54 protein-coding genes and 1 tRNA gene (2 of these 55 only partly in view) are annotated in these 56822 nt (G+C 68.4%); 31 read left to right on the top strand and 24 right to left on the bottom strand.

The window, feature by feature from the left end:
• Positions 1-261: the 5' portion of an alpha/beta hydrolase gene (locus E7Y32_RS04305; RefSeq protein ID WP_146336036.1), read on the bottom strand. Its footprint begins 357 nt before the window's first position; the window shows 261 of its 618 coding nt (coding positions 1-261); the start codon lies at positions 259-261; its stop codon lies off the left edge, out of view.
• 161 nt (positions 262-422) lie between these two features.
• Between E7Y32_RS04305 and E7Y32_RS04310 the strand changes: the two genes are divergently transcribed.
• The 7 genes from E7Y32_RS04310 (at position 423) to E7Y32_RS04340 (ending at position 6828) form a co-directional block, all read left to right on the top strand.
• The gene (locus E7Y32_RS04310) at positions 423-686 is read left to right on the top strand and encodes a DUF6458 family protein (protein WP_146336037.1); all 264 of its coding nucleotides are present in this window, start codon (positions 423-425) and stop codon (positions 684-686) included.
• 612 nt (positions 687-1298) lie between these two features.
• Positions 1299-2147, top strand: a complete 849-nt coding sequence (locus E7Y32_RS04315) for a DeoR/GlpR family DNA-binding transcription regulator (RefSeq protein WP_146336038.1) — start codon at positions 1299-1301, stop codon at positions 2145-2147.
• Positions 2144-3130: a 1-phosphofructokinase family hexose kinase gene (locus E7Y32_RS04320; protein WP_146336039.1), complete on the top strand. Its 987-nt coding sequence runs from the start codon at positions 2144-2146 to the stop codon at positions 3128-3130. Before E7Y32_RS04315 ends, E7Y32_RS04320 begins: the two co-directional genes overlap by 4 nt.
• 2 nt (positions 3131-3132) lie before the next feature.
• Positions 3133-5187 carry a fructose-specific PTS transporter subunit EIIC gene (locus E7Y32_RS04325; RefSeq protein ID WP_146336040.1) on the top strand — a complete coding sequence of 685 codons (2055 nt, stop codon included), beginning with the start codon at positions 3133-3135 and terminating at the stop codon, positions 5185-5187.
• A gap of 59 nt (positions 5188-5246) precedes the next feature.
• The gene (locus E7Y32_RS04330; RefSeq protein ID WP_056736454.1) at positions 5247-5525 is read left to right on the top strand and encodes an HPr family phosphocarrier protein; all 279 of its coding nucleotides are present in this window, start codon (positions 5247-5249) and stop codon (positions 5523-5525) included.
• A 518-nt stretch (positions 5526-6043) separates the two neighbouring features.
• The gene (locus E7Y32_RS04335; RefSeq protein ID WP_146336041.1) at positions 6044-6538 is read left to right on the top strand and encodes an SRPBCC family protein; all 495 of its coding nucleotides are present in this window, start codon (positions 6044-6046) and stop codon (positions 6536-6538) included.
• A gap of 2 nt (positions 6539-6540) precedes the next feature.
• Positions 6541-6828 carry a Rho termination factor N-terminal domain-containing protein gene (locus E7Y32_RS04340; RefSeq protein ID WP_146336042.1) on the top strand — a complete coding sequence of 96 codons (288 nt, stop codon included), beginning with the start codon at positions 6541-6543 and terminating at the stop codon, positions 6826-6828.
• 40 nt (positions 6829-6868) lie between these two features.
• Here the strand turns inward: E7Y32_RS04340 and E7Y32_RS04345 are convergent, their stop codons facing one another.
• Positions 6869-7963, bottom strand: a complete 1095-nt coding sequence (locus tag E7Y32_RS04345; protein WP_146336043.1) for a Ku protein — start codon at positions 7961-7963, stop codon at positions 6869-6871.
• A 40-nt stretch (positions 7964-8003) separates the two neighbouring features.
• Here E7Y32_RS04345 and E7Y32_RS04350 point away from each other — a divergent pair, with 40 nt between their 5' ends.
• Positions 8004-10562, top strand: a complete 2559-nt coding sequence (locus E7Y32_RS04350) for an ATP-dependent DNA ligase (protein ID WP_146336044.1) — start codon at positions 8004-8006, stop codon at positions 10560-10562.
• Between the two features lie 29 nt (positions 10563-10591).
• Here the strand turns inward: E7Y32_RS04350 and E7Y32_RS04355 are convergent, their stop codons facing one another.
• Together E7Y32_RS04355 and E7Y32_RS04360 are read right to left on the bottom strand one after the other, a co-directional pair.
• Complete coding sequence (locus E7Y32_RS04355; RefSeq protein ID WP_146336045.1) at positions 10592-10849, bottom strand: hypothetical protein; 258 nt, start codon at positions 10847-10849, stop codon at positions 10592-10594.
• Between the two features lie 72 nt (positions 10850-10921).
• On the bottom strand, positions 10922-11149 hold the full coding sequence (locus E7Y32_RS04360) for a hypothetical protein (protein ID WP_146336046.1): 228 nt from the start codon (positions 11147-11149) through the stop codon (positions 10922-10924).
• Positions 11150-11285: 136 nt separating this feature from the next.
• Here E7Y32_RS04360 and E7Y32_RS04365 point away from each other — a divergent pair, with 136 nt between their 5' ends.
• The 3 genes from E7Y32_RS04365 to E7Y32_RS04375 all read left to right on the top strand — a co-directional run bounded on the left by E7Y32_RS04365 (position 11286) and on the right by E7Y32_RS04375 (position 14865).
• Complete coding sequence (locus E7Y32_RS04365) at positions 11286-11789, top strand: GNAT family N-acetyltransferase (protein ID WP_146336047.1); 504 nt, start codon at positions 11286-11288, stop codon at positions 11787-11789.
• 267 nt (positions 11790-12056) lie between these two features.
• Positions 12057-13646, top strand: a complete 1590-nt coding sequence (locus E7Y32_RS04370; RefSeq protein WP_146336048.1) for an MFS transporter — start codon at positions 12057-12059, stop codon at positions 13644-13646.
• Between the two features lie 154 nt (positions 13647-13800).
• Positions 13801-14865 (top strand): FUSC family protein, encoded by a 1065-nt coding sequence (locus tag E7Y32_RS04375; protein ID WP_146336049.1) that lies wholly within the window; start codon positions 13801-13803, stop codon positions 14863-14865.
• 12 nt (positions 14866-14877) lie between these two features.
• Here the strand turns inward: E7Y32_RS04375 and E7Y32_RS04380 are convergent, their stop codons facing one another.
• The 8 genes from E7Y32_RS04380 to E7Y32_RS04415 form a co-directional block, all read right to left on the bottom strand.
• Positions 14878-15666: an SDR family oxidoreductase gene (locus tag E7Y32_RS04380; protein WP_146336050.1), complete on the bottom strand. Its 789-nt coding sequence runs from the start codon at positions 15664-15666 to the stop codon at positions 14878-14880.
• 32 nt (positions 15667-15698) lie between these two features.
• On the bottom strand, positions 15699-16484 hold the full coding sequence (locus E7Y32_RS04385; protein WP_146336051.1) for a hypothetical protein: 786 nt from the start codon (positions 16482-16484) through the stop codon (positions 15699-15701).
• An 83-nt stretch (positions 16485-16567) separates the two neighbouring features.
• Entirely contained in the window at positions 16568-16912 is a 345-nt protein-coding gene (locus E7Y32_RS04390; protein ID WP_146336052.1) for a GNAT family N-acetyltransferase, read from the bottom strand.
• A complete protein-coding gene (locus E7Y32_RS04395; RefSeq protein ID WP_261382598.1) occupies positions 16909-18249 on the bottom strand; it encodes an acyltransferase in 1341 nt (446 codons plus the stop codon). Before E7Y32_RS04395 ends, E7Y32_RS04390 begins: the two co-directional genes overlap by 4 nt.
• A 110-nt stretch (positions 18250-18359) precedes the next feature.
• A complete protein-coding gene (locus E7Y32_RS04400) occupies positions 18360-19238 on the bottom strand; it encodes a class II fructose-bisphosphate aldolase (RefSeq protein ID WP_146336054.1) in 879 nt (292 codons plus the stop codon).
• Positions 19238-20704, bottom strand: a complete 1467-nt coding sequence (locus tag E7Y32_RS04405; protein WP_146336055.1) for a GntP family transporter — start codon at positions 20702-20704, stop codon at positions 19238-19240. Before E7Y32_RS04405 ends, E7Y32_RS04400 begins: the two co-directional genes overlap by 1 nt.
• Positions 20705-20818: 114 nt before the next feature.
• Positions 20819-21712, bottom strand: coding sequence for an NAD(P)-dependent oxidoreductase (locus tag E7Y32_RS04410; protein ID WP_146336056.1), 894 nt, complete (start codon positions 21710-21712; stop codon positions 20819-20821).
• A gap of 30 nt (positions 21713-21742) precedes the next feature.
• Positions 21743-23281 carry a four-carbon acid sugar kinase family protein gene (locus tag E7Y32_RS04415; protein WP_146336057.1) on the bottom strand — a complete coding sequence of 513 codons (1539 nt, stop codon included), beginning with the start codon at positions 23279-23281 and terminating at the stop codon, positions 21743-21745.
• 145 nt (positions 23282-23426) lie between these two features.
• On the opposite strand from E7Y32_RS04415, the gene E7Y32_RS04420 reads away from it, so the two are divergent.
• Positions 23427-24137, top strand: coding sequence for a FadR/GntR family transcriptional regulator (locus E7Y32_RS04420; RefSeq protein ID WP_146336058.1), 711 nt, complete (start codon positions 23427-23429; stop codon positions 24135-24137).
• Positions 24138-24178: 41 nt separating this feature from the next.
• Here E7Y32_RS04420 and E7Y32_RS04425 read toward each other — a convergent pair whose 3' ends face one another.
• Positions 24179-24436, bottom strand: coding sequence for a metal-sensitive transcriptional regulator (locus tag E7Y32_RS04425; protein WP_056736480.1), 258 nt, complete (start codon positions 24434-24436; stop codon positions 24179-24181).
• 162 nt (positions 24437-24598) lie between these two features.
• On the opposite strand from E7Y32_RS04425, the gene E7Y32_RS04430 reads away from it, so the two are divergent.
• From E7Y32_RS04430 to E7Y32_RS04450, 5 genes are all read left to right on the top strand, one after another.
• A complete protein-coding gene (locus tag E7Y32_RS04430) occupies positions 24599-25450 on the top strand; it encodes an SGNH/GDSL hydrolase family protein (protein WP_395940437.1) in 852 nt (283 codons plus the stop codon).
• A gap of 95 nt (positions 25451-25545) precedes the next feature.
• Positions 25546-25755, top strand: a complete 210-nt coding sequence (locus E7Y32_RS04435) for a dodecin (RefSeq protein ID WP_011690139.1) — start codon at positions 25546-25548, stop codon at positions 25753-25755.
• Positions 25756-25774: 19 nt separating this feature from the next.
• A complete protein-coding gene (locus tag E7Y32_RS04440; protein WP_146336060.1) occupies positions 25775-26746 on the top strand; it encodes an aldo/keto reductase in 972 nt (323 codons plus the stop codon).
• Between the two features lie 204 nt (positions 26747-26950).
• Positions 26951-27214: a GlsB/YeaQ/YmgE family stress response membrane protein gene (locus E7Y32_RS04445; protein WP_146336061.1), complete on the top strand. Its 264-nt coding sequence runs from the start codon at positions 26951-26953 to the stop codon at positions 27212-27214.
• Positions 27215-27324: 110 nt separating this feature from the next.
• A complete protein-coding gene (locus tag E7Y32_RS04450) occupies positions 27325-27702 on the top strand; it encodes a hypothetical protein (protein ID WP_146336062.1) in 378 nt (125 codons plus the stop codon).
• A gap of 21 nt (positions 27703-27723) precedes the next feature.
• On the opposite strand, the gene E7Y32_RS04455 is transcribed toward E7Y32_RS04450, so the two are convergent.
• A complete protein-coding gene (locus E7Y32_RS04455) occupies positions 27724-28548 on the bottom strand; it encodes a putative protein N(5)-glutamine methyltransferase (protein ID WP_146336063.1) in 825 nt (274 codons plus the stop codon).
• Between the two features lie 197 nt (positions 28549-28745).
• Here E7Y32_RS04455 and E7Y32_RS04460 point away from each other — a divergent pair, with 197 nt between their 5' ends.
• A complete protein-coding gene (locus tag E7Y32_RS04460) occupies positions 28746-31850 on the top strand; it encodes an alpha-amylase family glycosyl hydrolase (RefSeq protein ID WP_395940438.1) in 3105 nt (1034 codons plus the stop codon).
• A gap of 115 nt (positions 31851-31965) precedes the next feature.
• Here E7Y32_RS04460 and E7Y32_RS04465 read toward each other — a convergent pair whose 3' ends face one another.
• The 3 genes from E7Y32_RS04465 to E7Y32_RS04475 form a co-directional block, all read right to left on the bottom strand.
• Positions 31966-32880, bottom strand: a complete 915-nt coding sequence (locus E7Y32_RS04465; protein ID WP_261382535.1) for a serine/threonine-protein kinase — start codon at positions 32878-32880, stop codon at positions 31966-31968.
• The gene (locus tag E7Y32_RS04470; RefSeq protein ID WP_146336064.1) at positions 32877-33179 is read right to left on the bottom strand and encodes a hypothetical protein; all 303 of its coding nucleotides are present in this window, start codon (positions 33177-33179) and stop codon (positions 32877-32879) included. Before E7Y32_RS04470 ends, E7Y32_RS04465 begins: the two co-directional genes overlap by 4 nt.
• Before the next feature lie 109 nt (positions 33180-33288).
• Entirely contained in the window at positions 33289-33792 is a 504-nt protein-coding gene (locus E7Y32_RS04475; protein ID WP_146336065.1) for a MarR family winged helix-turn-helix transcriptional regulator, read from the bottom strand.
• Positions 33793-34049: 257 nt separating this feature from the next.
• Here E7Y32_RS04475 and E7Y32_RS04480 point away from each other — a divergent pair, with 257 nt between their 5' ends.
• The 5 genes from E7Y32_RS04480 to E7Y32_RS16240 all read left to right on the top strand — a co-directional run bounded on the left by E7Y32_RS04480 (position 34050) and on the right by E7Y32_RS16240 (position 43027).
• Positions 34050-37211: an efflux RND transporter permease subunit gene (locus E7Y32_RS04480; protein ID WP_261382536.1), complete on the top strand. Its 3162-nt coding sequence runs from the start codon at positions 34050-34052 to the stop codon at positions 37209-37211.
• Entirely contained in the window at positions 37208-37663 is a 456-nt protein-coding gene (locus tag E7Y32_RS04485; protein WP_146336066.1) for a hypothetical protein, read from the top strand. Before E7Y32_RS04480 ends, E7Y32_RS04485 begins: the two co-directional genes overlap by 4 nt.
• Before the next feature lies 1 nt (position 37664).
• A complete protein-coding gene (locus E7Y32_RS04490; protein ID WP_146336067.1) occupies positions 37665-40811 on the top strand; it encodes an efflux RND transporter permease subunit in 3147 nt (1048 codons plus the stop codon).
• Between the two features lie 362 nt (positions 40812-41173).
• Positions 41174-41932: a DUF3800 domain-containing protein gene (locus tag E7Y32_RS04495; protein ID WP_146336068.1), complete on the top strand. Its 759-nt coding sequence runs from the start codon at positions 41174-41176 to the stop codon at positions 41930-41932.
• A gap of 615 nt (positions 41933-42547) precedes the next feature.
• On the top strand, positions 42548-43027 hold the full coding sequence (locus E7Y32_RS16240; protein ID WP_186467040.1) for an HIRAN domain-containing protein: 480 nt from the start codon (positions 42548-42550) through the stop codon (positions 43025-43027).
• Positions 43028-43069: 42 nt separating this feature from the next.
• On the opposite strand, the gene E7Y32_RS16245 is transcribed toward E7Y32_RS16240, so the two are convergent.
• Positions 43070-43594 (bottom strand): phage major capsid protein, encoded by a 525-nt coding sequence (locus E7Y32_RS16245; protein WP_315897987.1) that lies wholly within the window; start codon positions 43592-43594, stop codon positions 43070-43072.
• On the opposite strand from E7Y32_RS16245, the gene E7Y32_RS04510 reads away from it, so the two are divergent.
• Both E7Y32_RS04510 and E7Y32_RS04515 read left to right on the top strand, forming a co-directional pair.
• Positions 43481-44227 (top strand): site-specific integrase, encoded by a 747-nt coding sequence (locus tag E7Y32_RS04510; protein WP_186467042.1) that lies wholly within the window; start codon positions 43481-43483, stop codon positions 44225-44227. The two genes, E7Y32_RS16245 and E7Y32_RS04510, sit on opposite strands and share 114 nt — an antisense overlap.
• A gap of 138 nt (positions 44228-44365) precedes the next feature.
• Positions 44366-45496, top strand: coding sequence for an IS1249 family transposase (locus E7Y32_RS04515; RefSeq protein WP_261382595.1), 1131 nt, complete (start codon positions 44366-44368; stop codon positions 45494-45496).
• A gap of 123 nt (positions 45497-45619) precedes the next feature.
• Here the strand turns inward: E7Y32_RS04515 and E7Y32_RS04520 are convergent.
• Positions 45620-45692: transfer RNA gene (locus E7Y32_RS04520), tRNA-Lys, on the bottom strand.
• 202 nt (positions 45693-45894) lie between these two features.
• Between E7Y32_RS04520 and E7Y32_RS04525 the strand changes: the two genes are divergently transcribed.
• From E7Y32_RS04525 to E7Y32_RS04535, 3 genes are all read left to right on the top strand, one after another.
• Positions 45895-46551 (top strand): hypothetical protein, encoded by a 657-nt coding sequence (locus E7Y32_RS04525; protein ID WP_146336072.1) that lies wholly within the window; start codon positions 45895-45897, stop codon positions 46549-46551.
• A 363-nt stretch (positions 46552-46914) separates the two neighbouring features.
• The gene (locus tag E7Y32_RS04530; RefSeq protein ID WP_146336073.1) at positions 46915-47532 is read left to right on the top strand and encodes a DUF47 domain-containing protein; all 618 of its coding nucleotides are present in this window, start codon (positions 46915-46917) and stop codon (positions 47530-47532) included.
• Position 47533: 1 nt separating this feature from the next.
• Positions 47534-48550 (top strand): inorganic phosphate transporter, encoded by a 1017-nt coding sequence (locus tag E7Y32_RS04535; protein WP_146336074.1) that lies wholly within the window; start codon positions 47534-47536, stop codon positions 48548-48550.
• Positions 48551-48628: 78 nt separating this feature from the next.
• Here E7Y32_RS04535 and pstB read toward each other — a convergent pair whose 3' ends face one another.
• The 4 genes from pstB to pstS all read right to left on the bottom strand — a co-directional run bounded on the left by pstB (position 48629) and on the right by pstS (position 52812).
• On the bottom strand, positions 48629-49408 hold the full coding sequence (gene pstB, locus E7Y32_RS04540) for a phosphate ABC transporter ATP-binding protein PstB (protein WP_138767760.1): 780 nt from the start codon (positions 49406-49408) through the stop codon (positions 48629-48631).
• Positions 49409-49454: 46 nt separating this feature from the next.
• On the bottom strand, positions 49455-50564 hold the full coding sequence (gene pstA, locus E7Y32_RS04545; RefSeq protein ID WP_146336075.1) for a phosphate ABC transporter permease PstA: 1110 nt from the start codon (positions 50562-50564) through the stop codon (positions 49455-49457).
• Positions 50565-51497 carry a phosphate ABC transporter permease subunit PstC gene (pstC, locus tag E7Y32_RS04550; RefSeq protein WP_146336076.1) on the bottom strand — a complete coding sequence of 311 codons (933 nt, stop codon included), beginning with the start codon at positions 51495-51497 and terminating at the stop codon, positions 50565-50567.
• Positions 51498-51690: 193 nt separating this feature from the next.
• Positions 51691-52812 carry a phosphate ABC transporter substrate-binding protein PstS gene (gene pstS / locus E7Y32_RS04555; protein ID WP_146336077.1) on the bottom strand — a complete coding sequence of 374 codons (1122 nt, stop codon included), beginning with the start codon at positions 52810-52812 and terminating at the stop codon, positions 51691-51693.
• 259 nt (positions 52813-53071) lie between these two features.
• Here pstS and E7Y32_RS04560 point away from each other — a divergent pair, with 259 nt between their 5' ends.
• Entirely contained in the window at positions 53072-54199 is a 1128-nt protein-coding gene (locus E7Y32_RS04560) for an aromatic acid exporter family protein (protein ID WP_146336078.1), read from the top strand.
• 52 nt (positions 54200-54251) lie between these two features.
• On the opposite strand, the gene E7Y32_RS04565 is transcribed toward E7Y32_RS04560, so the two are convergent.
• Entirely contained in the window at positions 54252-55061 is an 810-nt protein-coding gene (locus E7Y32_RS04565) for a hypothetical protein (RefSeq protein ID WP_146336079.1), read from the bottom strand.
• Between the two features lie 147 nt (positions 55062-55208).
• On the opposite strand from E7Y32_RS04565, the gene radA reads away from it, so the two are divergent.
• A complete protein-coding gene (gene radA, locus E7Y32_RS04570) occupies positions 55209-56582 on the top strand; it encodes a DNA repair protein RadA (protein WP_146336080.1) in 1374 nt (457 codons plus the stop codon).
• Between the two features lie 99 nt (positions 56583-56681).
• Positions 56682-56822, top strand: the 5' portion of a protein-coding gene (locus E7Y32_RS04575) for an SHOCT domain-containing protein (RefSeq protein ID WP_146336081.1). 168 nt of this gene lie beyond the right edge of the window; 141 of the gene's 309 nt are visible here — the first part of the coding sequence; the start codon lies at positions 56682-56684; its stop codon lies beyond the right edge, outside the window.

Consider the following 56822-nt stretch of genomic DNA (forward strand, 5'->3'; position numbering starts at 1 on the left):
GGAGTCGATCCAGCTGAAGACCGAGGTGGTGGCGGAGATGACGTCGGCGAAGTCGTGGGTGAGGAAGTAGTCCAGCAGGAACCAGCCGTAGTCGTCGCCGATCACCTTGGGCCCGCGCGGGGCTGCGCAGGTGAACTCGGGCGGCAGGCCGGGGAAGAGCTTGGCCATCCGGGTCTCGTCCGTGCCGTAGCCGTGCAGCATCACCAGCAGCGGCGTGCCGGCACGCTCGTGCTCGGGCCTGGACCAGGCGACAGTTTCCATGGGGACAGCCTAGCCAGCCGCCGAATCAGCCCCGGACACGGCGATTTTTCCGGCGGGGCGTGGCCACAATCGTTGAAACGACAGGTACCGGGCTGTAGCGTGACGCTGGACAGCATGCTTAGCATTACCTATCGGTCCCACCGGACAACAAGGAGCAAGTCATGAGAATCGGTTCCTCCATCTTCCTTATCGCCCTCGGCGCCATCCTGGCCTGGGCCATCGCCCCCGGCCTGATCCCCAACGTCGACCAGACCATGATCGGCTACATCCTGATGGTGGTCGGCGTCATCGGACTGGTCGCATCCCTGATCCTGGCCTCCCCCGGCCGCAGCCGCACCCGCCGGGTCAGCGAAACGCGCTCCGTCGTCGACCCCAACACGGGCGAAACCATCACCCGCAACGAGAGCCGCGACGCCGGCATATAGCCGCAGGCACTCCCCCGGCGCAGCAATGCGCCGCAGCAACCAACCCGGACGCCGGGCCGGACCGCACAGGTCTGGCCCGGCGTCTGTTGTTTAACGGGCCGCATCCCGGGCGGAGCCTGCAGTGCCGCCCACGCGGCGGGTGGGCATGCCCGTTTCCCCATGTCCCCAGCTCCCTGTGTCCCCGCCAACCAACGGACGTGCCCATCCCCGCGCACCACTACTGGACATATGCCCTATATGTCCACTTCCCCGGCCGGGCAGTGGACATGTTCAGCGTTACTGGCCTCGAGAAATGGGCATGCCCGTCGGCCATGCCGTGGGTTGGACATGTCCAGCGTTACTGGCCTCGAGAAATGGGCATGTCCGTCGGCCATGCCGCGGGTTGGACATACCCTCCGGCGACGTCGCAAAGGATGGACATGTCCCTCGCGAGGGCTCAGCGACGGGCATGTCCCCGCGGGAGCGGCAGACCAGTTCTGCGTTCGTGTTGTTTTTTCGTTGACAAAGCCACATGAACAAAGATAAAGTCAAGCAATTCCACTTCGTGTGATGGGGGTCACCGAAGCACCCGGAATCCGCAGCACCCGCAGCAGTCGTCGCAATGGAGGGCACGTGTTCGCCGAGGAACGCCAGCAACTGATCGTGGAGCTCGTCGCCGCCAGCGGCCGGGCCAGCGTCACCGACCTCGCCGAGCGTTTCAACATCACCACCGAAACCGTCCGCCGCGACCTGGCCGCCCTCGAGACCGCCGGCACTGTCCGCCGGGTCCATGGCGGCGCCGTCTCACCGGAGCGCCTCAGTACCACGGAAGAAAGCATCCTCGAACGCACGGTGCAGCGGCAGAGCGAGAAGACCCGGATCGCCAAGGCCGCCCTTGACCTCATTCCCCAGGGCCGCGCCGGAAGCGTCCTGATCGACGCCGGCTCTACCACCGAGGCCCTGGCCGAGATGCTCGCGGCACGGACCGCGGGGGCCGGCGCGGGCCCGGCCGGAGCGGGCCCCGCAGCAGCGGGCGGCCCGTCGGGGCCGGCCGCCGGTGAAGCGGAGCTCGTCGTTATCACCCACGCACTGCCCATCGCCGCGAAGCTCTCCGGCGAGCCCGGCATCGCGCTGCACCTGCTGGGCGGCAAGGTCCGCGGCCTGACCCAGGCCGCCGTCGGGCAGTCCACCGTGGAAGCGGCCCGCCGGATCCGGCCCGACATCGCGTTCATCGGCACCAACGGCATTTCCGCGGCCTTCGGGCTGAGCACTCCCGATCCTGAAGAAGCAGCCGTCAAGGCCGCCTTCGTCCATTCAGCGCGCCGCATTGTGGTGCTGGCTGATGCCTCCAAACTGGACGCCGAGACGCTGGTCCAGTTCGCCTCCCTGAAAGATCTGGACACCGTGATCACAGACACGAACCCCAGCCCGGACCTCGCCGCGGCCCTCGCCGACGCCGGAGTGGAGGTGGTGGTCGCATGATCGTCACCCTCACGGCCAACCCCAGCCTGGACCGCACCGTGGCGCTGCCCGGGCCCCTGCTCCGCGGCGAAGTCCAGCGTGCAACCTCGGTCCGGCAGGAATCCGGCGGCAAGGGCGTCAACGTCTCCCGCGCCCTCGTGGCCTCCGGACTCAAGACCGTCGCGGTGCTTCCCGGCGCCGAGGCCGACCCGGTCCTTGCCGGGCTGCGCGAAAACGGCGTGCCCTTCGCCGCCCTCCCCATCGGCGAGCCGCTGCGCAGCAACGTGGCCCTCACCGAGCCCGGCGGCGTCACCACCAAGATCAACGAACCCGGCCCGGTCCTGAATACGGAGCAGCAGGAGGCCCTGATCGGTCTGCTGCTGGATTCGGCCCGCGGCGCCAGCTGGGTCGTGCTGGCCGGATCGCTCCCACCCGGAGTCCCGGCCGACTTCTACGCCACCGTCACCCGGCGGCTGCGTTCCCTGCACGACGGCACCGAGGCACCCCTCATCGCCGTCGACTCCTCCGGCGAACCGCTCGCCGCCGCAATCTCCGGGGATCCCCTCGGGAGGCCGGACCTGCTTAAACCCAATGCCGAGGAACTGGCGGAACTGGCTGCCGCAGCCGGCTTCGCCACGGACAAGTCCGCCGAGGAACTCGAAGCGGATCCGGAGGCTGCCGCGGCAGCCGCCGCCGCAGTCGTGCGTTCCGGAGTGGGTGCGGTACTCGCCACCCTCGGTTCCAAGGGTGCGGTGCTTGTGACGGCCGACGGCGCGTGGCTGGCCACGCACCCGCCGGTCAAGGCGGTCAGTACGGTCGGCGCCGGCGATTCCTCGCTTGCCGGCTACCTGCTCGCCGCCAGCCAGGGCGCCGCCCCGGCCGATTGCCTGCGTCAGGCGGTGGCCCACGGGGCCGCCGCTGCCTCCCTGCCCGGGTCGACCGTCCCGGCAGTGCACCAAACCACCCCCGCCGCCGTAACCATCACGGCCCTGAAGAAGGATTGACAGTGACCCAGCTCATTACTACCGAACTGGTCGAGCTCGACCAGAATCTCGGCACATCGCCCGAGGACGTGATCCGGCACCTGGCAGGCAGAGTTGCGGCCAACGGACGCGCCACCGAAGTCGAAGGCCTCTTCGCCGACGCCTTCGCCCGGGAATCCAAGACCGCCACCGGTGTGCCCGGCGGCATCGCGATTCCGCACTGCCGCTCGACGGCCGTCACCGAGGCCACCCTGGCCATGGCACGGCTGTCCCAGCCGGTCGATTTCGGCGCCAAGGACGGCCCCGCGGACCTGATCTTCTTTATCGCGGCCCCCGAAGGCGCGGACCAGGACCACCTCAAGCTGCTCTCCAAGCTGGCCCGCTCGCTGATCAAAAAGGACTTCACCGCCGCCCTGCGGGCCGCCGCCACCCAGGCCGAGGTGGTGGAACTGGTCGAGGGCGCCCTCGCCGACAAGCCCGCAGCCCACGCCGCCGCACCGGCAGCCGCCGCGGTCGGGACAGCCGCCGGGTCAACACCCGCAGCCGCCGGGGCTCCCCGCGCCAAGCGCCTCGTCGCCGTCACCGCCTGCCCCACCGGCATCGCCCACACCTACATGGCCGCCGACTCGCTCGTGGCCGCGGCCAAGGAAGCCGGCGTGGACCTGCAGGTGGAGACCCAGGGATCCTCCGGCGCGAAGGCCTTGGACCCGGCCGTGATCGCCGCCGCCGACGCCGTGATCTTCGCCGTCGACGTCGACGTCCGCGGCAAGGAGCGCTTCGCCGGCAAGCCCGTGATCAACGCCCCGGTCAAACGCGGCATCGACGAGCCGGAGAAGATGGTCGAGGAGGCCCTCGCTGCGGCGGACAACCCCAACGCCCGGCGCGTGCCGCACTTCGGCGCGGAGGAACAGGCCCAGCACGAGGCCGAGGAAAAGGGCGAGCACATCGGCCAGAAGCTCAAGAAGGCACTGCTCACCGGCGTCAGCTACATGATCCCGTTCGTGGCGGGCGGCGGCCTGCTGATTGCCCTCGGCTTCCTGATGGGCGGGTACCTGATCACGAAGTATGCGGACACGATCGTCGTCCAGAACAGCCTCTTCAACCTGCCCACCGAGTTCCCGGACAACGCCTGGGGCCCGCTTGGCGCCTACCTCGGCGCGGTGCTGTTCAAGATCGGCGCCCTGTCCCTCGGGTTCCTCGTCCCGGCCCTGGCCGGCTACATCGCCTACGCCATCGCCGACCGCCCCGGCATCGCGCCGGGCTTCGTCGCCGGTGCGGTGGCAGGCTTTATGGGCGCCGGCTTCCTCGGCGGCATCGTTGGCGGCCTGCTCGCAGGCTACGTCGCCCTCATGATCGGCAGGCTCCAGGTGCCGCGCTGGCTGCGCGGCCTGATGCCGGTGGTCATCATCCCGCTGCTGGCCTCCCTGGTCGCGTCCGGATTGATGTTCCTGATCCTGGGCGGCCCGATCGTCGCGATCACCAAGGGCCTGAACGGCTGGCTGTCCGGCCTCACGGGTGCCAGCGCCATCGCCCTCGGCGTGATCCTGGGCCTGATGATGTGCTTCGACCTCGGCGGGCCGGTCAACAAGGTCGCCTACGCCTTCGCCGTCGCCGGCCTCGGCGCCGCGAGCATGGACAACCAGGCACCGTGGCAGATCATGGCCGCCGTGATGGCGTCCGGCATGGTTCCGCCGCTGGCCATGGCCTTGGCTTCCACCGTCCTGAACAAGAAGCTCTTCAGCCTCGCCGAACAGGAAAACGGCAAGGCGGCCTGGCTGCTGGGGGCGTCCTTCATCTCCGAAGGCGCCATCCCCTTCGCCGCCGCGGACCCGCTGCGCGTGATCCCGGCCAGCATGCTGGGCGGGGCCGTCACGGGGGCGATGTCGATGGCATTCGGCGTCGGTTCCAAGGCACCGCACGGCGGGTTCTTCGTCTTCTTCGCGATCGACAACTTCCTGATGTTCTTTGTCTCCATCGCGGTGGGAGCGGTTGTGTCGGCCTTCGCCGTGATCGCGCTCAAGCGCTGGGCAGTCAAGAAGACCGTTGATACGGTGGAACCGGTTCCCGTAACCGTCTGAGCCGGTCCGCAAGAAACCTTCCCAAGCTGATAATCCCAAGCTGAATCCAAGGAGCAACAATGACCGAACGTAACGCCACCATTGCCAGCCGCGTCGGGCTGCACGCCCGCCCGGCCGCCATCTTTGCCGAGGCTGCAGGCGAGTTCGATCTCGAAATCACCATCGCCCGGCTCGGCGAACCGGAGGACGAGGCCATGGACGCCGCCAGCATCCTGTCCCTGATGAGCCTGGGCGCCTCGCACGGCGAGGTTGTGGTGTTGCGTGCCGAGGGCGACGGCGCCGACGCCGCCCTCGAGCGCCTGGTCCAGATCCTCGAAACGGACCACGACGCCGAATAGCACTACCTCGTGCGGCCGCCGGCCTTTCTCCCCTGCCAGGGGCGGGGGGCCGGCGGCCGCGCGTCGTTAAGGCCCGGTGCTTGTGGCTCATGCCCGGAGGGGCATGCCCATTCCTCGGCGCCAACCCCAAGGGGCATGCCCATTCCCGGCGCCAACCCTCAGGGGCATGCCCATTCCCGGCGCCAACCCCAAGGGGCATGCCCATTCCCGGCGCCAACCCCAAGGGGCATGCCCACTCCCGGCCGCGGCCAATGGACATATAGGCACTATGTCCAACGGCAGGCCCGCCCGCTGGGCATGCCCATTCCTCGGCGCCAACCCGCGATGTCCAGCCCAGCCCTGGCTTCGAGGCAGGGCATGTCCATCGGTTGCGCCGCCAGTCGCGACCCCGGGGCACACTTCATAAGGGAACTTAGTAAGTGCTTGTCTTCGCCGTGCGGCGCGGTTAGTTTGGGAACCGCGGCACCACCACCGTGGAGCGCCGCAGCAACGCATCCCGGACCGAAGGAGATCACCGCATGGCAAGCGTGCAGGAAAGCATCGAAGTCGACGTTCCCGTGTCCACCGCGTACAACCAGTGGACCCAGTTCGAGACCTTCCCGAGGTTTATGAAGGGGGTCGAGGCCGTGGAGCAGATCGACGAGACCTCCCTGCAGTTCCGCACCGACATCGCCGGGGTGCGGCGCGAATACCTGGCCCAGATCACCGAGCAGGAACCGGACCGCAGGATCGCCTGGGTCAGCACGGACAAGCCCCGCAACGCCGGCACCGTCACCTTTGAACCCCTCGGCGCGGAGCGGGCCCGCGTTAACGTCGAACTCGAGTGGGAGCCCGAGGGCGTGGTGGAGAAGGCCGGTTCCGCCGTCGGGGCGGACAGCCGCCAGGTCAGCGCGGACCTCGGCCGCTTCAAGGAGTTCATCGAATCCCGCGGCATCGAAACCGGTGAATGGCGTTCCTCCGTTGACCGCGGCGAGGTTGACGACGTCGACCCCGCAGCCGGCGAGCCGCGGTAGCCATGCCCGCCAAGAAGGGTGCGCCGCAGGGTTCCGAGAGTCCCAGCATCAAGGACCCGGAAATGTACGAGGCCCTGCTGGAAGACGGCGCCTCCAAACAGAAGGCGGCCCGGATTTCCAACGCCGCCGCTAGGCGTGGCCGGTCCGCCGTGGGCCGCAAGGGCGGCGAATCCGGCGACTACGAGGACTGGACCGTCCCGCAGCTGAAGAAAAAGGCCAAGGAGATCGGCCTCAAGGGCTACTCGGCCAAGAAAAAGAGCGAACTGATCTCCGCTCTGCGGAACTCCTGAGCCGATGACGGCGGGGCCGCCGGTCAACAACGGTGCGGGCTCAGGCGCCCTTGCGCGCCGTTTTGGCGGCCGGAGTCTTCGCGGCAGGGGTTTTGGACGCGGTGGCCTTGGCAGCGGTGGTCTTCGCAGCTGTGGTCTTGGCGGCGGCCTTCGCGGCCGGTTTGGCCGCCGTCCCGGCACCGCCGGAGGCACCGCCGGAGGCAGCCTTGGCAGTGGACTTGGCCGAGGTGCTCGCCGCAGTCTTGGCCGCTGCCTTGGGGGCAGCAGCGGACCGGGGCGACTTGGCCCCGCCGGCCTTGGCTTTGCTCCCGCCGTCAGCGCCGTCTGCCCCGGAGTCGCCGGCGGCCGCACCACGTTTGCGCTCGATGCTGCGTTTGAGCGCCTCCATCAGGTCGATCACCTCGCCGGTTCCGGGCTCCGCCGCCGGTGCGCCGAAAGTCGCCTCCGTGTCCAGGGATTCGCCCTGCTCGAGCTTGGCCTCGATCAGCTGCCGCAGCTGGATCTGGTAGTCGTCCGTGAACTGCTCGGGTTCGAAGTCGGCCGCCATCGAGTCCACCAGGGCGGCGGACATTTCCCGTTCCTGGGCCGAGATCCGCACGCTGGCCTCGAGCGCGGGGAAACTCGCCTCGCGCACCTCGTCGGCCCAGAGCAGGCCCTGCAGCACCAGTACGTCGCCGCGGATCCGGAGCGCCCCGAGCCGGCTCTTCTCCCGCAGCGCGAACTGCACAATGGCCACCCGGTCAGTGTCCTCCAACGCCCGGCGGAGCAGCACGTAGGCCTTCGGCGACTTGGCATCCGGTTCGAGGTAGTAGCTCTTCTCAAACGTCATCGGGTCCAGCTGCTCGGCGGGGACAAACTGCACCACCTCGATCTCGTGGCTGTTCTCCGCCGGGATGGACTTGAGCTCCTCGCGGCTGAGGATCACCGTGCGGCCGTCCTCCTCGTAGGCCTTGTCGATGTCCTCGTAGTCGATGATCTCGCTGCAGACCTCGCACCGGCGCTGGTAGCGGATCCGGCCGCCGTCGGCGTTGTGGACCTGGTGCAGGCTGATGTCGTGGTCCTCGGTGGCGCTGTAGACCTTGACGGGGACGTTGACCAGGCCGAACGCGATCGCGCCTTTCCAGATGGCTCTCATGGCTCAAGTGAACACCAGAGCCGCACGGAGGTGAAGTGTTTTGGCTGAGGGCAAGGAACGCGTCCGGGTCGACGGCCGGGAGCTGGTGCTGACCAACCTGGACAAGGTCATGTATCCGGAGACCGGAACCACCAAAGCAGACGTCCTGGCCTACTACGCCGCGGTGGCGCCGGTACTGATCCCGGCGGCCGCGAACCGGCCGGCCACCCGGAAACGCTGGGTCCACGGCGTGGGCACCGCGGACGCACCCGGCGAGATGTTCTTCCAGAAGAACCTGGACCACTCCACGCCGGGCTGGGTGCCGCGCGCCGCCATCACCCACAAGGAACGCACCATCCAGTACCCGCTGGTCAACGATCCGGCCACGCTCACCTGGCTGGCCCAGATCGCGGCCTTGGAGATCCACGTGCCGCAGTGGCGGGTGGACCCGCACGGCAACGCCCTGCCGCCGGACCGGCTGGTGCTGGACCTTGACCCCGGCGACGGCGCCGGCCTGGCCGAATGTGTGGAGGTCGCTAAACTCGCCCGCAGCATCCTGGTGGACGTGGGCCTGGAGCCGGTCCCGGTGACCAGCGGCAGCAAGGGCATCCATCTCTACGCCGCGCTGGACGGCACCCAAAGCTCGGACCAGGTCTCGGACTTCGCGCACGAACTCGCCCGCGCCCTCGAGGCGGACCACCCGGAGCTCGCCGTGAGCGACATGAAAAAGACCCTGCGCACCGGCAAGGTGCTGGTGGACTGGAGCCAGAACAGCGCCGCGAAGACCACGATCGTGCCCTATTCGCTGCGCGGCAGGCTGCGGCCCACGGTGGCGGCTCCGCGGACCTGGCGCGAACTCGCTTCGGCCTCGCTGCGCCAGCTGGACTACCGGGAGGTGATGCAGCGGGTGAAGGCCGGCAAGGACCCGTTCGCGGTCATCTCCGGCGGCGCGCACGGCGGCACCTCCAGCGGCGCCTCCAACGGCGCCGGGGCTGACGCCCCCGCGGAGCTCGACGGCGGCGGCACCGACCCCCGGCTGGAGGAATACCGCGCCAAACGGGACGCGGCGGCCACCCCTGAACCGTTCACGGCGGACCGGCACCGGAGCCGGAACGACGGCGGCACCCTCCGGGAAAGCTTCGTCATCCAAGAGCACCACGCCAGCCGGCTGCACTACGACTTCCGCCTCGAGCGCGACGGCGTGCTGGTGTCCTGGGCGCTGCCCAAAGGGGTCCCCACCACCAAAACCAAAAACCACCTCGCGGTCCAGACCGAGGACCACCCGCTGGACTACGCGGACTTTGAGGGCACCATCCCCAAGGGCCAGTACGGCGCCGGCGCCGTCAGCATCTGGGACCGCGGCTCCTACGAATGCGAGAAATGGATCGCCGGCAAGGAAGTCATCGCCACCCTCACCGGGGACCCGGACGGCGGGCTGGGCGGGACCCGGCGGTTCGCGCTGATCCACACCGGCCAGGCCACCGACCAGTGGCTCATCCACCTCATGGACACGCCGGGGCAGGGCCACACACCCACCCCCGGGGACGCTCCGGCGGACGGGACGGCCACCCGGGCCGACGGCACCCCCGCCGCAAGCACCGCCTCTGCCCCGGATCGAGCGCAGGATCCCGCCCCGGATCCGGCGGAGCTCGCACCGATGCTGGCCAGCGCCGGAACCCCCGCGGACCTGGCGGACAAGAACTGGCAGTTCGAGCTCAAATGGGACGGCGTCCGCGCCCTGGTCCTGGGCGACTCGCAACGGATCCGGCTGATCAGCCGCAACGGCAACGACATGTCCGCCAGCTACCCGGAGCTCACCGACCGCGGCTGCTGGCCCCCGCAGGACTTCGCCGCCGACGGCGAGATCATCGCCGTCGGCCGGTCGGGAAGGCCCGACTTCGGGCTGCTGCAGGGGCGGATGAAACTCAGCAAGGCCGCCGACGTCGCGAAGGCGCGGGCCGCCACCCCGGTGCGCCTGATGCTTTTCGACCTGCTCACCGAGGGCGGCGAGGACCTCCGGCGCCGCCCGCTGCGGGAGCGGCGGAAACGCCTCGAAGCGTTCGCCGCGGCAGGCTTCCGGGCCGGCAACCAGGAAGATTCCTGCCCGGTGGAACTCTCCGAGGTGATCGACGCCGACGTCGGGCACCTCCTGGAGAGCGCGCAGGAGCTCGGGCTCGAGGGGGTGATGGCCAAGCGCACCGGCGGACGCTACGTGGGGCGGCGGAGCCGGTCCTGGCTCAAGCTGAAGTTCGAGAAGACCCAGGAGGTGGTGGTCGGCGGCTGGCGGCCCGGCAACGGCGGCCGCCGCGACTCGGTCGGCTCGCTACTGCTGGGCATCCCGGACGGGAAGACACTGCGCTACGTGGGCCGGGTGGGCAGCGGATTTTCCACCCGTGAACTCCAAGAGCTGCGCCGGCAGCTGGACGCCATCCCCCGCAAGACCTCCCCCTTCAGCGAGGTCCCCGCGGAGGACGCCGCCGACGCCCGGTGGGTCTCCGCCAGGCTGGTGGGTGAGGTCACCTTCGGCGACTGGACCTCCAGCGGGAAGCTCCGCCACCCGGTCTGGCGGGGCTGGCGCCTGGACAAGGCGCCGGCCGACGTCGTCGCCGAACATGGCTGAGGGCCCGCCGCAGCGGACCCTCATGATTCTTAGTCGTGGTGCGGGATCTGTGGGCGGCTTTGGCGGTGGATGGCGGCGTCGGCCACCTGCTGCGCCTGTTGCCCGCGGACCACGTCACGGTCCTTGGGATGACGGTGCTTTCCGCTGCCGTCCGGCCACTCATGGCCGTCGGCCGGCGACGGCGGCTGCGGACGTTTGCCCTCCGGGCCCGGAACCTCGTCCATGGACGCTGCGAGGTGGCTGGCCACCTCAGGCTTGATCTCTTCTCTCGAGTGATGATCCGCCATGGCTCTTCCTTTCTCCGATGAAATGAAGCGTCCCACAATCGTAGGTCGGCGCCGGTGAGATGTCTCTAGGTGCTACCAGCGGACCTTCTTCTGCGCGGGGCCCTGCTTGCCGCTGGCGTGGGTGGGCTTATGGCTGCGCCCAACGCTGGGCAGTCCGGTGCCGCCGCGGGATTTGCTGGCAAGCATTTCCTTCTGGGCGTCGGTCAGCCGGGACTTCATGCCCCGCTCCGGTTTCGGCGCGGCGCCGGGTTCCTCCGCGCCAGGGGTCCCGGGCTGCTCCTGCTTGCCGGTGTTCGTCATGGAGGCTCTCCTCGGCTCGGCTCGGCATGGATCGACGCCGGCAACGGAACCGGCGACGGGTCCACTTTAGGCAGTTGCCACGCCGCTTGAACAGGGGTTCGGCAGCGGCTCGGGCACCGAAGTTAAGCTGTGGCACATGGATTACACGCTTCGCCACGCCACCGCCGACGATGCGGATGCGCTGGTTCGGATGCACACCCTGGCGCACGAGCAGTGCTACGCCACCCAGCTGCCCTCGGCGTTCTTTGCGGCCCGGCGCGCCAACATCCTCGACCGGATCGAACGGCGCCGCCCGCACCTGGACAGCGCCGAACCCCGGATCATCGCCGTGGACGCCAGCGGCGCCATCATTGGGTTCGCCGACGCCGGACCGGGCCGGGACGCGGACAGGCCCTGCGATCTGGAGCTGTACTCCCTCTACACACTGGCCCCGGCCTACGGCACCGGACTGGGCGCCGCGCTGCTGACGGCCGCCCTCGGCGACTCCCCCGCGTACCTGTGGGTGCTGGAAGAGAACCCCCGCGCCCGGGCCTTCTACGCCAAGCACGGGTTCGTGCCCGACGGGGAGCGGAAACTGCTGCCGCCCGAGTGGTCCGAGCTGCCCGAAATACGCCTGACCCGGCCGGCGACGCCCCGGTAGGAAGGGGCCCGCACTGCCCCGAAAAGCCCCGTGGACGGGCTCAACAGCAAAACGTTGCAAAAAAGATAAGCGAACTGTCCACTTCCCAAGAACGGCGCGGTGAAATCGCCCGCGCGGCGGCCGCTGACGTGGGGCCCAAGCGCCGGAATCGGCCGATCATACGCCACCGAAATCGGAAACGCCATGGAAATCGCGTAAAATTGAAGGCCTGCCCGGAGCGGGGCAGCTATAAGTCGCAAGCAAATGACCTCCACAGGAGTTGCCCAAATGCCCAAAGACCGAAGCACCACCGACTCTTCAGCCGGCGTTTTGAACGCTGGCGGAACTAACCAAGGCGCACCCAGGGGCGCTAAGAAACCACGGCTGCGCCGTCGTCGGCTCCGTGAGTCCGACGTCAACGTTGTCGACCAGCCCATGCTGAAGAAAGCGCTCGGCGGCACCATCGTGGGTAACACCATGGAGTGGTACGACGTCGGTGTATTCGGCTACCTGATCACCACCATGGGTCCGGTCTTCCTGCCGGAAGCGGACAAGTCCGTCCAGACCCTGTTCCTGCTCGGCACCTTCGCCGCCACTTTCATCGCCCGCCCGCTCGGCGGCGTCGTGTTCGGCTGGCTTGGCGACAAGATCGGCCGGCAGAAGGTTCTCGCCGCCACCCTGATGATCATGGCAGCCAGCACGTTCGCCGTCGGCCTCCTGCCCGGCTACGCGCAGATCGGCATCTGGGCCGCGGTCCTGCTGGTCCTGTTCAAGGTGATCCAGGGCTTCTCCACTGGCGGCGAGTACGCCGGTGCCACCACCTTCGTGAGCGAGTACGCCCCGGACAAACGGCGCGGATTCTTTGCCAGCTTCCTGGACATGGGCAGCTACCTCGGCTTCGCCGCCGGTGCCGCCCTGGTGTCCGTGCTGCAGCTCACCCTCGGCCAGGACACGATGGAGCAGTGGGGCTGGCGCATTCCGTTCCTGCTGGCCGGTCCGCTTGGCCTGATCGCCGTGTACTTCCGGAGCAAGATCGAGGAATCCCCCCAGTTCCAGGCCACCCTGGACGCGCAGGAGAACCTCGCCAAGGACGCTACCGCCGCTGACGCGGCCGCGTCCAAGGGCCCGGTCGGCATCGTGAAGGCCTACTGGCGCTCCATCATCGTCGCCATGATCCTGGTCGCCGCGGCCAACACCGCCGGCTACGCCCTGACGTCGTACATGCCGACCTACCTGACCGAGTCCAAGGGCTACGACGAGGTGCACGGCACGCTGCTGACCATCCCCGTGCTGGTGATTATGAGCCTCTGCATCCCGCTGACCGGCAAGCTCTCCGACCGGATCGGACGCCGCCCCGTGCTGTGGATCGGCGCCCTGAGCACCGTCGTCCTGGCCGCCCCGGCGTTCCTGCTGATCGGCGTCGGCGAGATCTGGTCCACCCTGGCCGGCCTTGCCCTGATCGCCTTCCCGGTGACGTTCTACGTGGCCAACCTGGCCTCGGCCCTGCCGGCCCAGTTCCCGACGGCCAGCCGCTACGGCGCCATGGGCATCGCGTACAACTTCTCGGTGGCCATCTTCGGCGGCACCACACCGTTCATCGTGGCCGCCCTGATCAACGCCACCGGCAACGACATGATGCCGGCCTACTACCTGATGGCCACCTCGGCGATCGGCGCAGTGGCGATTTACTTCCTCAAGGAGTCCGCCCAGATGCCGCTGCCGGGCTCCATGCCCAGCGTGGACACCCAGGCCGAGGCCCGCGAACTGGTCGAGACGCAGGACGAGAACCCGCTGATCGACCTCGAGCACATGGACATGCCGCTCACCCCGGCAGAGGCCACCGACGGCGACGCCGGCAAGGTTCCGGCCCCGGCCTAGCTAGCCCGGCCCGTCCCTGCGGACGGACCCCGTAGCCAAGCGCCCCGCCCGTAAAGGCCCGTCGCGCGCGCTTCCCGTTCCGGAAGCGTGCGGGGCGGGCCTTTGGCGGGTCCGCATCCCTTCCGTATCCGCACCGCACCCTCTGGAGGCCCGAATGCAGTCCCTGCTGGGACACGTCCGCGTGCTGCAGCGCCTTGGACCGGCAAACCGGGACCGAGCCTCGGCGCTGCGTGTTGCCGTCAGCGTGGCCGGGCCCTCATTGGCGCTGCTCGCGGCCGGGCGGCCCGACCTGATCGTCTATGCCGTGTTCGGCGCCCTCACCGGAATGTACGGCCGGTCCGAACCCCACCAGCTCCGGCTCAGGCACCAGCTCCAGGCGGCCCTGGTCCTGCTCGGCGGGCTGGGCGTGGGCGTCCTGCTCTCGGTCCATCAGCTCCACTCCTGGACGCTCGTGGCCGTGGAGTCGGTCCTGGCGGCCGCGGGATCCTTGTTCGCGGACAAAGTCGGCTTGAAACCCAACGGGCCGTTCTTCGGGATCCTCGCCCTCGGCGCATGCGCCTCCATCCCCACCCCGGGCCCGTGGCCGCTGGCGGTGCTGGTCGGTGCCGGGTCGGCTGCGTTCTCCATCGCGGTCGGTTTCGGCGGCTGGGTCCGCGGCCGGGTGTGGGAGCGCGGCGCGGACCGTGAGGTGCCGCCGTTGCGCGGCATGCGCCGTCGTGCCGCCTGGATCCACGCGGCACGGTATTTCGCCGCGGTCGCCGCGGCGGGCAGCATCGGGGTGGGGAGCGGCAGCGGCCACCCGCACTGGGCGATGGCCGCGGCGGCCGTTCCGCTGGCGGGGGCTGACCTGCCCAGCAGCGTCTACCGCGGGGTGCACCGGATTGTCGGCACCCTGCTGGGCCTGGTGGTGGTGGCCGCGGTGCTGTTCCCCTGGGCAGGGTCGCCGTTGCGGCTTTTGCCTGGCCACGAAACGGCCGTCCTGGCCGTCCTGGTGATCGTCCTGCAGTTCACCACCGAGCTGTTTATGGCCCGGCACTACGGTCTCGCGATGGTGTCCTTCACGCCCGTCATCCTGCTGGTGACGCAACTGGCCTTCCCCGCCGATCCGCACCTCCTGGTGGCGGAGCGGGCGGTCGAGACCCTGGTTGGCGCCTGCACCGGGATCGCCGTGGTGGTCCTTATCCGCCGCCGTCCGTCCGCGGCGGCTCCGGGCGGGTAGCCGGGCGCGCCCCTACTTCGCCCGCCGCGGCGGACCGGCCACAAGCCGGGCCGGCAGCACCCGCGTCGCCGCGGTGAGAATCTTGTAGCGCTTGCTGGGGATCGAGACGGCCTTGCCCTTTTCGTTGTCCGCCAGGCCCTCACGGACCACCTGGTCGGCCTGCAGCCACATCCAGCGCGGCGCCACCGTTTTGTCCATGCCCATCCGGTCGTGGAATTCGGTGTGGGTGAAGCCAGGGCAGACGGCGGTCACCTTCACCCCGCGCCCGGCGTAGGCGAGGTTGGCCCAGCGGCTGAAGCTCAGCAGCCAGGCCTTAGCGGCGGAGTACGTTTCCCGCGGCAGGAAAGCCGCCACGGACGCCACGTTGATGACCCGGCCGGACCGCCGCTGCAACATTCCCTGCAGTGCGGCGTGGGTCAGTTCCATGGCCGTCTGGACGTGCAGCCGGAGGTGCCGCTTTTCCTCGGCGATGTCATTGTCCGCGAAGGAACGCAGCAGTCCCATGCCCGCGTTGTTGACCAGGATCTCCACCGGCCGCGCCGGGTCGCTGAGGCGTTCGACGACGGCGGCCACGCCGCCGTCGTCCGCCAGGTCGGCGCGCAGCACCTCAGCACGGACGCCATAGCGGTTCTCCAGGTCGGCTGCGCTGGCGCGGAGCCGGGCCTCGTCGCGCGCCACCAGGACCACGTTGTGCCCCTGCTCCGCGAGCTGGCGGGCGAACTCGGCCCCAAGTCCTGCGGTGGCGCCGGTGATCAGGGCGGTGGAGGCCGTCGCGGACGGTCCTTGAGCGGGTGTGTTCATAGCCACAGCCTAGCGGCGCCGGATGCGTTGGTTTAGGCCAGGGCCGGTCCTGCGGCCAGTTCCCCTTCGGACGGTCCGTCAGATGCACTGTCCGTGGCACCGGCAGGTCCGGCGCCCGTCAGCTCCGCGGTGTCCGGCGCGGCGCCGTCGTCCGCCGTCTGGTAGCGCTGCTGCAGCTCGTCGGCGGCGAGCTCGTACCAGGTGTGCGCCCCGAAGGACGGGTGGGGGGTGTCCAGGTGGCGGTACAGGGCGTCGGCCAGCTGTCCCAGCGCGGCGTCGGAGAGTGCCTGCACGGTGGCGGCCGGATCCAGGGTGCCCTCGAAATAGTCGGAGAGTTCGAGCCCGTCGATCAGGTCCGGTCCATCCGGTGCAGGGGCCGGCGCCGCGTCCCCGGGAGCCTCGACGCCGGCGTTGACCCGGCCGTGGACGCTGCCGGTGATCTCGCCGTCCAGATCGGCGAGGACTTCGCCGTCAGTGCCGACGTGCAGCAGGCAGATCGGCAGTTCTGCCGGTTCCTGGAGCATAAGGCGGAAGCCTTCGGTCGCGGCGGCGGCGACGGCGGCGCCGGGTGCAGCCGGGCCGGAGGCAGGGTCTCCGGTCGCCGCGAGCTGCCGGAGGTAGAGCAGGATCTCAGGATCGAGGTGGGAGGCGCCGTGCAGGTCGATGCTGACGTCCGCGCCGGCGGCTAGACGGCTGGCGCGCCGCATCATGTGCAGCAGGTCGGGGTAGTTTGCCTGGGTCAGGCAGCCGGTGACTTCGAGGGTCACCTGTCCGGGATCGACATCAACACGGACAAGCACACGCAGTTTGTGGTTCACGGGGTTCTCCAAATGAAGCGTCCTTGAGCCAACTGCATAACTCAAGCTAAACCATACGAGGTTGTTGCGCGGGCCACAAGCGGTCAGGCCCCGGCGGGTTCCTGTTCCGGCCAGTCGATGCACTGATTGTAGGCATCGTGTTTGCGCAGATAGCGGTAGATGTAGGGGCAGTGCGGAATGATCCGTTTCCCCGACGCCACGACGTCGTCGAGGGCGAAGTGTGCGAGCACCCCGGCGAGCCCCTGGCCCGCGAATTCCTCGGCGGTTTCGGTGTGGATGAAGTCCACATGCCCGGGCCGGTCGATGTAGCGCACCTGGACCGCAAGCTTGCCGCCCACGTGAAGTTCATAGCGGTGCAGGGCATCATTACGGGTGGTGGAGACGTCCGGGGCGAACGTGTCTTCAGTGTCTACCGAGTTCTCCGTCATGGTTCGACATTGGCACTTAAAGGCGGGCGTGGCAATGGCAGTCCGGATCCGGCGGCACTGGTGCCGGGGCTGCGGGCCGGAACGCGGCCCAGGAGCAGCACGGCGAGAACAAAGCAGGCCGCCCCGCCGCCGAGGAGCCCCACGGTGAGCCCGTTGAGCGCCGCGTCGGTGACCGGGATGAAAACGACGACGGCGGCCGTTACCACGGCGGCGGCCGGCCGGGCACGTGCGGTGCCCGGCGCCGTCGGCCGTTCCTCGAGTCGCCCGAACAGTGCCAGCACCGGCAGCAGCAGGAGGAGGACGCCCAGCAGCGCCAGCGGCCTGGTCCACCACCATGCGGCAGTTCCCCCGGCGGGCTGCGGCAGATCCGTCAGCAGCAACAGGCCGGACATCGCCGCGAGCAGCGGCAGGTGCCACAGGTAGACGGTCATGGAACGCCGTCCCGCCCGGGCCAGCAGCCTGCGGACCCCGCCGAGGGCGGCCAGCCGGGTGAGCAGGGGCCGGAGCAGTTGGAGCGCCGAGGCCTGCGAGACGGCCAGCAGGAACAGGGTGAGGTTGGGCGGGTTGAGGTTCACAAGCATGTTTCCGGAGTACAGGCGCAGCACCACCAGCAGGCCGAGGACCAGGTTGCTGCCCGCCACCAGGCCGAGGAGCGCGGCGGGGCCCAGGCTCGGCAGCGTCCCGTCGGCCAGCAGGAAGCCAAGCTGCTGTACGGCGCACCACAGGAACACCATGTTGGCGTAGGCCAGCTGGGGCACGGCCCCGCGGAGGCAGTCCACGGCCACCACCAGCGAGACGAGCACGGCCAATGTCAGCCAGGGCGCCCGGGCATGGAGCGCGGCCAGCCACGGGAGGTTCAGCTGCGCCGCCAGGTACGCGGCCAGGAACCACAGCGGCATGCCGGCGCCGCTGGCCAGCAGCTGGATCACCTGCGGGTCCACGCCGCTGAGCCGGGCGGCCCACAGGCCGGTGAACATCACGGCCAGCAGGACTGCGGCCGGACGGATCAGCCGCAGCAGCCGGCCCTGGATGAACTCGAGGGCGCTGCCGCCCAGGGACCGCAGCCGCCGCCAGGAGTGCAGGCCGGTGATTCCGCCGGCGACGAAGAACAGCGGCATCACCTGCAGCACCCAGACCACGGGCTCGAACCAGCGCTGGTTGCCAAGGGTGTTTTCGGAGCTCACGGTGCCGTCCGGGTGCAGGACCGGGCTGACCATCAGGGTATGGCCGATGACCACCAGCGCGAGGCAGAAGAACCGGGTCAGGTCGATGACCAGGTCGCGCCCCGGCACGGATCCTGCCGGGCCGTCCGGGAGCGGCTGCCGCGGCGCCGGCAGGCCGACGTCGGAATCTGCCAACGCGCCCCCTTCGAGCTGTGAGCGTAGAACCTTCCCTGTTGCCTCCATTGTCGGCTCTGGGGCCGCCGGCGGCCAGACCCGCCGGCCGGTCAGCGCGAGAGCGTGGCCAATGCCGTGGCCACAAAGGTCCCCGCCGCGGCGCCCCACTCGGTCAGCAGTCCCTGAAGGTTCTCGCCGTCCCGGCGGTGGGTGGCGGTGCGGGTTTCGAGGGTCCTCAGGACGCCCGTGCGCAGCTCCGTGTTGAAGTTGACCTTGCCCACGTTCATGCTGGCGGCCTTGACGAGCTCGGCGGCCGGAATGCCCGAGGCGCCGTGCAGCACCAGCGGAATGCGGGTCCGCACGGCGATGTCCTGCAGCACGTCCCAGCGCAGCTCCGGCTCGCCCTGGTACCGGCCGTGGACGTTGCCCACGGCTACGGCCAGCAGCTGGGCACCGGTGCGGGACACAAAGTCCCCCACCTGCGCGGAGTCGGTGAGCCCGGCCGTCCCGGCGGCCGGGGCGCTGCCTGCGGCGTCGGCTCCGAAAGCGCGGTCCTCGTCGCCGGCGAGTCCGCCGAGCTCGGCCTCGATCACGATCTCCCCGGCGAAGCCGGCGCCGTCCAGGACGGCGCGCGCGGCGCGGACCAGGGCGATGTTGTCCTCGTAATCGAGCGAGGACCCGTCCACCAGGACCGAGTCGGCCCCGGCGGCCGCGGCGCCGGCAATCACCGCGAGGTCTGAGGCATGGTCGAGCTGGACGGCCACCGGGACGCCGGCGTCGTCGGCCAGGCCGCGCAGCGCGGCGATCAGCCGCAGGCCGCCGGACGTGGCCGCGGTGCTTGGCGAGACCAGCAGGATGGCGCCGCGGCCGGCGTCCTCTGCCGCCGCCACGACGGCGAGCGCCGTCGTGAAGTCGTAGCAGGTGAAGGCCGGGACGGCTGATCCCTGCTGCAGGGCGGCGCCGACGAGGGAGTCGAGACGGGCTCGCATCAGACGCTCAGGCCTCCCACCAGGATCCAGGCCACGAACGTCAGCGCGAAGCCGGCCAGACCCAGCACGGTGGTGAGCACGGTCCAGGTCTTGAGGCCGTCGGCGACGCTGAGGCCGTAGTACCGGACGACCACCCAGAAGCCGGCGTCGGTCACGTGGGAGAGGCCCAGGGAGCCGAAGCCGATGGCGATGACGATCACGGCAATCTGGGCCGGGGTGTAGCCGCCGCCGGCCACGGCGGAGGACAGCAGGCCCGCCGTGGTGACAATCGCGACCGTGGCCGAGCCCTGGGCGGCGCGGAGGGCCAGGGAGATGATGAAGCCCAGCAGCAGCAGCGGGACGCCGAGGGTGTCGAGGGATTCGGAGAGGGCCTTGCCGATGCCGCTGACCTGCAGGACCCCGCCAAAGACGCCGCCGGCCGCGACCACCAGCAGGATGGAGGCGATCGGGGGCAGGGCCCCTTCAAAGATTTCGCCGGTCTCCGTCAGCGACCACTGGCGGCGGACAGCCAGGAGGAAGAAGCAAAGCGCAACGGCCACCAGGAGGGCGAAGACGGGGGTGCCAACGAAGGACGCGACGCCGTACCAGAAGCTGTTCTTGTCGATCACGAGGGTGCCCACGGTGCCGAGCAGGATGAGCACGATCGGGGTGGCGATGAGGGTGATGATGAGGGCGGGGCGGGGCGCGGCCAGGGCCTTGCTGCCGGGCCCGTCGTGGCCGACCCGGACCAGGGAGGCGGAGCCGAACTCGTCCACCTGTGCCTTGACGGAGGGCAGCAGTTCGTAGTCCTTGCGGTTCATGATGGAGGCCACAAAGTAGGACAGGAAGCCGAGCGGGACGCAGATCGCGAGCGAGATCAGGGCGATCAGTCCGATGTCGGCCCCGAGCACGCCGGCGCCGGCCACGATGCCCGGGTGCGGGGGCACGGCCACGTGGATGGCCAGCATGATGCCGGCCATGGGCAGGCCGAACTTCACCGGGTGGACGTTGGCGATCTTGGCGAAGGCGTAGACGATCGGCACCAGGACGATGATGCCGACTTCGAAGAAGACCGGGATCGCGACGAGGAAGCCGACGGCGGTGAGGGCCACGGCCACCCGGCGGGCGCCGAGTTTGGCGGTGAAGTGGTCCGCGAGGGACTGCACGCCGCCGGAGACCTCGATCATCCGTCCCAGGATCGCGCCGAGGGCGATCAGCAGGGCCACCTTGCCCATGGTGCTTCCGACCCCGTTGGCCACCACGGTGAAGACGTCCTTGAGCGGGATCTGCGCGGCCACGGCCACCAGGATGCTGACGGTCAGCAGGGCCACGAAGGCCTGGATCTTGAAGCGGATGATCATCAGCAGCAGCAGCGCAACGCCGGCCACCGCGATGGTCAGCAGCAGCGGGGTTCCCAGCTCCACGGCCGGCTTGATGACGGGCGCGTCGGCCGCGCGCACCATCAGGGAATTGAGCAGGGGGTTCATGCGGGGGTCTCCTTTGACGTCACTTTAGCCAGTGAGGGTGATTTGGACGACGACGGCGGACGGCGCCGCCGTCGTCGGTAGGGGGTTCCGGAGGGATCCGGGCTGTGCGGTGGTTTAGGCGTTGCGCTTGGTGGGGGCGAGGACCTTGATGACCGCGGAGTCGTCGGCGGCGGCGAGCCCCTGGGCCTGACCCAGCAGGTAGAGCTGTTCGGCGGCGGCGGCCACGGGTGCGGCGAGTCCCGCCGCCCGGGTGGCCTTGCCGACGATGCCCATGTCCTTGACGAAGATGTCCAGGCGGCTGAGGACCTCCGCGCCGCTTTCCGTGTAGGCCTCGAGGATGCGGGGGCCGCGGTTGGAGAGCATAAAGGAGCCGGCGGCGCCGGCTTCCAGGGCCGCGAGCGTCTTGGCCTGGTCCAGGCCGAGGGCGTCCGCGAGGGCCATCGCCTCGGCCGCGGCGGCGATGTGGATCCCGCAGAGCAGCTGGTTGACGGTCTTGAGGGCCTGTCCGTCGCCGGGCTTGTCCCCCACGACGGTCAGGGTCGAGGCGAGCAGTTCCAGGACCGGGCGGGCCGATTCCAGTGCCTGCGGTTCGGCGCCGACGACGATCAGCAGGTCGCCTTCGCCGGCGCGCTTTGGCCCGCCGGAGAGCGGGGCGTCAACGAGGCAGACGCCGTACTCGGCGAGCCGGGCGACGGTGGCCGGAATGGCGTCGGTGCCGACGGTGCTGCCGAGGATGACGACGGCGCCCGGCTTCAGCACGGCGGCGACGCCGTTTTCGCCGAAGAGGACATCGTCCAGCTGCTCGCCGTTGCGGACGGCCAGGAGAAGTGCATCCGCGCCCTCCGCCGCTGCCCGGGCGGAGGCGAAGGTGCGGACCCCGGCGTCTTCTGCGAGCCGGAGGCGGGGCTCGGCGATGTCGAAGCCGTGGACGGTCAGGTCGGTGGCGAGGCGGGCGGCCATGGGCAGCCCCATGGCGCCGAGGCCGAGGACGGTGACTTGGTAGTTCATGGTTTTCTCCGTTGAAAGCTGGGGCTGGGACTAGAAGGTGTTGCTGAGTTTGCGGGTGACCTGGGCCAGGGATTCGTCGTCGCCGACGTTGCCGGCGAAGACCACATACGGGATGCCCTTGGCGGGACCGTCCACCGGCTCCCACAGGCTGACGATGCCCGGCAGCATGGGGCCGCGGACGATCGCGTGGCGGATTTCCAGGCCGTGGGCGGCCACGTCCGAGGAGGTGATGCCGCCCTTGGCGATGACAAAACGCGGCGGGAACGTCTTCAGCGTCCGGTTCACCACGGCGACGACGGCGGCCGACACGGTGCGGGCAATCCGCAGGCTCTCCGCGGCGTCATCCGTTTTGATGAGCAGCCGGCTGGTGTGCAGGATGACGTCGGCGCTGTGCAAGGCCTCCACCACGGTCCGGACAATGTTGTCCAGATAGCCCTCGGCGTCGCCGTCGAGGAGTTTTTCGACGTCGATTTCCACGATGCGGGCGGCGCGGTGCTGCTCGACCAGGGCCTTGAGCTGGCGGGTGGTGACGCCGACGTGCGAGCCGACCACAATAAGGCCGCCGGCGTCCGAGGGGGTGTTGCCCGCGTGGGCTTCCTCGCCGCTGAGTTCGGCACGGATCTCCTGGCCGATGCGGCCGCGGACGAAGGGCGGGCCAACCCGGTAGAGCAGTTTCTTGCCGCGGCGTTCGGCTTCCTCCAGGCCCAGGGCGAGTGCACGCAGGTCGTTTTCGGTGACAATGTCGGCCACGATCGGGGTGGAGTCCGTGGCGGCGTCGATGGCGTCGGCGATGGCCTTGGCCGAAACCTGGGGATCGCCGTCCGGGCCGGCGGCGCGGATGACGTCCAGGTCCAGCACGATCACCGACTCCGCGGGGAACCGGCCCTTGGACTTCTCTTCGACGTATTTGGCCAGCTCTGAGTTCGCGAAACCGAAGCTCGCGTCCCTGGCGAATTCCGTCTCCGCCACGGGGGTGAGCCGGCCGGCACTGGTGCCGGTGCCGCGCATGTAGTGCACGCCGCCGATTGTCACGCGCCCCGCGTCGGGGAAGGCGGGGACGATCACGACGCCGTCGGTCGGCCCGCCGCCGGCGTCGGCGACGGTGGCCGCGATGGTGTCCGGCTCCAGCGGAAAGTGGCCGCGGAGGGTGGAGTCGCTGCGGCTGACGAACCCCAGGCGAAGTGTGGAAGCGGCGTCGGGGGAAGCGGCGCCGTCGCTCACGAGGGCGGCTGCGGCAAGGGCGTTGCGGACCACTTCCTCGTTGCGGGCGGCCGCCTCCGCGGGGTCCAGGCTGCGCGTGTTGGTCAGCACGTAGACCGCGTCGGGGCGGCGGCCGTCGATCCGGTGGCCGAACGCCCAGCTGAGGTCCTCGACCTCCCAGCGGGTCAGAACCGGCAGGTCCGCGACGGACTGCGTTCCGGTGGGGTCGTCGTCGAGCACCACCAGGATGCGCGGTGACGCTCCGGCCGCGGCGGCCAGGGCGTCGGCGACGGTCCGGGCGGGAATCTGGACCTCGGCCGGGAAGGCGGCCAGCACGTCGGCTTCATAAGGCTCTGCTTCAAAGGTCACTTGCACTCCATTGTGGGAATTCTGCTGCGTTGGTGATTTGTAAGATGTCTGACATCTAACATTTGAATGCTAGTCTGGCATACGGCACAAAAACGCGCAAGTAGACTGGTCAGTCAGGTAACTCGGTGGCGGCGGATGGGGAAAATTGGCTAGGAAATCGTTGGTCGGCGTGGTGGCAGACGAGCTGCTGGACCGCATCATTGCCGGCGAATTTCCGCCCGGGGCATCGGTCCCCGGCGAGCTGGAACTCAGCGCCCGCCACGACGTGAGCCGCATGACGGTCCGCGAGGCGATGAAGACCCTGGAAGCCCAGCAGATCCTGAGCGTGGAGCGCGGCCGGGGAACATTTGTGAACCCGCTGAACCGCTGGGCCTCACTGGAGGCAGTGCTCCGGGCGGCCTCAGAGGGCGAGAACGACGCCGCGGCCGCCGTCCAGTTGATCGAACTGCGCCGGATGCTGGAAACCGGCGCCTGCGAGCTGGCCGCGGGACGGATTGGCGAGGCCGACCTTAAGACCCTTAGCGGGCAGGTGGAAGCGATGCGCGAGGCGCATGAGAAGCACGACGTCGCGGCGTTTGTCGCGGCCGACCTGGCTTTTCACGACCTCATCCTGCGCGCATCGGAGAATGTATTTGTGGCCGTGCTGTTCGCACCGCTGCACCGGGTACTGGAAAAGCGGCGGACGCAGACCTCCGAGGTGCGCGACATCCAGGCGCATGCGATCGGCCATCACCGCAGCATCGTGGAGGCGCTGTCCACACGCGATCCGCAGCGCGCGCGGGAGGCCATGGACGCCCACATGCAGCAGACCCTCGATGACCTCAAGACCTACGTCCTGGCGGAACCCCGGGCCTGACACGCCGGCCGGGGCGCCCGGCCGGGGCTCAGGCGGACAATTCAGGCGAGCGAGAGGAAGAGCTTCTCGAGCTCGGCCCGGTCCAGGCTCGGATCCTCCTGCTGCATGCACTGCTGCAGGCCGGTGGCGATGATGGAGAAGCCGGCCTTGTCCAGGGCGCTGGAGACGGCGGCAAGCTGCGTCACGACGCTCTTGCAGTCCCGCCCCTCTTCGATCATGCGCGTGACCGCGGCGAGCTGGCCCTGGGCACGGCGAAGACGGTTGATGACGGACTTCATGTCGCTGGGATCGAGTTCCATGGGTGGCCTCCCGGAGTAATTGGATTCCTCTCCATGGTATACCCCCCTTGGTATTTCACATACCCCGGGTGGTATAGGAAGGGCGGGTCGACGCGAAAATCAGGGGGCGCTAGGGACATAAGTACCTAGCGGAGCCGCACATTCCGGCGTATTGCTGGCATTGTGAACGCGGCCAGCTTCAGCAATCCGGCAGAGGCCCGAAAAGGTGCACACATCACCGGCTCCGGGCCCTGGACACGCTACGTCGCCCTGGGAGACTCCTTCACCGCCGGCCTGGGCGATCCGGAGCCCCTGAACCCCGGCGGCATGAGGGGCTGGGCGGACCGGATCGCCGAGGAATTCAGCGCCGTACGCCAGGATTTCGCCTACGCCAACCTGGCCATCAGCGGCCTCGTGCTGCAGCAGATCGTGGACCAGCAGCTCGCCCCGGCGATTGCCCTGAAACCGGACCTCGTCACCCTCTCCGCCGGCGGCAACGACCTGGTCTTCCACCGGCGCGACCCGGACCGGCTGGCGGCCAGCCTGGACGAGGCCGTGGCGGCGCTCTCCGCCACGGGGGCGACGGTGGTGCTGTTCACCGGGCCCGACTGGGGGGATACGCCGGTCTTCAGCCACATCCGGGGCAAAGTCGCCGTCTTCAACGAGAACATCCGGACCATCGCCGCCCGCCACCACGGCGTCATTGCCGACCTGTGGACGCTGCGGCAGTTGAGCGACCCCCGGATGTGGGATCCGGACCGCCTGCACTTCTCCCCGCTCGGCCACCACACGATCGCCTCCATGGTGCTGGACACGCTGCACGTCCCGCACGGCCTGGAACCGCTGCAGCCCAAGCCGCTGCCGGCCGGCAACTGGCGGGAGACCCGGGCCGGCGACCTGGCCTGGGCCACGCACTACCTGCTGCCCTGGATGATGCAGCGCGTCCGCCCGCGCGCCGGCAACTTGCCTCCCGCCCCGAAGCGTCCCGAGCCGGGCCCGGTCTTCGGCTGGCCGGACACCGCGGCCCACCCCTAGACCCCCGCCCCTAGTCCGGCCGGGATCTGTCGGCTAATCTGCAGGGACGGCCCCAGCCGGAGACTGCAGACCGATGGCGATCATGAGGAGCGAAGTTGTCTAATCACACTTACAGCATTTCTGAAATTGTCGGGACCTCGAATGAAGGCGTGGACGCCGCCGTGCGCAACGGCATCGCCGAGGCCGCGAAGACGCTCCGGAACCTGGACTGGTTCGAGGTCAAGGAGATCCGCGGGCACCTCGAGAACGGCCAGGTGGCCGACTGGCAGGTGACGATCAAACTCGGGTTCCGGCTGGAGCGTTAACGTCCGGGAAGGACCGCCCATGCAGTACCGCCAGCTGGGCCGCTCCGGCCTGAAGGTCTCCCGCCTCTGCCTGGGCACCATGAATTTCGGGCCGCAGACCGAGGAAACGGCCGCGCAGGCGATCATGGATGCCGCCCTGGACGCCGGCATCAACTTCTTTGACACGGCCAATGTCTATGGAGGCTCCAAGCACCGGGGCTGGACCGAGGAGATCCTGGGCCGCTGGTTCGCCAAGGGCGGCGAGCGCCGGGAGCGGACGGTGCTCGCCACCAAGGTGTTCGGCACCATGGAGGACCGCCCCAACGAGTCCAGGCTCTCCGCCCTGCACATCCGCCGCGCCCTCGACGCGAGCCTGCAACGCCTGAAGACCGACCACATCGACCTCTACCAGTTCCACCACGTGGACCGGAACACGCCCTGGGAGGAGATCTGGCAGGCAGTGGAGGTGGCGGTGCAGCAGGGCAAAATCCTGTATGCAGGCAGCAGCAACTTTGCTGGCTGGCACCTGGCCCGGGCGCAGGAGTCCGCGGCCCGCCGGCATTCCTACGGCCTGGTCAGCGAACAATCCATCTACAACCTGCTGACCCGCGACGTCGAACTCGAGGTGATCCCGGCAGCGCAACACTACGGCCTGGGCATCCTGCCGTGGTCTCCGCTGCATGGCGGGTTGCTGGGCGGGGTGCTCAAGAAGGAAGACGCCGGCGTCCGCCGGACCCAGGGCCGCGCCCTCGAGGCCCTCAAAAAGCACCGGAACCAGATCCGCCGCTACGAGGACTTCGCGGACGAACTCGGCCAGGAACCCGGGCAGCTGGCCCTGGCCTGGCTGCTGCACCAGCCCGCCGTGACGGCGCCCATCGTCGGCCCGCGCACCCAGGAACAGTTGAGCGCCGCCCTGGGCGCGCTCCAGGTGAAGCTCGACGCCGAGGCCCTCACGCGCCTGGACACGATCTTCCCCGGCCGCCGGACCGCCCCGGAGGACTACGCCTGGTAGGGACTGGCGGCCTTTCCGGGCCGTATCCCGGCGCAGTTCCGGCGAGCGGATGGGCCAAATTTCCCCGTGAACTCAGGGATTTACGAAACTTTTCGGCGCGCCGGGTGGCATTTTGATAGTAAGCATGATTAGTATTTAGGCAGAAGGATGAAGCGCACCCGGCAACCCGGGTGTCTCCTCAACGAAAGAGAAGGGCCGATAAAAATGGGTTTTTTCGCATTTCTGATTCTGGGTCTTATTGCCGGCGCAATCGCTAAGGCTATCCTGCCGGGCCACCAGGGCGGTGGATGGGTTATCACGCTCATCCTCGGCGTCGTGGGTGCCCTGCTGGGCGGCCTCATCGGTAGCGCACTTTTCGGCACCGGACTGCAGGAATTCTTCTCGCTGACGACGTGGCTGCTGGCGATCGGTGGTGCGATCATCGTACTGCTGGTCTACGGCATGATCACCAAGCGCTCGCACCGCTAAAACGGAGCGACCGGAAAACCGGTCCCGGGATTTATTTCCCGGGGCCGGTTTTTTGGCACCGGGCCAGTATTCGAATTCGACTTCCAGAGCACCAAGAGCAGGAGTACAGCATGAAAGCCAAACTTCTTTTCGGCACCGGACTCGCAGCAGGCTACGTCCTCGGATCCCGCTCGGGGCGGGCGGCCTACGAAAAACTCAAGGCCAGGGCGGCAAGCCTCTGGGAGAGCAAGCCCGTGCAGGACAAGGTGGCCGCCGCGACCGAAGCGGTCAAGGAAAAGGCCCCCGAGGTGTCCAGCCAGCTGACTGAGGCCGCACGCCGCGCGGGCACCGTGATCAGTTCCGCCGTCCGCCGGGACGACTCCGCGGACGTTCCCGCCGATGTCTCCTCCGATCCGGCGCTGAACGACACGACCGGGCAGGACTGGTCCGACGAAGGCGGCGCCACACCGGCCGGCCCGGCCACCAACGTGGACGCGGCGAAGCACTGACGGACCCGGGAGCGGGAACACTCACCGAGTGGCGGCGGCCGCCGCGCCGGGAGCAACCCCGCCCAGCACCACGGTGGCATCCAGTCTCCGCGAACTGAACACACGGCCGGAGAGCCCGCTCACGGCGAAGATCCCGACGGTCCGGGGCGCCTGGCGCCGGCTCGTCTCGATCAGCAGGTGGCCGCCCGGCGCCAGCCATTCCGGCGCCGCGGCGGCCACCCGCCGCTGCAACTCCAGCCCGTCCGGGCCCCCGTCCAGGGAGACCAGTGGTTCATGCAGCCGCGCTTCCGGCGGCATGGTCCCGATCATCGCCGAGGGAACATAGGGCGCATTGACGGCCAGGACATCCACGCGGCCGCGCAGCCGCTCCGGCAGCGCATCGTAGAGATCGCCCTCGTGGACCTCGGCCCCCAGCGGCTGCAGGTTGCGCCGCGCACAGGCCGCGGCGGCAGGGTCGACGTCGGCGGCGTGCAGTTCCAGCGGCCCGGCCGCGGCGGCCAGCGCTGCCCCCACGGCGCCGGTGCCGCAGCAGAGATCCACCACAACAGGGGTCCCGCCCGCGGGGCGCGCCTGCAGGAGCCTCGCGGCCAGCCGGACGAGATAGCCGGTGCGGCGGCGCGGCACAAACACCGCGGGGTCCACCGCGATGCGGAGACCACAAAACTCCGCCCATCCCAATACGTGTTCCAACGGCAAACCGGAGACCCGGCGCCTGAGAAGCACCTCCAGGTCCGCGGCGGTGGCCGCGGCCTCCAGAAGCAGGGCAGCCTCATCCTCGGCGAACACACAGCCGGCGGCGCGGAGCCGGCCGGCCACCTCGGTCCGCTGCGCGGGAACAGCCTGCACGGATCACACCCTTTCCGCCGACCGTCCCGGCAGCAGGTCCTAGAAGCCCCATGCTATCCAAGGGCACCCAGACACCCCTGTGAACTTGCTGGAAAATCTATGTGCAAGCGCTTACAGTTGTGACTTGGCTCTCAGGTGCCGGTCTCCCGCATCCACCCTTCGTCGAGGCAACGTCGCTCACCCGGAAGGTTTCCATCGTGTCCACCCGCAGCTCCAGCCTGCCCCGGCCGCCCCGTTTCAGGCGCGGCCTGGGGCTCCCCCAGCCCCGCCCCGCCGCCCGCACGCTCACGGCCCTGGCGGCGGCGCTGGCCGTCGCCGCCGTCGCCGTCGTTCCCGCCCACGCCGCCCCCGGGGGCGGCGATCCGGGCACTCCGCCGGGGTCGCATGCCCTGCGCGGGCCGGTCACGGACGAGCGGTTCTACTTTGTGATGGCGGACCGGTTCAGCAACGGCAGCACGGCGAACGACGACGGCGGCCTCGGCGCCGACCCCATGGTCTCCGGCTTCGATCCGACGAAGAAGGGGTTCTACAACGGCGGGGACCTCAAGGGCCTGCGGGAGAAGATCGACTACATCCAGGGCCTGGGCACCACGTCGATCTGGCTGACCCCGAGCTTCAAGAACAAGGCGGTCCAGCCGAAGGACCAGTCCGCCGGTTACCACGGCTACTGGGTCACCGACTTCACCCAGATCGACCCGCACCTGGGCACCAACGCGGAGCTGAAGACCCTCATCGACGAGGCGCACGCCCGCGGCATGAAGGTGTACTTCGACATCATCACCAACCACACCGCCGACGTGATCAGCTACCAGGAAGGCGACCGGACGGCCTACAAGTCCAAGGACGCCTCGCCCTACCGCACCGCCGCCGGCGAACCGTTCGATGACCGGCACTACGCCGGTACCGGCAGCTTCCCGAAACTGGATGCTGCCACCTCCTTCCCGTACACGCCGAAGCTCGCGCCCGGCGACGAGAACCTCAAGGTCCCGGCCTGGCTCAACGACCCCACGCTCTACCACAACCGCGGCGACACGACCTTTGAGGGCGAAAACTCCTCCTACGGCGACTTCTTCGGCCTGGACGACCTGTTCACCGAAAACCCCGCCGTGGCGGACGGCATGGCCGGCATCTACGAAAAATGGATCGGCGACTTCGGCGTGGACGGCTTCCGGATCGACACCATGAAGCACGTCAACGACGAGTTCTGGCAGCAGTTTGGGCCCCGCGTGCTCGACTACGCCAAGGCGCACGGCAAGGGAGAGTTCTTTATGTTCGGCGAGGTCTTTGACACCTCCAAGAGCTTCACCTCGCAGTTCACCACCCGCAACAAGATGCAGGCCGTGCTGGACTTCCCGTTCCAGGACGCCGCCCGCAACTTCGCCTCCCGCGGCCAGGGCGCCAAGGAGCTGGCGACCTTCTTCGACGGCGACGACTGGTACACCGACGCCGATTCGAACGTCTACGAGCTGCCCACCTTCCTCGGCAACCACGACATGGGCAGGATCGGCAGCTTCATCACCGCGGACAACCCGAACGCGGACGACGCCGAACGCGTCGCCCGGGACCGGCTCGCGCACGAGCTGATGTACTTCTCGCGCGGCAACCCGGTGGTCTACTACGGGGACGAACAGGGCTTTACCGGCCCCGGCGGGGACCAGGACGCCCGGCAGACCATGTTTGCCAGCAAGGTCCCGGACTACCTCGACGATGACCTGCTGGGCACCGACGCCACCCACGCGTCAGACAACTTCAACCCCTCCCACCCGCTGTACCAGGAGATCAGCAAGCTCGCTGCGCTGACCTCCGAGCACCCGGCCCTGCGCAACGGCGCCCACCAGAACCGCTACGCCTCCGACGGCCCGGGCATCTACGCCTTCTCCCGCACCGACGCGAAGGACCAGCGCGAATACGTGGTCTCGGTCAACAACAGCACCAAGGCCCAGACAGCCGCGGTCCCCACCTACGTGGGCAAGCGCACCTTCACCCGGATCTACGGCGACGCGAGCGCCGAGGTCAAGACCGCGGCGGACGGGAAGCTGACGGTGACGGTTCCGCCGCTGTCCGCGGTTGTCTACGCGTCCTCAGGCCGGATCCCGCACTCCAAGGCGGCGCCCGCCGTCGTCCTGCAGGAACCGGCAGCGGCGGCCGCGGACAACAGCCGCGTCCGCGTGGCGGCCGACGTCGACGGCAGCTCCTTCTACGAGGTCACCTTCCAGGCCCGCACGGCCGGGGGCGAGTGGGCCTCCATCGGCACCGATGACACGGCACCGTACCAGGTCTTCCACGACGTCTCCGCCCTGCCCGCCGGCTCGGCGGTCGAGTACCGCGCAATCGTGCTGGACAACGGCGCGCACACCGCCGTGAGCCGGCCCCGCGCCGGCACCGTCCCGGCCCCGGCGCTCAGCATCGTCAACCCCAAGGAAGGCAGCAGCGTCCGCGGCAAGGTGGAGGTGGGCGCCGTCGCCAGCCCCGACAAGGCCGACTACGTGGTCCGGTTTGAACGCAGCATCAGCGGCGGTCCCTGGTCGAAGTTCGGCGAGGACAGCTCCTCCCCCGCCTACACCGCGGTGGACGACCTGGCCAAGTTGCAGGTGCCGGACGGCACGCAGCTGCGCTACCGCGCCCTGATGACCGTGCCGGGCGCCGGCGAGATCATCAGCGGCATCCGCACCGTGGTGGCCGGGGACCTTCCGCAGCCCGCCTCGGTCACCGTGGCCGGGAGCCTCGACTCGGAACTGGGCTGCCCCGGGGACTGGCAGCCGGCCTGCCCCGCGGCCTTCCTGAAGCTGGACCCGGCGGACAAGATCTGGCGGCTAACCGTTCCCGATCTGCCCGCCGGCAGCTACGAGTTCAAGGCCGCGATCAACGGCTCCTGGGACGAGAACTACGGCGCGGGCGGCGGGGCCAACGGCGGCAACATCGTGCTGAACCACCCCGGCGGCGCCGTCACCTTCCGCTACGACCACAGCACCCACCTGATCAGCGCCGTCTACGCCTCCCAGCAGCCGGCGGCGGTTGCGGTGGCCGGGGACCTCGACTCCGAGCTCGGCTGCCCGGTCGACTGGATGCCGGACTGCCCGCAGGCCCAGCTCGCCCTGGACCCGGCGGATCTCGTCTGGAAGCTGACCATCCCTGACCTGCCGGCCGGCACCTACTCCTACAAGGCCGCCCTCAACCGGTCCTGGACCGAGAACTACGGTGCGGGCGGGGAACCGGGCGGCGGCAACATCAGCCTGGCGCACGGCGGAGGGCCGGTCACGGTCCGGTACGACCACGTCACCCACCGGATCAGCGCCGGCTAACGCACCGGCCCGGGCAAGGGCGTAAGCGAAGGCCGGCATGCGCCCCGGGGTGCATGCCGGCCTTTCGCTGCGCCGGAGACCAGGGCCCGGGGACCTTTGGCTGGCCCGCCGGCGCTCAGCTGACGAGGCGGAGGTGCGGGACGGCCCGGGCGGATGCGAGCCGGGTTGCCAGTTTCTGGGCCGCGGCGGCCGAGGGACGGGCCGCGGGATCCATCGCCGTCATGGCGGTCAGCAGGGACGTCCACCCAGTGCCGAGGCTGGCCGGGATCTCCGGTGCCCGCAGGGTGCGGGCCACCAGCGACTCGACCGGGGTGCCGGGGTAGGCCTTGACGCCGGTGAGGCATTCGAGCAGCACCAGCCCCAGCGCGTAGATGTCCGCGGCAGCGTGGACCGGCTGTCCCGCCGCCTGCTCCGGGCTCATGTAATGCACGGTGCCCGACGAGTCGCCGGGCTCCGGGGCCGTCCCGGCGGCAGTGGCGATCCCGAAGTCGGCGATTCGTACCGAACACCTCCGGAGCGCACTGAGCAGGATATTGGCGGGTTTGATGTCGCGGTGGACGAGTCCGCGCCCGTGCACGTGCCCGAGTCCGGACAACGCGGCGGCGGCCCAGCCGGCCACCCCTTCCGGAGCGCAGGCGCCGCCGCGGATCCGCTCCGCCAGGCTGCCGCCAAAAGCGAATTCCTCGACCAGGAACGGCCGGCCGGCCCACTGCTCACCGCCGGGAACGGTTCCGGCGGCAATAAACCGGACGACGCCCGGGTGGTCCAGCGAGGCGAGGATCCGCGCCTCGGCATGGATCCGGCTGGCATCCTTCTCGGCCGGACCCTCGGCCACCTTGATGGCCACCGGCCGGTCGTTGGACAGGTCCGTGCCACGGAAGACGGTGGCGGTCGCCCCACGGCCCAGGAGTTCATGGACCAGGAAGCGCCCCTCGGGGGCGTCCGGAAGGGGCAGGATCTTGGCGTCGAGGCCGGCCGCGGCGGGCACGACGGCGGGAAGGTCCGCCACGGTCGCAGGCGCCGCAGTCACGAGAGCGCGAGCAAAGCGTTGGAGGTATGGACGATGCCGTCAAGCTGGAACCCGCAGGAGCAGCGCCACACCGGCGGAAGGTCGGCGGAGCCGCTGCCGGCGTCGAACGAGTAGACGGACATGGCGTCCAGCACCGGCGCCGTCCATTCCATCGGCGTACCGCAATGGCTGGGCGCCGGGCTGGCCGTGTTCAGTGGCAACGAGGGCGCGACGGCGCCCGGCTCTGCGGCTGACAGGGGCGCAGCAAAGGGGGCCGTACCGGCTCCCGGGGTCCCGGTGATCGTCAACAACTCAGTCACGACTCCTCCACGCACACGATTATCTGACACAAGTAGTAAGCATACATATCACTAGTCGAACTAGCTAGTTGGTATGCCGTGATACTTTGCCGGCCGGCGCGGGGAGGGTTCAGTGGTGTCCGGGCTGCCCGTCGAGGGCTTCGGTCATGCGGCGCAGGAACCCGACGATGATGCGGCTTTCCTCTGCACTCAGCTCTTCGGCCACGGCCAGCATCCGGCGGTGCATTTCTCCGAGGGTGGTGCGGACCTCCGAATCGGTGGCCGCCGTCGGGACGATCACGAGGGAGCGCCGGTCCGTGGGGTGCGGTTCGCGGCGGACGTGGCCGCTTTGGACGAGCCGGTCAATCAGCGACGTGGTGGACGCCGTCGTGATTCCCAGGGTGCGGCTGAGGTCCTTTGGGCCGACCCGCTCCCCCGTCGCCTGGGCACGCAACAGGTAACGCAGTGCCAGCAGGTCCGTCTCGCCCATGCCCATAGAGTCCCGGGTGGAACGACGGGTTGCCACCTCGGCGGCGCGGTAGCTCCGCAGCGCATGCAGCACGGCCGCCGGGGGATCAAGCCGGTCGTCCGGGCCGTACCAGTACCCTGAGTGCGAGTCGCTGTCGGAGTTCATTCCTCAATCCTAGCTTGGCTAATTACTAGATGGCCTTGGAATGATAGGGCCCTGCCTCCATCAAGTGGAAAGTTGCCTGAGGCCATTGACGCGCATTGGCGTCAGGGCCATTATTTCCCCTAGACGACGCTGGGGCGCTGTGGCACTAGGAGCCGCGCCGTGGACAGGCAACCGTTTCTAAGTTCATTCAAGGGACGCGTACGGGGCGTCAATCCCGCAGCAACCCGCCGCAGCAATCCGGCCAGAAGGTGCCGGCCATGATGACAGCGGTGTTGCGCCTGGTCCTCCAGTTCCGGCTGCTGGTGCTGGCCGTGGCCGCGGGAATCCTCGCTTTTGGCCTAACGACGCTGCCCGGCATGGCCGTGGACACCTTCCCCGAATTTGCGCCGCCGCAGGTCGAAATCCAGACCGAGGCCCTGGGTTTGTCGGCGGCGGAAGTCGAACAGCTCGTCACCTCGCCAATGGAGGCCGACCTGCTCAACGGCGTGGCCTGGGTGGAGGCAATCCGCTCCAAATCGGTGCCCGGCCTTTCCTCGATCCAGATGGTTTTCAAGCCGGGCACAGACTTGTTCCGCGCGCGCCAGCTGGTTTCGGAGCGGCTGACCCAGGCGCGCGCCCTGCCGAACGTGTCGGCGGCGCCCGTCCTCATGCAGCCCCTTTCCTCGACCAGCCGGGTCATGATGATCCGGCTGACCTCCACCGACATGTCGGCCATCGACATGTCGGTACTCGCCCGCTGGACCATGAAACCCGGGCTGCTCGCAGTGCCCGGAGTTGCAAACGTTGCCATCTGGGGCCAGCGCGACCAGCAGCTGCAGGTCCTGGTGGACCCGGCACAGCTGGCAGCCAAAGGCGTGACGCTGGACGAGGTCATCAAGACCACCGGCAACTCCGTCTGGGTCTCGCCTCTGAGCTACCTCGAGGCCTCCACCCCGGGCACGGGCGGCTTCTTCGAAACGGGGCACCAGCGGATCGGCGTCCAGCACGTCCTGCCCATCGCGTCCCCCCAGGACCTGGGCCAGATTCCCATTGAGGGAACCAACGGCAGCCTCACGCTCAAGGACGTTGCCACGGTCGCAACGGATCACCAGCCCCTGATTGGCGATGCCCTCCTGGGCAAGGATGCCGAGCTGCTGCTGGTCATCGAGAAGTTCCCGGAGACCAACACGGCAGCTGTTACGAAGGGCGTTGATGACGCCCTCAAAGCGCTCCAGCCCGGCTTGCCGGGCGTCAAGATCGACACCACTGTCTACCGGCAGGCGGACTTCGTCCAGGAGGAAATCGGCAGCCTGGGCATCGCGCTGCTGATCACGCTGGTGCTGATCGTGGCTATGTTCGGTGCGTTCTTCCGCTCGTGGCGCGCCGCCGTCATCAGCTTGGTCACCATACCGGTCGCGCTGTCCGCCGCCGCGCTGCTGCTGTACGTGCGCGGCGCAGGCATGAACACGATGGTCCTGGCCGGGTTGGTCCTAGCGCTGGCCGTCATCGTCGGAGACGTGGCCGAGGACCTCAACGGCCTCGCCGGCCCGAGGCTCCAAGACCCGCGGGGCAACGGGCAGGACAAGGAGCGGAGGGTGGCCCTGATTCCGGAGGCCATGCGGTCGGTCCGGACGCCGCTGCTCTACGCGCTGCTGATCATGGCGCTGGGCGTCATGCCGGCATTCTTCGTGGCGGGCGAGAACGGGGCGCTGTTCGGCCCGCTCGTCCTGAACTATCTGTTGGCCCTCGTGATCGCCACCATCGTGGCGCTCACGGTCACGACGGCGCTGGCGTACTACCTCCCGGCAGGTCCCGCCCTGCGCCGCGAACACGCCGCCCTGGCGCGGTTTGAAGACGGCTACGGCAGGCTCGTGTCCCGGGTGGCCGCAAAGGCCCGGTGGGTCTTCGCGGCCTCCGCCGTGGTGGCGCTGGCAGGACTTGCCCTGACCCCGCAGCTGGCCGGGTCCCGTCCCGTGGTGCCCGTGCTGGCCGACCGGACGCTCGTGGTGCACTGGAGCGCGGCGGCCGGCACCTCGGACCAGGAAATGAGCCGGATCACCGAAGCCGCCGCCGTCGAACTGCGCGCCCTCCCGGGGGTCGCCAACGTGGGCGGACATGTGGGCCGTGCGGTCACCTCGGACCAGGTCGGGGACGTCAGCTCGGGCGAGCTCTGGGTCACCGTGGATCCGGACGCGCCCTACGGCGACACTGCGGCCGCCATCGGGCAGGTCGTCGCCGGGTACCCCGGCCTGAGCAGCAAGGTATCGACCTATCCGCAGGAGCGCATCGACCAGATCCGCGAGGCCGGGAACAGCGGCTTCGGGGTGCGTGTCTACGGCCTCGACACGGCGGTCCTCCGGCAGAAGGCTGCGGAGATGCAGCAGATCCTGGAACACACCGCCGGCGTCGTGAATCCCCGCATCGACGCCCCCGTGGAGCAGCCGATCGCGGAGGTCAAGGTGGACCTCGCTGCTGCGCAGAAGGCCAGCATCATTCCCGGTGACGTTCGCCGCGCGGCAGCGGCGCTGCTGCAGGGCATCGAAGTTGGAAACCTCTACGAGCAGCAGAAGGTCTTCTCGGTGATCGTGAAGGGTGCGCCGTCCACGCGGAACAGCCTCGACAGCGTCCGCAATCTGATCATCGACACCCCCAACGGCGGCCATGTCCGCCTGGGCGACGTGGCCCAGGTAACGATGGTGGGAAACGAAGCCGCGATCCTGCACGATGACACCTCACGGCGGATCGACGTGAAGGCCGAGATCCAGGGCCGTTCCGTGGCCGACGTGCAGCGGGACATCAACAGCAGCCTGCAGCAGATGCAGTTCCCGCTGGCCTACCACGCCGAGGTCCTGAGCGGGTACGCACAGCTGCAGGGCAACTACCAGTGGCTGTGGATCCTCGCGGCGATCGCGGCGGCCGGTGTGCTGGTGCTGCTGCAGACGGCCGCCGGCGGCTGGAAACTCGCCGGCATGATCTTCCTGGGCCTGATCCTGTCCCTGACCGGCGGGGTACTGGCCGCCCAGGCCTCAGGCTCGGTGAACTCGCTGATCTCGCTCGTGGCCTTCGCGGCCGTGCTGGGGATCGCCGCCCGCGGCGCCCTCCTGCTGCTGGAAGCGGTCCGGAGCCTCCGGGCAACGGACAGCACCGCCCCGTGGCCCGAGCTGGTGCTCCGGGGCGCGCGGGAACGGATGGGACCCACCCTCATGACGGCCTTGATGACCGCGGTGATCCTGCTGCCGCTGGTCCTGATCGGCGGCGTCGTCGGGACGGAGATTATCCTGCCACTCGCCGTGATCATCTGGGGCGGGCTGCTGACGACTTCCCTCTTTGTGCTGTTCGTGATGCCCGCTGTGCTGCTTCGGTTCCAGCCGGTGGAAGCGCTGAGCCCCCGGACCAGCAAGGTCCCGCTGGACCGGCCCGGACGACAAGATGTGCCATGAGCCCCACTGCTTCGCTCCTGGGCCGAAAGGCCGCCGCCCTGGTCATTGCCGCCGCCCTCGCGCTGGGTGCCGCAGGCTGCGCCAAGATCGAGGAGCCCGCACCGCCCAACGGCGACCCTGCCGTCCTCGCGGAGGTTCCGGGCACGGACCTGCACCGCATCACGCTGACTGAGCGCGCCGTCGAGCGGGTCGGCCTCAAGACGGATGTGACGGCCGTGGATCCGCAGACGCAGAAGCTGAGCGTCTCCTACTGGGCCATCCTGTACGACAGCACCGGCAAGACCTGGGTCTACACCAATCCCGAGCCCCGCGTCTACGTGCGCCAGGCGATCACCGTCGAGCGGATCAACGGCGCCGTCGCGCTGCTGAGCCAGGGACCTGCGGCCGGCACCGTGGTGGTCACCACCGGGGCCGAGGAGCTGTACGGCGCCGAATTCGATACGGCGCACTGACATGCGCTGGCTCATCGGCATCAGCCTGCGGTTCAGGACCATCGTGGTGGCCATCGCCTGCGCGGTGATGCTGCTGGGCTCACTGCAGCTGGGCTCAGCATCCGTGGACGTCTTCCCTGAATTCGCGCCGCCCCGGGTGGAAATCCAGACCGCGTGCCTGGGGCTGACCGCGGAGGAAGTCGAGCAGCTGGTCAGCGTCCCGATTGAGGCGGCGGTGGGCGGCATGCCGGGCCTGGACGAGGTGCGGTCCAAGTCCGTGCCGCAGCTCTCCTCGATCGTGCTGATCTTCCACCAGGGTACGGAACTGCTCAACGCGCGCCAGTTGGTCTCGGAGCGGATGGCGTCCGTGACGGCGGCCTTGCCCACCTGGGCGGCCCCGCCGGTGATGTTGCAACCGTTGTCCGCCACCAGCCGGGTCATGAAGATCGGGATGACCTCGGCGGACCGGTCCCTGATCGAGATGTCCATGCTGTCCTACTGGACCATCCGGGCGCGGCTGCTCCGCGTCCCGGGCGTGGCCAATGTGGCCATCTGGGGCGAACGCCTGCAGATGCTGCAGGTCCAGGTGGAACCGGACAAGCTCAAGGCCCAGAACGTGTCGCTGAACCAGGTCATGGAGGTCACCGCGGGCGCCCTCGACGCCGGGCTGCTGAAGTACTCCCCCGGACGGTTCATCGGCACGGGCGGCTTCATCGACAGCCCGACCCAAAGGATGGGGGTCCGGCACGTCCAGCCCATCCAGACGCCGGCCGACCTGGCCCAGGTCACCATCCGGGAGAAAGACGGGGTGGCGCTGCACCTCGGCGACGTCGCCCAGGTGGTGGAGGACCACCAGCCGCTGATTGGTGACGCCGTCATCAACAACGGGCACGGGCTGATGCTGATCGTCGAGAAACTGCCGTGGGGCAACACCCTGGATGTGACCAAGGGCGTGGAGGAAGCCCTGAAAGAGCTCCAGCCAGGGCTGAGCGGGATCAGCTTCGACACCACCATCTTCCGCCCGGCGAGCTTTGTCGAGGAGTCCATCTCCAACCTGAGCACCGCCCTGCTGCTGGGCTGCCTGCTCGTCGTCCTGATCCTCGGCGCCTTCCTCTTCCAATGGCGCACCGCGCTGATCAGCCTGGTCGCCATTCCGCTCTCGCTGCTCACCGCGGCCCTGGTCCTCTATTTCACGGCCAGTTCCATCAACACCATGGTCCTGGCCGGCCTGGTGATCGCCGTCGGCGTGGTGGTGGACGACGCGATCATCGACGTCGAAAACATCATGAGACGGCTGCGGCAGCACCGCGCCGCGGGTTCTGAGGGCCCGGCAAGCGGTGACTCGACGGCCTCCGTGGTCTTGAAGGCCTCCCTCGAGATGCGGAGTCCGATCGTCTACGCGACCCTGATCATTGTGGTCGCAGCCGTGCCGATCTTCTTCCTGGACGGACTCACCGGCGTCTTCTTCAAGCCGCTGGCCATCACTTACACCCTCGCGGTGCTGGCCTCCATGCTGGTGGCCCTGACCGTGACACCGGCTTTGGCCCTGATCCTGCTGGGCAACGCAAAACTCGAGAAACGCGACCCGCCGCTGGTGCGGGTGCTCAAGCGCGGCTACCACGCACTGCTCTCCCGGATCATGAACCGTCCCCGGTTTGGCTACGCGGGCTTCGCCGCCCTCGCCGTCGTGGGCCTGGCGATCACCCCGCTGATGGGGTCCTCGCTGTTTCCGACGTTCAAGGAACGGGACTTCCTGATGCACTGGATCTCGCAGCCGGGAACCTCGGCGGAAGAGGAGTACCGGATCTCGCAGCGCGGCTGCGCAGAGTTCCTCAAGGTCCCGGGCGTGCTGAACTGCGGGACGCATATCGGGCAGGCGTTCGCTGCCGACGAAATAGTGGGGGTCAACGCCGGCGAGCATTGGATCAGCATCGACCGCCACGCGAACTATGACGAGACGCTGGCCGCCGTCCAGGAAGTGGTGGACGGCTACCCTGGACTTCACCGCGACGTCCAGACCTACCTGAAGGAGCGGATCGAGGAGGTCCTGACCGGGGCCAGCGAGCCCATCCTGGTCCGCGTGTTCGGTGACGACCTGACCGTGCTGCGGGAACAGGCCCAGCGGGTCAAGAAGATCCTGGATGACATTCCGGGCACCGATGACGCCCACGTGTCCCTCGAGGTCGAAGTGCCGCAGATTACGGTCACGGTGGACCTGGCCGCCGCGCAAAAGTACGGGCTGAAGCCCGGGGACGTGCGGCGGGCGGCGGCGACGCTGGTGGCCGGCGAAGAGGTCGGCGACGTCTTCCGGGACGGGCGGGCCTACGACGTGCAGGTCTGGAGCACCCCCGCGACCCGCTCCAGCGTCACGAGCATCGAGGATCTGCCGATCGACACCCCCAACGGGCAGCGGGTCCGGCTGGCCGACGTCGCCGCCGTCAAACTGCAGGCGACGCCGAACCAGATCGACCGCACCAACGGGTCCCGCCGGGTGGAAGTGGGATCATTCCTGGACAAGGGCGCAGATATGGGAGTGGTGGTGGGCCAATTGCAGGACCGGCTGGCTGCCCTGGAACTGCCGGCCGGCTACAGCGTACAGCTGCTGGGTGAGTTCACCGAGCGCGAGGCCGCGACGAACCGCCTCATGATCTTTGCCGTGGCAGCCCTCGCCCTGATCCTGCTGCTCCTGCAGACCTCGTTCCGCAGCTGGCGGCTGGCAATTCTTTCGCTGCTGACGCTGCCGATCGCCCTGGTGGGCGGCATGATGGCCGCCTACATCTCAGGCGGGGTCCTGTCCCTGGGCTCGGTGGTCGGGTTCCTGACAGTCATGGGGATCGCGGCGCGCAACGGCATCCTGCTCATCAACCACTGCCAGCACCTGGAGAAGCACGAGGGCCAGGCCTTTGGCCGTGCCCTTGTGCTGCGCGGGGCCGGGGAACGGCTCTCGCCGATCCTCATGACCACGCTCGCCACCGGGCTGGCCCTGGTGCCCCTGGTGGTCATGGGCGCCGTCCCGGGCCACGAAATCGAGCACCCCATGGCCGTCGTCATCCTCGGCGGCCTGGTCACCTCAACGCTGCTCAACCTGTTCATTGTGCCGTCGCTCTATCTGCGCTTCGCCAGATCGAAGAAAGAGCGCCTGGCCGCCACGCCCGAGGTTGCCGGCTGACACCCGGCCCTCCTGGCGGTCATCGCAATCCCGCGACGCACAAAAACCCCGGCTTCCCGCCACCAGGAAGCCGGGGGTTTTTCCACTCTTCGCTAAAAGAGTGGGCCCTGTGGGGCTCGAACCCACGACCCACGGTTACAGTTCGCTAATACCTGCCCCGCTCCCGCGCCGACTCAGCAGCTCGAGAAAGACCGAAAATCCGCGACCCTAGAGCCCATAGACGACTGCCCGGAATCTCCCCAAATCTTGCCCTCTCCGGATTTCATGTCTCCAAAATGTATCCACAGAGACCTGCGGTTCGAGCATGTCCTTAAGACGGGAGGCAAGGCGGCCCCGTCGGCGAACGCCGATATGCTGTACGAATGGCTTTGGGGGATATTTACGCTTACATCGATGAAACCGGCGACAGGGGCAACAGCACCAAAAGCAGTCCGATCTTTGGGATGGCAGCCGTACTGGCCGACGACAAAGGCGTTGCCGCGCTACGAGCAGCCGTCAAGACTCTGCGTTCTGACTTCGGTGTCCCCTCAGGCGTGGTCCTGTCCTGGAAGGCGCACGTAAAGACGCACGACCGCAGGAGGCGGGCCTCCGAAGTATTGGCCCAGGTTCACGGCATCAAAGTCTGCTACACGTTCGCAGCGAAGGCCCAACTCCTGCCCGGAACCTACCGAGACGACCCTCAGACGTTCTACAACTACATGGCCTACACCCTGTACAAGTCGATCTTGTGGGCCGCGCGAAACTGGAAGGGCAGCAACGGGAAGGTGTGGACTCGATTTTCTCACGTCAGGCATCACGACCACACGACGACTGATGCCTACATTCGCCGAGAAGCGACGATCGACCCTCGCATACCGTTTCACATGGAGCAGGGACTTAGATGGGTATCCGCGGACGTTTACGCCGAGTCCCAGGCCGCAGACTTGTACGGCGGGTTTCTGAAAGCTGCGTTGTGGCCGAGCGGGGAATTCGGATACACCGAGCCCATGTATCTTCGGACGGTATGGCACCAAATAAGGAACAGCGAAAGTTGTGCGATTCCATTAGGAATCTTCCCCATGCCTAACGCGGGTGTACTCACCAACCTTGATTGGTTCCCCTGCAGCCAGTGCACCAAGTGAAACGGCTCCCCGGGAGCCTCCAAGGGCCGATCCACTTAAGGAGAGCGATGGCAGCATCGCGGGCGTTCCCTGGCAGGCTCCCCAAGAGCCGTTGTGTCCATACTATGTCCAGTTGAGCGCCCATCTCAAGTGGTCTGGCGTGTCGAAGCACATTCTTGAGACCAGATCCCCAGCGCCAAAGTCCGTGAGCACTGTCAACAACGACTAGACCGCGAACTCCTTCGCGCGCACGCGCGCGCGACCCCCCAAGCGTTCTTTGGGGGGGAGATGTCCACTGCCGGCGACTCGGGTCCCCCCGGCCGATTCTCAGCGATGCAGACGCCCCTACCCTGCCACGCCGCCGCTCCCCGATATAGTCACCGCATGGGGATATGGGACAGGCTCACAGCCGCGTTGATTGGTAACAGGACGGCAGCAGCGCTAGCAATGCCGGAACCAGCACAGCCAGCAGGACAAAGCCGGGCCCAGGCACCGGCCGCCAGCGAGAGCCGAAACCAGCCACCGGCCGCCGACGAGGCCCCCAACGTGCCACACTCTCCAAGCGATGAGGCAGCACGGCGGGCAAGCGCGTTTTACGACGCCGAGAGGGCAAAAGCGAAGGGCGCCGGGGTAACTGTGAAGAGCTACCGCGCAGGCTACGTCTCGGCGGAGAGCGCCAAGGAACACCTCGTGCCCGGACCCGACGGTCGCCCGCCCCTCCGTCTTGTCTCATCGAATAACGGCCTCGACCTCGCACTGCCCAGTGGCCAACTTGTGGACTACAAGACCCTGGCCCTCCGTCACTTCAGTATCTTCGCGTTCCGTGTGGTGGGGACGGGCTACTACGACGACGAGGACAAGCCCCGACGTTTCCGGAACGGCCAGCGGCTGGGCATCTTGCGCGAACCGGGCAACGAGTACGACCCGAACGCCGTCGCCCTCACGGCCGGCCGACCCGCCGCCAAGATCGGCTACGTCAACAAGCAACGCGCCAAATGGGTGGCCGAGATGCTCGACTCCGGCCAAGAGCTGTCTGCAATAGTCATCCAGACGAAGTCATCCCCGCGCGCCCTCATCACGACGCCCGAGATGCTCGAGTACCTCCAACGCGACTGACCGCATGTAGTGGGGCCGGCAGCCAGCAGCCGGCCCCACTGACTAGGACGCGGACAGGTCCAGCACGGCGAACGCGGACGGCACCTTGACGCCGAACCCAAGGCGGGACTCGACGCGCATCTTGGCCTGGTTCTTGTCGAACAGGGGCCCGGACGTATCGACGGCCATCGTTGCCTCCTCGCGGACCGCGACGACCGCGCGCGACCAGTCCGCGAGGATGGCCCGCCCGGCAGGAACGGCCGGCGACACGATCCGAGGAATGCGCCAGATGTTCGGAGCCGAGCCCGCGGCCGGATCACCGAGGAGGAACTTCCCGGTAGCGCCGCCGTCGCGCAGCTGCAGCCGGCACCGCGCCCGCCGCCGGCAAGGTCCGGAGCAGCAACCCGCCCAGGTACGAGGCCGCCCCAATGCGAGGCCCCCTGAAGCCCCTCGAGCATCGGCCACATTCACACCGTGCTGTCTGCCGTCCTGGCGTGGGCAGTCGAAACGGACCGGATCAGCCGCAACCCCGCAGCGGGTGTCCGTCTGCCACGAGTCGCCGCCCCGGAGCAGGTCTATCTCAGCCACGCCCAGGTGGCAGAACTCGCCACCGCCGCGGAGGAGCTCACCGGACGCACCACGGACGGAACGCTCGTCCGGTTCCTCGCCTACACCGGCCTGCGAATCAATGAGGCGCTGGCCCTCAAAGTCTCCGCTCTCGACCTCATGCGAGCCCGCGCCGCCGTCGTCGCTACGTGGACGCTCGACAGGGTCGGCAAAAAGGTGCTCGGAACGCCCAAGACCCACGAGAAACGAGCCGTGCCGCTGCCCCGTTTCCTCGTCGCCGAGCTCCAGGAGCTCACCGCCGGCCAGTCGCAGGACGCCCACGTATTCCAGACGCCCACCGGAGAGGCGCTGAACGACCACAACTGGCGAAACCGCGTCTTCAATCTCGCCGCCCACGACGCCGACCTCGACGGCCTAGGCGTCACCCCGCACAAGCTACGCCACACCGCGGCCAGCGCGGCAATCGGGGCCGGGGCCGACGTCAAAGTCGTCCAGCTCATGCTGGGACACAAAGACGCCACGGAAACTCTCAACACCTACGGCCACCTTTGGCCGGACCGGCTCGACGAAGTCTCCGCAGCCCTCGAAACAGCCAGGACGTCCGCCCTCGACGCCACCGGCAATGTCTCCGGAATGTACCCACGGACCGCATAACGCCCACCCCGAAGCGGGGTTATAGGACAAAATGTGTGTCTGCGTGAGGCCTGCTTCCTAGTGCCGGGGCGGTAATGCGGGGTTTGCTATGCCCTGAGACTCGTAGTTGTGGCTGGTGCTGGGAATTCCTCGCGTTGTGTGCTCTGTGGTTCTGGACTCAAGCGGAACGGTAAGACCTCCGCCGGGCGGACCCGGTGGAGATGTACGGGGTGCGGTGCGAGCAGCACCAGGACCCGGCCCGATGTGGAACGCCGGGCCCAACTGGGCGCCTTTCTCGGCTGGCTCATGGGCAAGAGCTCCCAGGTCGAGTGTGTCCGGGAAGGCGCCGACCGGTCCTTCCGCCGCCGGACGGGCTGGTGCTGGAATATCGCCCCACAGATTCCCGTCACCGGCGAGGTCCACGACCAGATCCAGGTCGACGGGATTTACGTCGGCTCGTGGTGCTGCCTGATCGCGGTCGCCGGCGATTACGTCCTCGGGTGGCAATGGTGCGACACCGAGAAAAAGGCTGCGTGGGCGGCCCTGCTGGCAAGGTTCCCCGCGCCCACGGTCGTGATCACCGACGGCGGCGCCGGGATTGCCGCCGCCCTGTCTGAATGCTGGTCCGAGACCGCGGTCCAGCGCTGCCAGGTGCACGTCCAACGCAACGTCCGCACCTACCTGACCGGCCGGCCCAGAACCGAGGCCGGCAAAGCGCTCCTGCGCCTTGGCCGTGCCCTGACCAGAATCACCACGGCGACCGAAGCCGCGGCCTGGCTCGGAGGCCTGAACGACTGGTATCAGGACCACGGGCACCTCGTCCGGGCCAGGACCTACCGCAACGGCACCGCCCTCGTGCCGGGATGGGTGCGGGCAAACCAAAGCTGGTGGTTCACCCACGACCGGCTGCGCAAGGCCTACCGGCTCCTCGAACGCCTCAGCCGGGCCGGGACTCTCTTCACGTACCTGCGTGCCGAACACGCCGGGCTCAACATTGCACCCACAACCAACCGAATCGAAGGCGGCACGAACGCCCAGCTCCGTCTAATCCTCCGGGCCCACCGCGGGATGAGCGAAGAGCACCAAAAGCGCGCCATCGAGTGGTACCTCTACCTCCACAGCGAAAACCCGCTACCGCCGGCCGAGCTGATCGCGGCGCACCACTACGAGCTCCCGCGGCCGAAGCGAACGGTGATCACGGACGGTACTCCGGGCCCGGAACGTTATAGCGCCGGTCTCAGCGCCGAAGAAGGCCTCTGGGCCAGAAAAGGCTGGGCAGGACGCACCTAACACGCCCGAAAAAGACACACATTTTGTCCTATAACCCCCGAAGCGAACCGAACCCGGACGCAAAAAAGCCCCGATTCCCTGCAATTGCAAGGAACCGGGGCTTTCCACTCTTCGCTAAAAGAGTGGGCCCTGTGGGGCTCGAACCCACGACCCACGGATTAAAAGTCCGATGCTCTACCAACTGAGCTAAAGGCCCCCGCCGACAGCCTCAACCGGCGGAAAATCCGCTGATGACAGGCACGTCGGCCCAGTCCATTTCTGGACGTTAACACTGTACCGCAGACACAGGCGGCCTTTGGCACCCGGGCCGACACGCCGTCGTCGGGGGCTGCGGCGCCGTCGACCGGCGGCCGAACGCCATGCTCGATTCCCGGAATACACAGGAGTAGCGTGGGGGCATGAGCGAGCAAGCAGGAGCCGGCAGCCCCGGACCGCACCGTCACCACAAGCCCAAGCCCTTCGCGCCGATCGATTTTGAACCGTTCGCCGGCGGGGCGGACCCGGCGCGGGTCTCCGAGGCCGCCCACCTCGCGGCACAGGCGCTCGTGCGCCGCGGACGGGACAGCGACGACCCCAAAGTCACCAAACGGCTGGTCAAACTTGCCGACGAACAGGGCCTGGACGCCATCGCCGAAATGTGGGCGGAGAGCCCGGCGAGGTCCCTGCCCGGCGCCCTCTGGCGGCTCTACGCCCTCCGCGCGGCGACCATCCGGGACCCGGAACGGATTTCGGTCTATTTCAAGGCGGGCAAAGACACCGCGCAGGTCTCCCACGTGGTGGCGGGCGCGGCGGAGCCTCCCGGCGCCGAGGAAATGAAGTCGATGGCGGACGCCATCCTCTCCGGCGCCTTCGACGGCGAGTTCGACGTCGCGCTGGAGCGGTCCGCGGCCTTCTGCCGGGTGGTGGCGCTGGGCCAGGCCACCCTTGCCGACGGTGCGGAGCACAGCAACGAAAACCATGCGAGCAAGCTCACGCGCAATTCGCACCTCCTGGTCAAGACCGCCGAGGACCTCGAACACGCGGCCAACGCCTGGCGGCTGGGCGAGCTGGACTGAGTCCAAAGCCGGCCCGACGGCGCCCGGATTGGGCCTCTTAGACCTGCCCGGAGACCCTGTCAATACGCATGCGCGGCCCGTGCTGTCAATGTTGACTTGGGCCTGCCGACGTAGAAAACTGAAGGCGGTGTCGAACCGCGAAACCCCCGGGCTTCAACAATTAGCCGCCTAGAGCGGCCTACCGCCGAGAGGCGTATCCGGTTCGGCACCATTTTCATGCCCTGTTTCATGCCCTGCCGGGCGGAGGGTTTCCGGCCGTTATTTCCCGGGCGGTAAAGTAATCCCCATGCGCGGGTCATCGTCACGTTCCAGGGCCGGCAGACAACGCCCGTGTACGCCTCGTCCGGAGACCGGTAACCCCACGTGAAGCTGCGCCTTTTCCCCCAGGAGCCCGCAGGGCTGAACCTGCTGTCCCAAATGGCCCATCAGATCGCCCTCGCCACGGGGACCCTTGCGGAGATCCTCGGCGCGCCGGCCAGCGAGCATTCGCGGCTCGTGGAGGACATGCACGACCACGAGGCCAAGTCCGCGGAACTGCATTTTGCCCTGCTGACCCACATGCGGACCAGCTTCCTGAACCCGCTCCCCCGCGAGGACATGTACGCGCTCTCCCGCTACCTCAATGAGGCAATGGAAAAGCTCGACGCCGCCGCCGACCTCGTCTTCCTCTACAAACTGGAACGGCTGCCCAAACGCGCGGCGGACCAGCTGGAAATCATCAGCCGGCAGGCCGAGCTCACGGTCGACGCCATGCGCCAGTTGAACAATCTGGATGACCTCGAGGATTACTGGATCGAAGTCCTGCGGCTCACCAAACGCGCCGAGCGCACCCACCGGGTCTGGGTGGCGGACATGCTCAAGGACATGAAGTCGGCCCAGTACGCCCGCAACCGCGACATCGCGGACCAGCTCGTGGAAGTCACCAAGGACATGCGGCGAATCGCCACGCAGGTGGGCAGCATCATCGTCAAGGAATCCTGAGGTGTCCCTGGCCCTCTTTGCCCTGGTGGTCCTCTTCGCCGCGGCATTCGCCTTCCTCAACGGCTTCCGGGACGCTTCGTCCTCGGTAGCCCTCGCGGTCCGGACCCGGGCCCTGACGCCCACCGTCGCGGTGCTGCTGGCCGGGGTGTTCAACTTCATCGGCGCCGCCCTCAGCGCGGCGATGGCGCTGGAGGTCAGCCGGACCTGGGTGGCCCTCCCGGCCGGGGCCAACGGGCTGACCATCCTGATCGCCGGGCTGCTCAGCGCCGTTCTGTGGGGCGTCTACACCTGGTGGCGCGGTATTCCCTCCTCCTCCACGCACGCTTTGGTGGGCGGCCTGGCCGGCGCCGGCATCGCCAGCGTGGCCGTGGGTGGGAACTCCGTGGGCGGCGCGGACCAGTCGCTGCTGTTCCAGGTGGTGCTCCCCCTGCTGATCTCCCCTGTCATCGCCTTCGTGGGCGCCTACCTGCTGGTCTGGCCCGCCACGTGGGCGGCCCGCTACACCCCGCCGGGTGTGGTGAACAGCAGGTCCAGGCGGGCGCAGGCCATCGCCGCGGGCGCGGTGGCCTTTGGGCACGGACTGCAGGACGGCCAGCGCACCAGCGCCGTGCTCATCCTCGCGATGCTGGCAGCCGGGCTGACTGACGGCGGGTCCACACCCGCGTGGGTGGCGCTGCTGACAGCCGCCATGCTGACGGCGGGCACGCTCGCGGGCGGCTGGCGGATCTCCTACACGATCGGCTACCGGCTGGTCCGGATCGATCCGCTACGCGGGTTCGTTGCCCAGCTCTACAGCAGCGTCATCCTGCTGGTGGGCGCCATCGGACTGCATTGGCCGGTTTCCACCACCCACACCGTGACCTCGGCCGTGCTGGGGGCGGGCACGAACCAGAGGTATACGGGGACCAACCGGCGGCTGGTGCTCCGGGTGCTCGCCTTCTGGGCCCTGACCCCGCTGGTGACGGCGGCGGCGGCGTTCGTGCTGGAACTCGCCCTCTCCCCGCTTACGGGCCTCTAGCACCCGCCGGTTGCTCCGTAGGTGCCCTTTTGGGGGCCCAAAACGGCACGTGCGGAGCAGTCGATGAGCGGGCAGGGCCTACCCGAAGCGGCCGGAGACGTAGTCCTCGGTGGCCTTTACGGTGGGGTTGCTGAAGATGGTGTGGGTGTCCCCGTATTCGATCAGCTTGCCGGGCTTGCCGGTGCCCGCGATGTTGAAGAACGCCGTCTTGTCCGAGACACGGGCGGCCTGCTGCATGTTGTGGGTCACGATCACCACGGTGTATTCGTCCTTGAGCTCGTTGATGAGGTCCTCAATGGCGAGCGTGGAGATGGGGTCCAGGGCCGAGCAGGGCTCGTCCATCAGGATCACCTGCGGCTCCACGGCGATGGCGCGGGCGATGCAGAGGCGCTGCTGCTGGCCGCCGGAGAGTCCGGAGCCGGGCTTGGCCAAGCGGTCCTTGACCTCGTTCCAGAGATTGGCGCCGCGCAGGGAGCGCTCCACGAGGGAGTCCGCCTCGCCCTTGGAGATCTTCTGGTTGTTCAGCTTCACGCCGGCCAGCACGTTGTCCCGGATGGACATGGTGGGGAACGGGTTGGGCCGCTGGAACACCATGCCGATCTGCGAACGGACCGTCACCGGGTCCACGCCGGGGCCGTAGAGGTTGTCGCCGTCGAGCAGCACTTCGCCTTCCACCCGGGCGCCCGGGATGACTTCGTGCATCCGGTTCAGGGTGCGGAGGAAGGTGGACTTGCCGCAGCCGGAGGGGCCGATGAAGGCGGTGACCGACTTGGCGTCGATACTGATGTTGACGTCCTCGACGGCCAGGAATTTGCTGTAGTAGACGTTCAGGTCTTTGACGTCGATGCGCTTAGACATGCTGTTCCTTCACTTGTGGAGGTAGGGACCGGGTGCCGGCGGCGGCCTAGCGGCCGGCCTTCGGGGCGAAGATGCGCGCCACCAGGCGGGCACCCAGGTTGAGCAGCATCACGAGGATGATGAGGACCAGGGCCGCGCCCCAGGCACGCTGGTCGGAGGGACCCGGATTGGACGGCGAGGTCGGGTTGAGGATCTGGGTGTAGATGAATGTGGGCAGCGAGGCCATCCAGCCGCCGAACACGTTGTTGTTGATCGAGGTGGCGAAACCGGCGGTGACCAGGATCGGGGCGGTCTCGCCGATCACGCGGGCGATCGCGAGGGTGACGCCGGAGGCGATGCCGGAGATCGCCGTCGGGATGACCACCTTGAGGATGGTCCGCCACTTGCGCACGCCGAGGGCGTATGCGGCTTCGCGGAGTTCGTTCGGGACGATCTTGAGCATTTCCTCGCTGGAGCGGACCACCACCGGGATCATCAGCACGGAGAGCGCGACGGCGGCGACCGCGCCGGTCTTGGTGCCGGGGCCGACGACGGCGAAGAAGAACGCCGCGGCGAACAGGCCGGCCACGATCGAGGGGATGCCGGTCATCACGTCGACGAAGAACGTGATGGCCCGGGCCAGCGTACGGTCCTCGCCGTACTCGACGAGGTAGATGGCGGTGAGCAGGCCCACCGGGACGGAGATCACGGTGGCGAGCAGGGTGATCTGCAGGGTGCCCATCAGGGCGTGGTAGATGCCGCCCATCACGGGGGCGCCTTCCTCGACGCTCTTGTTGTCGAACGAGCCGGTGACGCCGTTCATCGAAGTGCTTAGGAAGCCGGGGTCCACCAAGCCCGGCAGGCCCTTCACCAGTACCGTCCAGATCACCGAGATCAGTGGCAGCAGGGCAATCAGGAACGCGCCGACCACAAGACAGGTGGCCAGCCTGTCCTTGGCCTTGCGGGAGCCTTCCACGACGGCGCTCCAGCCGACCAGGCCGGCGGTGAACAGGATCGCCGAGACAATGCCCCAGCCGAAGGCGTTGAAGCCGATCAGGGCCAGGATGGCCGCGCCGAGGACCAGCGCGAGGGCCAGCACAATGTAGGGCGCCGCCTTAGGCAGCTGCCCCTTGGTCAGGGCCGAGCGTTTGCGGACCGGGGTCAGGGTGGAGGTCATTTAGTTGGCTCCCGAGAATTCTTTGTGCCGGGTGATGATCCACCGGGCAATCATGTTCACGCCGAGGGTGATGACGAACAGGACCAGGCCGGCGGCGATCAGCGTGCTGACCTTGAGGCCGCTGGCTTCGGGGAAGTTCAGGGCGATTTCGGCGGCGATGGTCTGGTTGCCGGACTGGATCAGGCTTGCCGTGAGGGCGCCGGAGGAGAGCACCAGGGCCACGGCCATGGTCTCGCCGAGCGCGCGGCCAAGGCCCAGCATCACGGCGCTGACGATCCCGGGGCGGCCGAACGGCAGCACGGCCATGCGGATCATTTCCCAGCGGGTGGCGCCAAGGGCCAGCGCGGCCTCCTCGTGCAGCTTGGGGGTCTGCAGGAAGATTTCGCGGGAGAGGGAGGTGATGATCGGCAGGACCATGACCGCCAGCACGATGCCAGCGGTGAGGATGGTCTTGCCGGTGGCCGAGGCCGGGCCCTGGAAGATCGGCAGCCAGCCCATGTTGCTGGCCAGCCAGTTGTAGGCCGGGGAGATTTCCCTCGCCAGGAACGCAGCGCCCCAGGCTCCGTAGACCACAGAGGGGATGGCGGCCAGCAGGTCGATGACGTAGCCGAGACCGGAGGCCAGCCCGCGGGGGGCGAAGTGCGAGATGAAGAGTGCGACGCCGATCGCGACCGGCGTCGCGATCACGAGGGCGATCAGGGCCGCGATGAGGGTGCCGATGACGATCGGCCAGATGTAGGCGAAGAAGCCTTCGCCGCCCTGGATCTTGTCCGGGGAGGCCACGAGGGCGGGAATGGCCTGGATGACCAGGAAGAGTGCCACGCCGAAGAGCACGGCAAGGATCAGGCACCCGGCGGCCAAGGTGGCTGCGGAAAAGACTTTGTCGCCGGCGCGGCCTGCGCCCCGGGACTTGGTCAGGGAGGTGGTGGTCACTTCACGATCCTTCAGCTTCGATCTGCACCGGCGGCCGCACGGATCTTTCCGGGACAGCGGCGGTTAATCTTTGGGTACTTCGGACAAACGCCTAGGTTCCCTGCTCCGGGCGGGCGGTCAGTAACCGCCTGTTCGGAACAGGGAACCTTGGTCAGGCTGGTGTTTCCACTATGCCTTGCGGCGCATTCGATCCCTAGGACTTGGCCTTGATGGATTCGATGGACTTCATCGCTTTGTCCTGCAGCGCCTTGGACAGCGGCGCGGACTTGGCGGCCTCGGCCGCGGCCTTCTGGCCGGCGTCGGAGACGACGTAGCTTTCGAAGGCCTTGACCAGGTCTGCGGTTGCCTTGGTGTCGTAGGTGTTGCAGACCACGTGGAAGGAGACCAACACGATCGGGTAGGCACCTTCGATCGTGGTCTTGCGGTCCAGCTTGATGGAGAGGTCGTTGGCGTTGCGGCCCTCGACCGGCTTGCCGGCGTCGACAGCCTTGGCGGCGGCCTCGGCGGAGATCTTGGTGAAGGATCCGCCGACCTTGATCTGGGCGACGCCCAGCTTGCCGCTGACCGCGGAGTCATCGGCGTAGGTGACGGCGCCGGGGGTGTCGGTGACGGTCTTGACGACGCCGGAGGTGCCCTTGGCGTTCTCGCCCTTCAGGGACGCGGGCCAGATGCCGGAGGACTTGTCGGTCCAGACCTCGGGCGCGGCCGCAGCCAGGTAGTCGGTGAAGTTGGAGGTGGTGCCGGAGTCATCCGAGCGGTTCACCGGGGTGACCTTGAGGTCCGGAAGCTTGGCGTCGGGGTTCATCGCGGCGATGGCCGGGTCGTTCCACTTGGCGATTTCGCCGCGGAAGATCTTGGCTACGGTGGGAGCGTCAAGCTTGAGCTCCTTGATGTCCGGCAGGTTGAAGGCCACCGCGATCGGGGAGATGTAGACCGGGATGTTCAGTGCACCGTCGGGGCCGCACTTGGCCTGCGCGGCAGTCATCTCCTCGTCCTTCAGGTAGGCGTCGGAGCCGGCGAACTGGGCCGAACCGTCGATGATCGCCTTGCGGCCGGCGCCGGAGCCGTCCGGGGAGTACTGCACGTTCGCGCCCTGGTTGGCGGAGGCGAAGTTGGTCTTCCACACGTCCATGGCTGCGCCCTGCGCGGAGGAACCGATGCCGGTCAGCGTGCCGGTGACCTTGACAGCAGCCGCCGACGGCGTGGCCGACTGGGCGGTGTTGGTGGCGTTGTCGGAGCCGCAAGCGGTGAGCGCGAGAGCGCCGGCCGCCATAACAGCAATGGCCGAGTTGCGGCCGAAGCGTGATGCCTTCACTAGATGTACCCCTTCCAGGGTTATTCAGATGCGTGCCGGACCGGAGACGTCCGAACAAAAAGACGGTGGATACGGTTTGTACCTCTACCGAAGTTAGGTGGCCCAAGTGAAGAGAATTGCGGTCCAAAGTGAACGGCGGGTTAACGAATCCCGGCCATTTGCTGACATCTGACGGGTTGCGGTTGCGTTACGTGCGTCACAGTCGTAGGGCCCGCGGCCTGCGCCTTGGCCACCGCGGACTGCAAATAGACTGGTAGGCATGGCCCCCGGTACCGGACTCACAGCAAGCGCACGATTCCTGCGCGGGCGGATCCGCACCGGGTTTGTCCGGAGCCGCACGTCGCTCCTGCCTGCGATCCAGATGACGGCCTGCGCCGTCGGGGCCTACGCCTTCGCCGAGTACGTGCTGGGCCACACCGGGCCGCTGTTCGCCGCTACCTCCTCGCTGATCGCCCTGGGCTTCTCCCGGGACCCGCGGCTGCGCCGGGTCGTGGAGGTGGGCCTGGGCTGCACCATCGGCATTGTGGTGGGCGACCTGCTGCTGCACTGGCTGGGCGCGGGGATCTGGCAGGCCGCCGTCGTGCTCCTTTTCTCGATTCTGCTGGCCCGCTTCCTGGACAGCGGCACTATTTTCACGACCCAGCTGGGCCTGCAGTCCCTGCTGGTGGTGCTGCTGCCGGCGCCCGCGGGAGGGCCGTTCACCCGGAGCATCGACGCGGTGGTCGGCGGCGTGTTCGCGCTGCTCGTGACCTTCCTGATTCCCAAGGATCCACGCCGGGAACCCCGCAACGACGTCAAAAAACTGCTGCATGAACTGGCCGAGGTGCTGCGCGAGTGTGCCTCGGCGTTGACCCACAGCGACTCCACCCAGGCGTGGCATGCGCTGATCCGCGGCCGCAACTGCCAGCCGCTGGTCGATGCGATGCGCCAGACGCTCCGCGCCTCCGGCGAGGTCGCCACCCTCGCGCCGGCCTACCGGCGGCACCGGGAGGAGCTGGACCGGCTGGCGCAGTCGGTGGACTTCATCGACCTCGCGCTGCGCAACAGCCGCGTGTTTGCGCGCCGGCTGACCAGCGCGATCAACCACGCCGCCCTCTCGGACGAGGCGACTGAGAACATCGTCGAAGTCCTGCAGGAGACCGCGGCCGCGATTGACGAACTGGGGCTGGGACTGGCGGAAGTCCAGGACGGAACGCGGCGCGCCCACCTGCGCACCGCCCGGGCGGAGCTGAGCGAGACGGCCGGCCGGCTGCACCCGCGGCTCCTCGATGTGCAGCGGCTTGAGGGCGAAACCGTGGTGATGCTCTTCCGCCCGCTGATGGTGGACCTGCTCGAGGCCGCCGGCATGGATCCGGACGAGGCCCGGGAGGTCCTGCCCGCCCTCTAGGACCGGTCCCGCCTCTGCGGACGCCCGGGCGCGGCGCCGCTGCACGGCGCCGCTAGATGCAGGAGTGGTCGAAGTCGAACCCGCCGGACACATATTGGGTGACGGTGACCTTTCCGCCGCCGGTCAGCGCGGCGTCGGCGCAGCCGCGTTTGGCGCCGGCGAGGGAGCGGGCCCCGGCGAGCCAGCTCGGCAGCGTGTAGAGGTTGCTGGAGGAAGGCACCGTTCCGACGATTTGGTCCCACTGGCTTCGGGTGGAGTAGAGGCCGGCACGGGCTCCGATGCTGGCGAAGTACGCCGCCATGCCCTCCAGGTCCGCACGGTTCGCCAAGGTTCCCTGTGACCAGCTGTTGCCGGTTTCCACGTCAAGCCACCACAGGTACGACGCCGGGTTGCTGACGCCCCGGATGGTGGCGTCGTCGTAGGCCTTCGCGTATCCGTACATATAGGAGCAGGCAGGCCCGTAGGATCCTGCGGTGCACTCTCCGTAAGGGTTGGCCACGGTGGTCCCGCCGTAGGTGTTGCTGCTGGGCCACCACGACCCGGCTGCCCCGGGATTCGCTGTGTTGACGTACAGGGCCACCAGCGGCTGGCCGGTTCCGCCCTTCGAGGTGCCGGCCCAGGTCAGCTGCGTGCCAAGGCAAGGGTTCGTGGTGTTGGCCAGCCCGTTGTTGACGCCGACGATGCCGAAGGTCTGGCCTTTCGGCAATGCCTTGCCACACTGGGGCCACGAGACGTCGTTGCCGGGACCGGGTGCCGTGGCTGCCTCGGCGGGCAGCGCGGCAAACGCCAGGACCGCTGCTGCGGCGGCCGCCAGGACCACCCGGAAATGCCACCGGGAAACAGCTGGGTTACGAGTAGACATGGTCGGCCTTCCGTTAGTGCCTTGGCACGGCAGGAACCCAGCATGGGCGGTAGAGGCGTGCACCGTCAAGGCCCTCCCGCAACGGACGCCGGCCGCCCGAGGCGGGGCTCCGGGACGGATGTCGGCGCCCCCGGTTAGGGTTGAGCAATGGCAACCAAGACAACCCGCGCCGCCAAGGCGCCGGGCTATAAGTGCGCGGAATGCGGCTGGACCACGGCCAAGTGGGTGGGCCGCTGCGGCGAATGCCAGGCGTGGGGCACCGTGGAGGAGACCGGCGCCGCGGTGGCGCGGACGACGGCGGCGGCCACCGTCCTGGAGCCCGCCCGCCGGATCGCCGACGTCGACGCCACAACGGCCGCGTTCCTCCCCACCGGGGTGGACGAGCTGGACCGGGTGCTCGGCGGCGGCCTGGTTCCCGGCGCGGTAATCCTGCTGGCCGGCGAACCCGGCGTGGGCAAGTCCACGCTGCTGCTGGACGTCGCGGCAAAGTTCGCCCGCACAGCCCAGGACGTCCTCTACGTCACCGGCGAGGAGTCGGCGGCCCAGGTGAAGCTGCGCGCGGACCGGATCGACGCCGTCGCCGAATCGCTCTACCTGTCCGCCGAGACGGACCTCGGCCAGGCCCTGGGCCAGGTGGAAAAACTCGAGCCGCGGCTGCTGGTGGTGGACTCGGTCCAGACCCTGAGCAGCGCCGATGTCGAGGGCAGCGCCGGCGGCGTCTCGCAGGTCCGCGAGGTGGCGGCCTCCCTGATTGCCGCGGCCAAGCGACGCAACATGACCACCCTGCTGGTAGGGCACGTGACCAAGGACGGCTCCATCGCCGGACCCCGGCTGCTTGAGCACCTGGTGGACGTGGTCTGCCAGTTCGAAGGCGAGCGGCACTCGCGGCTGCGGCTGCTGCGCGCGGTCAAGAACCGCTACGGCCCCACCGACGACGTCGGCTGCTTCGACCTGAACGAGGACGGCATTGTGGGCCTGGCCGACCCCAGCGGCCTGTTCGTCTCGCGCACCAAGGACCCCGTGTCCGGTACGTGCATCACGGTGACGCTGGAGGGCCGCCGCCCGTTGCTGGCCGAGGTGCAGTCCCTGCTGGCGGAGAGCGCCAACGCGCAGCCGCGCAGGGCCACCAGTGGCCTGGACAGCTCAAGGGTGGCGATGCTGCTGGCCGTGCTGCAGCAGCGGGCCGGTTGCCTGCTGCACAAGGACGATTCCTACGTAGCGACCGTGGGCGGGGTCAGGCTCAGCGAGCCCGCCACGGACCTCGCGGTAGCCCTGGCCGTCGCCTCGGCGAAAGCCAAGAAACCGCTCCCGCAGCGGCTGATCGCCTTCGGCGAAGTGGGCCTGGCCGGCGAGGTCCGGCCGGTGCCGGGGATCAACCAGCGCATCCAGGAGGCCCACCGGCTGGGGTTCACGCACGCGGTGGTCCCGGCGAGCCCCAACGGGCCCGGGCCGGTCCCGGCCGGCTTCTCAGTCCGGGAGGTCGGACACCTGGCCGAGGCCCTGGGCCTGCTGATCAGCTGACACCCGACGGCGTGCGCCGGGGGCGACTTAGGACCCTAGCGTTGCGGTTCCTGCGGGCGCACGATTGGACAAGAAGCTCCTGCGGCGAAGGGACCGGTCATGATGTGGGGGTACGGGCAGAACATGTGGTGGATGTGGCTCTGGGGCATGCTGCTCCTGGTCGGCATCGCCGTGCTTGTGCTGCTCGCTATCCGGGTCTTCGGCGCACCCGGCCGCGGTGTGCCGCCCGGGCAGGGCCAT

The organism is Arthrobacter sp. UKPF54-2 (assembly GCF_007858535.1).
Classification (GTDB): domain Bacteria; phylum Actinomycetota; class Actinomycetes; order Actinomycetales; family Micrococcaceae; genus Arthrobacter.

Coding starts and splice junctions, on each gene's coding strand:
- E7Y32_RS04425 (WP_056736480.1), bottom strand. CDS start 24,436: ATGGAACTCGATCCCAGCGACATGAAGTCCGTCATCAACCGTCTTCGC.
- E7Y32_RS04340 (WP_146336042.1), top strand. CDS start 6,541: ATGCCCGCCAAGAAGGGTGCGCCGCAGGGTTCCGAGAGTCCCAGCATC.
- E7Y32_RS04335 (WP_146336041.1), top strand. CDS start 6,044: ATGGCAAGCGTGCAGGAAAGCATCGAAGTCGACGTTCCCGTGTCCACC.
- E7Y32_RS04390 (WP_146336052.1), bottom strand. CDS start 16,912: ATGACGGAGAACTCGGTAGACACTGAAGACACGTTCGCCCCGGACGTC.
- E7Y32_RS04330 (WP_056736454.1), top strand. CDS start 5,247: ATGACCGAACGTAACGCCACCATTGCCAGCCGCGTCGGGCTGCACGCC.
- radA (WP_146336080.1), top strand. CDS start 55,209: ATGGCAACCAAGACAACCCGCGCCGCCAAGGCGCCGGGCTATAAGTGC.
- E7Y32_RS04440 (WP_146336060.1), top strand. CDS start 25,775: ATGCAGTACCGCCAGCTGGGCCGCTCCGGCCTGAAGGTCTCCCGCCTC.
- E7Y32_RS04355 (WP_146336045.1), bottom strand. CDS start 10,849: ATGGCGGATCATCACTCGAGAGAAGAGATCAAGCCTGAGGTGGCCAGC.
- E7Y32_RS04405 (WP_146336055.1), bottom strand. CDS start 20,704: ATGAACCCCCTGCTCAATTCCCTGATGGTGCGCGCGGCCGACGCGCCC.
- E7Y32_RS04485 (WP_146336066.1), top strand. CDS start 37,208: ATGAGCCCCACTGCTTCGCTCCTGGGCCGAAAGGCCGCCGCCCTGGTC.
- E7Y32_RS04365 (WP_146336047.1), top strand. CDS start 11,286: ATGGATTACACGCTTCGCCACGCCACCGCCGACGATGCGGATGCGCTG.
- E7Y32_RS04525 (WP_146336072.1), top strand. CDS start 45,895: ATGAGCGAGCAAGCAGGAGCCGGCAGCCCCGGACCGCACCGTCACCAC.
- E7Y32_RS04445 (WP_146336061.1), top strand. CDS start 26,951: ATGGGTTTTTTCGCATTTCTGATTCTGGGTCTTATTGCCGGCGCAATC.
- E7Y32_RS04480 (WP_261382536.1), top strand. CDS start 34,050: ATGATGACAGCGGTGTTGCGCCTGGTCCTCCAGTTCCGGCTGCTGGTG.
- E7Y32_RS04475 (WP_146336065.1), bottom strand. CDS start 33,792: ATGAACTCCGACAGCGACTCGCACTCAGGGTACTGGTACGGCCCGGAC.
- E7Y32_RS04565 (WP_146336079.1), bottom strand. CDS start 55,061: ATGTCTACTCGTAACCCAGCTGTTTCCCGGTGGCATTTCCGGGTGGTC.
- E7Y32_RS04360 (WP_146336046.1), bottom strand. CDS start 11,149: ATGACGAACACCGGCAAGCAGGAGCAGCCCGGGACCCCTGGCGCGGAG.
- pstA (WP_146336075.1), bottom strand. CDS start 50,564: ATGACCTCCACCCTGACCCCGGTCCGCAAACGCTCGGCCCTGACCAAG.
- E7Y32_RS04345 (WP_146336043.1), bottom strand. CDS start 7,963: ATGAGAGCCATCTGGAAAGGCGCGATCGCGTTCGGCCTGGTCAACGTC.
- E7Y32_RS04410 (WP_146336056.1), bottom strand. CDS start 21,712: ATGAACTACCAAGTCACCGTCCTCGGCCTCGGCGCCATGGGGCTGCCC.
- E7Y32_RS04495 (WP_146336068.1), top strand. CDS start 41,174: ATGGCTTTGGGGGATATTTACGCTTACATCGATGAAACCGGCGACAGG.
- E7Y32_RS04450 (WP_146336062.1), top strand. CDS start 27,325: ATGAAAGCCAAACTTCTTTTCGGCACCGGACTCGCAGCAGGCTACGTC.
- E7Y32_RS04560 (WP_146336078.1), top strand. CDS start 53,072: ATGGCCCCCGGTACCGGACTCACAGCAAGCGCACGATTCCTGCGCGGG.
- E7Y32_RS04310 (WP_146336037.1), top strand. CDS start 423: ATGAGAATCGGTTCCTCCATCTTCCTTATCGCCCTCGGCGCCATCCTG.
- E7Y32_RS04490 (WP_146336067.1), top strand. CDS start 37,665: ATGCGCTGGCTCATCGGCATCAGCCTGCGGTTCAGGACCATCGTGGTG.
- pstB (WP_138767760.1), bottom strand. CDS start 49,408: ATGTCTAAGCGCATCGACGTCAAAGACCTGAACGTCTACTACAGCAAA.
- E7Y32_RS04320 (WP_146336039.1), top strand. CDS start 2,144: ATGATCGTCACCCTCACGGCCAACCCCAGCCTGGACCGCACCGTGGCG.
- E7Y32_RS04370 (WP_146336048.1), top strand. CDS start 12,057: ATGCCCAAAGACCGAAGCACCACCGACTCTTCAGCCGGCGTTTTGAAC.
- E7Y32_RS04375 (WP_146336049.1), top strand. CDS start 13,801: ATGCAGTCCCTGCTGGGACACGTCCGCGTGCTGCAGCGCCTTGGACCG.
- E7Y32_RS04400 (WP_146336054.1), bottom strand. CDS start 19,238: ATGCGAGCCCGTCTCGACTCCCTCGTCGGCGCCGCCCTGCAGCAGGGA.
- E7Y32_RS04380 (WP_146336050.1), bottom strand. CDS start 15,666: ATGAACACACCCGCTCAAGGACCGTCCGCGACGGCCTCCACCGCCCTG.